Origin of the sequence: Bacteroides sp. NSJ-39, assembly GCF_014287315.1 — a bacterium.
GTDB classification, from domain to species: Bacteria; Bacteroidota; Bacteroidia; order Bacteroidales; family Bacteroidaceae; genus Bacteroides; species Bacteroides finegoldii.
The window spans coordinates 1-57,671 of sequence record NZ_JACOOB010000015.1 but is presented as its reverse complement, the minus strand read 5'-3'; the positions used below and the strand labels follow the sequence as shown (position 1 = coordinate 57,671).

Genomic DNA, 57,671 nt, shown 5'->3' with positions numbered 1-57,671 from the left:
ACGGGCGCAGTTCTAAAAGCTTTATTTCTGAAGGACGTTGGGAAAAAGTGATTTCTAAAGTGAAGAAAGGAGATTATGTCTTTATTCAGTTCGGGCATAATGATGAAAAAACGGATTCTACCCGTCATACCGATCCGGGAACTACTTTCGACGATAATCTCCGTCGGTTTGTCAACGAAACCCGTGCGAAAGGCGGTATCCCCGTACTATTCAATTCCATCGTCCGCCGTAACTTTGTTCAGCCGAAAGATGCTTCTATTGCGGAAGACATCCGACGGATACCCGGTGCATCCAAAGAGCAGCCCAAAGAAGGAACCGTTCTGTTCGATACTCATGGGGCATATCTGGATTCTCCCCGCAATGTTGCCAAAGAGTTGGGAGTGACCTTCATCGACTTGAATAAAATCACGCACGACTTGGTGCAGGGACTTGGTCCCGCAGAGTCGAAAAAGCTGTTCATGTTTGTAGAACCCAATCGGGTTCCGGCCTTTCCGAAGGGACGTGAGGACAATACTCATTTGAATATCTATGGGGCAAGAACCGTAGCGGGATTGGCGGTGAAAGCCATCGGCAAAGAGATTCCGGAATTGGCGAAATGTATCCGTCATTATGATTATGTGGTGGCTCAAGACGGCAGCGGTGATTTCTTCACTGTGCAGGAAGCCGTTAATGCTGTCCCCGACTTTCGCAAAAATGTACGTACCACAATCCTTGTCCGCAAAGGCACTTACAAAGAAAAGATAATCATCCCCGAAAGTAAGATTAATATCTCCCTGATTGGCGAAGATGGTACGATACTGACCAATGACGATTTCGCAAACAAGAAGAACGTATTCGGTGAGAACATGGGAACTTCCGGTTCGTCCAGCTGTTACATCTATGCTCCTGATTTTTATGCCGAGAATATCACCTTCGAGAACTCTGCAGGTCCCGTGGGGCAAGCAGTTGCCTGTTTTGTTTCTGCCGACCGTGCCTATTTTAAGAACTGTAGTTTTCTCGGCTTCCAGGATACACTCTACACATACGGCAAGCAAAGCCGCCAATATTATGAGGACTGCTACATCGAAGGAACGGTCGATTTTATTTTCGGCTGGTCTACGGCTGTCTTCAATCGTTGCCGCATTCACAGCAAGGGGGATGGCTACGTCACTGCCCCTTCTACCGATAAAGGAAAGAAGTACGGTTACGTTTTCTACGACTGTCGGCTGACGGCTGATGCGGAAGCTACAAAGGTCTATTTGTCACGTCCCTGGCGACCTTATGCACAGGCTGTATTTATTCGCTGCGAACTGGGTAAACATATTCTTCCTGTCGGCTGGAATAATTGGGGTAAGAAGGAAAACGAAAAGACAGTCTTTTATGCCGAATATGGCAGTAAGGGCGCAGGGGCCAATCCGCAAGCACGTGCGGCATTCTCCCGTCAGTTGAAAAATCTGAAAGGTTATGAGCCGGTAACAGTGCTGGCAGGAGACGATGGTTGGAATCCGGTGAGGGACGGAAACCGGTTGTTGGATGTGAAACGTTGATTATATCTCCCGATTCTGCAAAATAGCTGTTGAAGATAGCGCCAGAATGCTAGTATTTTTCTATCTTTACGGCACAGAATCGAGTGATATATGATAAAGAAAACCTTAATTTCCGTAATTCTATTGTTGGCTGTCGTATTCACGGCACATACACAGCAACATTGCTTCTTTACCCACTATTCTACAGAGGACGGATTGTCGCAGAACACAGTCATGAACATCCTTCAGGACCATAAAGACAATTTGTGGTTTGCTACTTGGGATGGTATCAACCGTTTTGACGGCTACACTTTCAAGACCTATAAGGCACGTCAGGGAGATTACATCAGTCTGACCAATAACAGGGTAGACCGTATGTATGAGGATTGTTACGGTTTCCTCTGGCTGCTGACATACGACAACCGTGTCCATCGTTTCGATCCCAGAACGGAGACTTTCGAGCAAGTGCCCGCTGCGGGAGAAGAGGGAAGTACGTTCAATGTACATACCATTGAAGTAATGCCGAACGGTACTGTCTGGTTGCTGACCGACAATGACGGAGCGATCCGTATCCTGACCCATCCCGAAGAAAATAACCGCCTGACATGGGATATTTACTCCGGCAAGTCGGAATTGTTCCCTTCTTTCCATGTTTTTAAAGTCTATCAGGATAAAGCGGGAAACGATTGGCTGTTGACGGATAACGGATTGGGCTTGGTTCGTCCCGGCACGCGGGAACCTGTTTCCTACTTTACGGAGACAAAAGGAAAGAACGGTGGCATGAACCAGGCTTTTTATGCGGCGCAGGAGAATGACGGACACATCCGTTTCGCTTCCGATCATGGACGCATCTGGTCTTATCGGAAAGAAGGTGGCGACTTTACATTGTTTGAACTGCCTACGAAGAGCCGCATCACCTCCATTCACGAAGTAGCTCCGGAGCAGACGGTGGTCACAACGGACTCGGATGGTTTCTTTACCTATCATCTGAAGACGAAAGCTGCCGTACATTATTCTTCTCTGACTTGCAAAGCGTTGCCCGACCGTCCGATTCTTTCGGCCTACGTAGACCGTTCTTCTGAAGTCTGGTTTGAACAGGAAGAACCGGGTGTCGTGGCTCATTTCAACCCGGCAACAGGAGTAGTCACCCGTGAACAGATTCTGATTGAATACAGTAATCCCGAACGTTCGCGTCCGGCTTTCCACATTTTTGAGGACGTGAACGGTTTCCTTTGGGTGCATCCGTACGGTGGCGGTTTCTCTTTCTTCGACCGGCAAAAAGGGCGTCTGGTTCCTTTCTATAATGAATTGGGCAGTCACGACTGGCGTTTCTCCAATAAGATTCATTCGGCTTTTTCTGATAAACAAGGCAATCTATGGCTTTGTACGCACTCCAAAGGATTGGAAAAGGTGACATATCGCAATGTTCCCTTTTCGATGATGATTCCTGTATTGCACGAGCATGAATCGCTGCATAACGAGGTGCGTGCTTTGTGCGAAGATAAGTTGGGTAACCTGTGGGTAGGAGTGAAAGACGGTATGCTCCGCCTGTATGATGTCCGCAGAACGTACAAAGGTTATCTGACGGAGAACGGTACTGTCTCTACCACCGGTACTCCGATGAGGGGAACCGCTTATTTCGTCATTCAGGATTCAAAAGGTATCATCTGGATTGCGACGAAAGGTGACGGACTGATCCGTGCCGAGTCCACCTCTCCGGACGGTATGTCCTACAGGCTGACCCGCTATCGTCATCAGGAGGATGATATGTACAGTTTGAGTGATAATAACGTGTATTGTGTGTACGAAGACCATCACGGGCGTATTTGGGTAGCTACTTTTGGCGGAGGTATCAATTATATCACGGAGGACAAGGACCGGAAGACTTTGTTTATCAATCATCGTAATAATCTGAAAGGTTATCCTATCGACCCTTGCTATAAGGCTCGCTTTATTACTTCCGACAATAACGGTCGCCTGTGGGTGGGAACTACTACGGGGGCTATCGCTTTCGACGAGAACTTTGAAAAACCGGAAGAGGTGGAGTTCCATCATTTCTCCCGTGTGCCGAACGACACGCAAAGTTTGAGCAACAATGACGTGCATTGGATTATCCCTACTCAAAATAAGGAACTTTATCTGGGAACATTCGGCGGCGGTCTCAACAAGCTGGTATCTATCGACAAAGACGGTCATGCTAAATTCGAGTCCTATTCGGTGCAGGATGGGCTTTCTTCGGATATTTTGCTTTCCATCCGCGAGGACCATAAACGGAATCTATGGATCAGTACTGAGAACGGGCTTTGCAAGTTCAGTCCGTCGGAAGAACGCTTCGAGAGTTTTGATGAACGCAGCATTACTTTTCCGGTGCGTTTCAGTGAGGCGGCCTCTACGCTGACTGCCAAAGGGAGTATGCTTTTCGGTGCCAGTGGCGGTGTCTTTATTTTCAATCCGGATTCTATCCACAAAAGCAGCTATGTTCCGTCTATCGTATTCTCCAAGTTGACGGTAGCCAATGAGAACGTCGTACCCAGAGACGGCTCGTTGCTGAAAGTGGATATTGATGATACAGACCGGTTGGTGCTTTCGCATGACGAGAACATCTTTTCCATTCATTTTGCGGCATTGGACTACACCAATCCGCAGAATGTGCAGTATTCATATATTCTGGATGGTTTTGAAAAGCAGTGGACGTTTGCCGACAAGCAGCGGAGTGTGACTTATACGAACCTTCCGAAAGGGAAATATGTGCTCCGTGTCCGTTCTACCAACAGCGACGGGGTGTGGGTGGAGAACGAACGTGCGTTGGATATAGTGATTCTTCCTTCGTTTTGGGAGACCCCTGTGGCGTATGTGATGTATGTACTTTTTGTTTTGATTATTATCCTCGTGGCTGTTTATATCCTGTTCACGATTTATCGGTTGAAGCATGAGGTGTCGGTAGAGCAGCAGATCTCGGATATTAAGTTGCGCTTCTTTACGAATATTTCCCACGAATTGCGTACGCCGCTTACATTGATAGCCGGACCGGTGGAGCAGGTGCTGAAGAATGATAAATTGCCGGCCGACGCACGGGAGCAGTTGGTGGTGGTAGAAAGGAACACCAGTCGGATGCTTCGTCTCGTCAATCAGATATTGGACTTCCGCAAGATTCAGAACAAGAAGATGAAGATGCAGGTGCAGCGTGTGGATGTCGTGCCGTTCGTCCGTAAGGTGATGGATAACTTCGAGGCTGTCGCCGAAGAGCACCGGATTGATTTCTTGTTTGAGACGGAAAAGGAACATCTTTATCTTTGGGTGGATGCGGATAAGCTGGAAAAAATTGTGTTTAACTTGCTTTCCAATGCTTTTAAATATACGCCGAACGGGAAGATGATTACGATTTTTATCCGCGAGGATGAAGAAGTCGTTTCCATCGGTGTGCAGGATCAAGGTATCGGTATAGCCGAGAACAAGAAGAAATCGCTGTTTGTCCGTTTTGAGAATCTGGTGGATAAGAATCTTTTCAATCAGGCGAGCACAGGTATCGGGCTCTCGCTGGTGAAGGAACTCGTAGAGATGCATCAGGCTACTATCAGTGTTGACAGCCGTTTGGGAGAGGGCAGTTGTTTTAAAGTGGATTTCCTGAAAGGGAAAGGACATTACGATAAAGAGGTTGAGTTTATCCTCGAAGATACCGGCGCTCCGATGGAAATGGGACAGGTGGTGGATTTGGCCAATTCCTCCATTCAGTCCGAAAGGTTGGTTGCGGACGCAGAGGAGGTGGGGACCGCTTCTTCTGTGGAAGAAGAACAGGAAACGGAAGAGGGAAACGCTAAGGAACTGATGTTATTAGTGGAGGATAATCAAGAGTTGCGGGTATTTTTGCGTAGCATATTCGCTTCAAATTATCGGGTGGTGGAGGCTGCTGATGGTATGGAAGGATGGAGCAAGGCGTTGAAGTATGTACCGGATATTATTATCAGCGATGTCATGATGCCGGAGAAGGATGGTATCGAGATGACGCGTGAACTCCGGGCGGATATGACGACCAGCCATATACCTATTATCTTGTTGACGGCCAAGACTACGATCGAGAGTAAATTGGAGGGGTTGGAATATGGCGCGGATGATTACATAACGAAGCCTTTCAGTGCGACTTATTTGCAGGCGCGTGTGGAGAACTTGCTGTCGCAGCGAAAGAAGTTGCAGAGTTTCTATCGGGAGAATTTGCTGAATATACCGGTTGCGGACTCGAACGGTAGTTTGTCCGGTGTATCCACAACGTCCGAAACGGTTGTCGGGGGTACCTCCGAAGCACAAAAGAACGATGTGGACGGACAGGTGTCGGAGGTTCCGGTGATGTCTCCCAACGATCGTAAGTTTATGGATAAGTTGGTCGAACTGATGGAAAAGAATATGGATAACGGAGAGTTGGTTGTCGATGATCTGGTCAGTGAACTGGCAGTCAGCCGTTCGGTATTCTTTAAGAAACTGAAGACCTTGACGGGATTGGCGCCTATTGAGTTTATAAAGGAGATGCGTATGAAGCGTGCCGTGCAGTTGATAGAGACGGGTGAGTTTAATATGACGCAGATTTCGTATATGGTGGGTATTAATGATCCGCGATATTTCAGCAAGTGTTTCAAAGCGCAAGTGGGGATGACACCGACTGAATATAGGGATAAGAAACAGGGAAAATAGGATTTGTTTAAATGCGGATTAACGTGAATTAACGCGGATTTTCGCAAAGATAAACTCTTAATCTGGAGTCTGATCTGCGAAAATCCGCGTTAATCCTGCGTTTTATCCGATTGTGGTATCGCGGAATTTACTTTTGAGGAAACAAGTGATTGACCAGGCTGTTCATGTAGACTTCCAGATTGGTGTATTCTTTGCTAAGTCCATAAACCGTCCCGTCAGCAGGATCATTCGGATTCAATCCGTTCTTTTTCTCCCATTCGTCAGGCATACCGTCACCGTCTGTGTCGGCAGGTGCGGTGGTTGTTTTATATTCTGGCCATCCGCCTACATCTTTCGGTTGGTCGATCATTCCGTTGGTGCTGCCATGAGAACCTTCGTAAGTATACTTCCCTTTCTTTGTTTCTTCCACGATGCGTTGGTCTACCGCGTCGCGGCGATAAGAAGCTCCGGCAAATTCGAGAACATCCTTGTACGCTTTCTTGGCAGGTTGCAATGAGGCGCGTTCGGCTATATCAAATATTTTGGAAGAGAGAACCTCGTCTTCGGGTGCGAATTCCTTTTTGATAACCAATCCGTAAGCATTGTCCCGGTTCACTTTGTAGAGAGCTTCCTTTTGTTTGTCTGTCAGGCTGGAACAGGTAGGATCCATATAGTTGCCGTCAAAATAGAACACTCCGTGAACTCCGGCTTTATTATTGTTCTTTCCGTCATCGGCGTATGCGGTGAACAGGCGTTTGTAAGAACCTTTGGTGGCACTGAAAGGTCCCGGCTTGTAGTAGTTGTTGATGAAATTGTACGAACCGCCTTCTCCTGCGTATGCTCCGTCACTGCCGTAATTGTATATTACGTTATTGAACAGGTCTACCTTTTCTTCTTCCGGCTTGCCGGTATAACGGCTTCCGCAGAGACGCGGTGTGCGGTTGGTGTGGTGTGCTAGCAGATTGTGGTGGAAAGAAGCTCCTTGACCGCCCCATATACCTCCGTAGCCGTGTGCTCCTTTTTCATGGATGGAGTTGGCAAGGCTTTCGCTGATGATACACCATTGGAGGGTGAAGTTACGGTTGTCATAGAATGTGGCGCATTCGTCCGTGCTCCAACTCATGGAGCAGTGGTCGATGATGATATTCTGATGCGCTTTTGTTCCGTTCATGGCATCGTCACCTTTTTGCTTGATGTCAACTCCCATACGCGAACGGATAAAACGAACAATCACGTTGTCCGCTTGGATGGAGAATGTATAGTTCTTCAGACATATACCATCGCCCGGTGCTGTCTGACCGGCAATAGTCAGGTCTCCGTTATTCACTTTCAATGATTTCTGGAGTTCAATGATCCCGCTGACCGCGAAAACAATGGTACGCGGACCTTTTTGATTGATAGCCCAGCGGAGTGTTCCCTTTGAACCGTCGTCGGCTAAGGAGGTGACGGTGTAGACTGCGCCACCGGCACCGCCTGTGGTGTATTTACCGGCTCCATCGGCTCCGGGAAAGGCGGGGACTTTGGAGCGGTCGATGGGACTAGGACAATTTTCCCCTATTATTGCAGCACTTGCAGCAAGGGGAAGCATGAATAATATGCAGAGTGTTCCTAATAATACTTTGTTCATAATATGATTTTTATTTTATCGGATATAAGTTCTTGACTAGGTCGTTTATGTATACCTCCAAATTTGTGTATTCAGCACTCAATTGGTATTTTACGCCGTCGGATGTATCATTGGGATTGAGCTTGTTTGCTGTCTCCCAGCTGTCAGGAATACCATCGCCGTCAGTATCTAGTGGAGCACTTTCTGATTGGTAAGTAGGCCATCCGCCTACATCCTGTTGTGAATCGATGATTCCGAATTTGCCTCCATTGCTTCCTGGGTATGTGTAGCTCCCTTCCTGTGTCTCTTGTATGATACGCGTATCTACAGCGTCACGTTTATAAGAAGCTCCGGCATACTTTAATACATCTGCGTAAGCCTCTTGCGCTGATTGTGTAAAGGTACTGACATCATTTGAAATAACAAATTCCGTTTGTGATTTTAATGCATTTTCATCATTGTTTGGATAAGGAATGGTTTCGTCCACACCGTTGACACTGATTTTCTGGTTTGGCTGAAAACCTACCCAATTGTCATTGTTGACTTCTGCAATAAGTGATTTGTTGCTTTGGTCAAGAGCGGCTGACGTATCGTCAAAATAGTTTCCTTTCAGATGAAATACTCCCCATACGCCTTTTGCCTGGTTGTTAGTTCCATCATCGGGACCTGGAGCGACAATACGGTTAATGACAATTTTCTTCGTGTTGGTAGCAGCACCCGGCTTATAATAATTGTTGACGAAGTTGTAATTTCCTCCTTCTCCGGCATAGCCTCCGTTGCCTGCTCCCCAATTGTAAAATACGTTATTGCGTACGTCTACCTTTTCATTGTCGGGCGAGTTGCTATAACGACTTCCGCATAGACGGGGAGTACGACTGACGTGGTGAGCTAATAGGTTGTGGTGGAAAGTGGCAGGAGAACCACCCCAAATGCCACCGTAACCGTGAGCCCCTTTCGGATGTATGCTGTTGGCAAGACTTTCGGCAATGAGACACCACTGCATTGTGAAATTAGTGTTACCATAAAAAGAAGCGCATTCGTCTGTGCACCAGCTCATAGAACAGTGGTCTATGATGATGTTCTTTTGATTCCTGCCGAAAATGGCATCCGCGTCTTTGGTTTCTGCGTTATTGATTTGCTCGTCTCCTAGACGGAAACGCATGAAACGTATGATAACATTGTCAGCCTCTAGAATAACCGGATATCTTTTCAGGCAGATACCGTCACCGGGGGCTGTTTGTCCGGCGATGGTTACATTTCCTTTTTGTATAGTCAGGTTTTGTTGCAGGTCGATGATTCCACTGACTGCAAATACAATAGTGCGAGTTTCAGATTGGTTGAGTGCCCAGCGCAGAGTTCCTACTGCACCATTGTCTGCAAGTGACGTTACTGTGTAGACTTTGCCTCCCGCACCTCCTGTTGTGTAGCGGCCAGCCCCGAATGCTCCGGGAAAGGCTGCTATTTTGGTACGGTCAGGTGTTGGATAGTCTATTAACTCTTCATCATTAGGTTCTTCTGTCTTATCTGAATTTCCGGGAAAATACTGATAACTGTTGGTGAGTTTCGCTTCGTCTTCCGAACAGGCTGCGAATGAAATTAGTAAACCGGAAAGAAATGCTCCGAATAATAACTTGTGCATAACTTTAATATTTTATTGATTGTTTATTCACTAAGAGTTCCGTATTTGTTGGCGGCTTTTACGGTGTAGGTTGCATCTGCATCACTTACGGTAAAAGAAGTGTCAATCGTTTGTCCTTCAAAACTTCCGTCTGCCTTGAAGATCAGGTAACAGATTGCTTTGTAACGGGCGTCCCAACTTAAGGTCGTTCCGTTGAGTGATACATTTTCCGGGGTTTCCAATTGTTCCATAAACTTCTTGGGATTCCAGCCGTCTGAACCGTTTACAATGTTCTCGTAAGTATATTTAATGTATTCGGAGTAACTTAATTCGGTTTTACCTTCATAATTATATGATGTACCATTGATAGTGTATTTAGTCTTTCGCTGACTCATATCTACCGCCTTTCCTTTTTTGTCCGTCGTGTTGTATTCAGCATACAAAGCAGGTACGGCGCTCATATCTCTCCATCCGGCAGGATCAATGTCGAATTTCAGTTTGGTGTTTAGAAATACAGTGATAGGATTGTTCTGCCAGGGTCTTCCTAATGTTTGAGCGGTTCCTTTACTCGGTTGATAGTCGAGGCTTTCTGTTCCATATTTGTCAGGATCTACTTTGTTGATACCGTCAACTGTGCAATTGTTGAATACATATCCCCAATTTGTGCCGGTAGTATGATTAGCGGCAGTTATAACACTTCCGTAGCGTACATTGTATAAGGTCGTGTTTTCTATCAATACGTTTCCGTTTCCATAGAAATAGTCAACGGCGCCTTCTATCCAGCAATCACTGGCATAATGTCTGGCATTGATACCATTCTCAGATGAAGACTGTACTTTGGTTTGCCATGTATCTTGGAAAGATCTGAATTTACAATTGTAGAAAGCAATTCTGTCATTGGCTGTGTACATTGCTTCCGCCATAGGACCGATCAGTTTTTCTGTTCCCCATGTATTCACAAAAGATATATTTTCTGCATAAAAATCGGTAGCATAGATCATAGTTACAGCTTCTTGGAATCTTTGGCTTTGGTTAGCCTCGTTTCTCCACGAATACTGCCATGCTTCTTCTCCGCCGTCACCGGTAGCATTGCTGGCACTGGTTAACTTACGTGCGATGATTGTCTTTTCTTTGTCCTGTCCGATCAAATGTATGAAAGGCTTGATTTTGGGAACATTGATGAATTCTTCATAAGTCCCATTCGCAACAAAAATAAGATAAGGTTCCGTACGGTTGCTTGGAACAGCATCAATGGCATCCTGAATATTGGTATAGTCACCTTTTCCATTAGGATCGACTATAACGTCGAACAGTTTTGGGGTGATCGCTTCTTCCATGATCTTGAAATTCAGAGTCAGTCCCTGATACGGGTTTCCGCTATAATCGAGCAATGCTCCGGAAGGTATTTTAAAGGTACAGTCTGTATTGTCTGATGTGCTGTATTTATAGCGCACCACATTATTAAGAATGATAATTCGTATATCGGCATCATTGAATGTGATGGATGTATTGGGGGCTTGGCGAACTTTCTTGTTGAAAGTCAGTTCTACATAGCCACTGTTACTTTCCAGTGTGGCACCTTCTGTAATGTTGGAAGATACGAGCGTCAATGCGCTCGTGTCTTCTGAATTATCATCGTCTTTGCATGCGAAAACAGCTAATGCCAGCATACAAATGAATAGGTAATTGCTTATTTTATAAATATATTTTGTATTCATAAGTTTTCTTTTTATTGTTATTTATTCCAACGTTGGTCACCGTAAGTTTTATAGGTGTCTATTTTTACGGTGAAGTCACCGTTCGCCGCAGCTGGTGCATTGAATAACTCTGCGCTTGTTATTGTTAAACATTCTCCTAATGCATTACTGTGAAAAGGTGAGTCGGAAGCTGTGTATACATTTTCAGAAGAGTTAACCGTAGTTCCTTCTTCGTATCCTTTTACTGTTTGTCCGGACTGGAATCCGCCAAACAATGTATTTGAAATATTCAAAGTCAATGGCTTACTACCAGAATTGATTATTGTATATGCCAATCCATATATTGTGCATTGGTTTATTTCAAATGAGATAGAGTGGTCTTGTTGCGTTTTTAATAATGGACCTTTTTGTGATAAATCAATGCCGGATTCATTGATTGTGGAATTAGTAAGTACGACATTATCGAACGTCCACGTTCCCTTTGCCTCTGCTGTGGCAAAAAGACCATAACTGCCAATGTTCTCAATCAGACAGTTATTGATGATACAATTGCTACAAGAACCTGTTGCATTTTTGAATCTGAAAATACCACGAATCTTGTCGACTTTACATGACTCTAATATTAAATTTTGGATGGTTGCATTATTGTTTTGGTGGTATACAACAAAATTGTTTTCATTATTATCATGATGGAGATATAAATTGTAGAATTCGATTGTTTCATATCCTCCTCCATCAGCGAAGCTGAGTCCTTTAAGTCTGATATCCGGCTGGATTGCTGCCTTCTCTTCACTTTCGTCAGCTCCCCAAATCAATAATGATGTGATTGTATTGGGGATAATTGCTGTTGCACTAGTTATATCTAGTGTTGTTCCACTAGGTATTAACATGGCTACTTTCCCGGTGTTACTGCTTATAGCTGTATTCCATTCTTCTTTGTTAGTTACAACAACTCTGGTATATCCACTTGGAATACCTTTTGCTGTTGTAAAGGTGGTCAGTGCACGAACGTACGTTCCTCTCATTAAAGCTACTGTATAAGTTGTGCTAGGCTCAAGTCCATCAAAATTCAATTGTCCTTGACTGATTTGTTCAACTGTTAATGCAGTATAATGATCACTGACGCTTGGTGTTCTGTCTCCTTCGCACCATGCATAATGAGAAACTGTCGTGGAACCGGTTTGGATAGCTTCGGGATCCCAAACAAGGCTGACAGATGTTTTGGTAGGCGTAACACTTGTGAAATCTACCATTTCGGGCATTACTGTCATCGCTGTAGTTTCGCCACGCTTAATTTCTCCATTATAGATGGAGAATGTATATTCTGTTCCCGGCAGTAATCCTTCAATCAGTTTCTGTCCGGCAGCGACTTCTTCCGAAGTTATTTCTTTTGTTATAGGAGCATCTATTCCTGCTTTGATGATGAAATGCGTTACTTCCAGACCGGCTTCCCAAGTAATTAAAATGGTTTCTTCCGTAATGTTTTCGCTTGGAATGGTACCTAATATTTCTTCTTTCGAAGTTTCGAATGTTCCGTCTTCCAAATATATCCAACGGGATTCTTTTCCACTTGCTACGGATTTGATGCGTAGATAATAGGTCGTTTCACCTAACAGACCGGTCAGGGTATAAGGCGATTTTTTGATTGATTGGTCTTCACCGTATACGATACTACCTGAAGCACTGCCCATTGGCATATTATCATCCATTTGTTCCCTGCTTGCTTCGATGATGTAATATTCGGTATTGGGGGTTGCGTCCCATTTAGCTTCAGCTGTTATTGCAGCCGGTTCCACAGAGAAGCTTGTAGTACCGAACAGTCGGTTGCCACTAATGGTTTCCCAGTCGTTACCGTCTATACAAGCGGCAACACTTAGAGAAGTGAGGAGTGCGAAGGCTCCTGTTTTTATAATATGTGTTAATTTTTTCATGATTACTTATTGATTAGGTATTAGTCTGAAAATCCGTATGAATTATGTAACATTCCGTTAGAAGCGGAGATCGTAGTAGATGCGATTGGCAGTAAGTAACGGTTGATAACTGCTACATTATCTCCTACTAGTCCACTGGAAATGGAAGGTAAATTGACTGTCAACTGAGCTTGTCCTTTGGTATCTGTCCGTTCCTTTCCCCAAAAATTGTTGTTGTCATCATAATCGCTGCTACTTTTTCCACTAGGAATACCATGCCAAGTGACGCTGCTGATGTCTATGCTCGTCTTGTCGTCATTGGAATAGTTGAAATAAATTTTTTCCGGATATGAGTTCTTACTAGAAAACAGTTGGCTTTCATAATCGCTTTTAAACTGTTTGATTTTATCAATCAATAAATTCCAGCGAATCAGGTCATATTTGCGGAAACCTTCTCCAGCCAATTCCCAAGCATTCTCGTCTACAATTGCTTCAAAAAAGTCTTCCTTTCCATTGATAGCAGCAATATAATTTTCGGCTTCAGATTTGTTTGCATCTGCAAATGCACGTGTATGTACCAATTCCAATGCTTTTCTAGCGGTACTAATACGGGTGGAGGCTCCGTTGTAAGTTCCGTCAGGACCACTGGCCAATTCGTTTAGGGTTTCGGCATACATTAATAATACTTGGGAATAGCGCATCCGGACGCAGTTAATACCGGACATCCATTTGGCTTTACCTGTAGCGATGGCAACTTGACGCCATTCTTCATTCATTTGGCGAATGTCCCATTTTCCACAGTAAATGGCGAATGGTGTATTACCGAGCATTTTTTCTTTTAGAACATTGTTCTCTGTTTTTAATTGCAGGTTACAGCAAGTAATGTCACGACGTTGGTCGCCATCCTGGAAAGACCAGAAGTATGGAGCTGTCATCTTAAGTTTACCGGAGGAGTTTCCTTGTTCACCGTATAAAGTACTAAAACCGTTCATTCGTACGCCGACTGTGTAGCCTAGTTCGCCACTGACTCCTAATCCCATCGGTATTTCGAAGATGTTTTCACGATAAGTTTCATCCAATTGGCGTTGGTTGATCAAATACCATTCATTGGCGAATGATGGATTTAACTGGTGGGTGCCATTATCTATGACAGTTGCCAGATGTTTCAGTGCCAATTCATACATCTTGGTGCGGGTAGCGTCATCGCAACGTTGGGTAGGATAGACCGGATCCGAGTTTTTGTCTGCGGTAACATAGCCGTTCTTCTGTTCTTCACGAATACTCCATCCGGCTCTTGACAAAGCGATATTTGCCAATAAGGAATGGGCATATCCTTTAGTCACCCGTTCTGTAGTGTATGCAGAAACTTCTCCTGCCCATGGTAATAGGGTAATTGCTGTTTCCAAATCTTTAATCAGCTCATCCATGATAACATCCCGATCACTTTTCCCTAAGTAAACATTGCTCAAATCCGGGTTGGAAGACTCGCTTTTATAAGGTATATCGCCAAAAAGGCGGATTAAGTCAAAGTAGACCATAGCACGTATTGTCAACGCTTCACCTTTGAAACGTTCCATCGCCCGTTGGTCACTGTCCCCTGACGTTAATAAGGAGCTCTTATTAATTCCTTCAACAATCAGATTTGCATTTTCGATAATTGAATACATAGCATCCCATACGTTGGACAGTTTTGACCATCCCGGACTTACATTGTAATTCATTGCACCACGTTCGTGAGTTGTATTGTTGGCATCAGTTCCTAGACCATCAACCAGTTCACAATCTGAATTTGTACTCAGAACGATAGGTATGTCACGAGAGTATGTGGCATCTTGTGTCATAAGTCCATAAAGCTTATTGACTGCCAGTTCTGTGAAGAAAGTAGATTCAAATACATTTTCTCCGGGTTGTTCGGATGGTGCTGTCTGGTCTAGGAAGTCCGAACAAGCCGTAGTACAGAAAAGGCTGGCGGACAGAAATAATATCTTTGCTATCTTTTTCATAAAATAATCTCCTTTGTGTTAGAATTAGAATGTTACGTTAATACCACCGACAAATGAACGGCTTTTCGGATAAGCAGCATAGTCAATACCTGGAGTCATCGGATTTCGTTTGCTGCTGGTATCAACTTCCGGATCGGTGCCGGAGTAGTTAGTCAGGCAGAAAAGATTATACCCGGTTACGTAGATTCGTACGTTTTGCATATAATATTTGCGAATCCATGACTTAGGAAGTGAATAACCGATGGTAATGTTGTTCACACGTAAAAAAGAGGCATTTTCAACAGCATAGTCTGTCAACTGCATTTGAGTGACGGCTACCGGATTGTAAATGCTGGCATTTGCATTGATTTGATTCAAACGTGATATGATTCCTGCTTCACCACCATAGTAAGCAAGTGCGTCTGAACTTATAGATTTGCCTAAATTATAGCCGGTTGTCGGATCAATCCAAGTGTAGCGTTTTCCAGAACAGAAGTCTTCATTCAGGTTGTAACCGTATGAAGTTCCGGCAAAGAATGAGGTAGCTAGTTTGGTGGCATTAACAATCTTATTTCCAATAGAGAAATTGAAGAAGAGAGTGAAATCAAAGTTACCGGCGCGACCATTGAAGCCAAAACCACCATAAACCGGAGCTACTGTGTTACCTAGCTTTTGTTTGATCGGTTCTCCATTCTCATCACATTCTACTTTTAATCCTCCGGGGAAATAACTTCCGCCTGTAATGTTTACGCTATTGTCTTTCAGACCGTCCTTCAATACCCAGTTTGTTCCGTTTAGGACTAGTTCGCCTTCCGGATTTGTTACAGGGTCATAGGCTGTATAGAACCCGTTGGTTTTGTATCCCCAAATTTCTCCAAGTCGTCCGCCTTCTTCTACACGGAAATCCTCATATTTTGCGATGGTACTTCCGCCCCAACCGCTACTTTGCCACGGATTGTCCGTATTTAGTTTCTCAATCCTGTTACGGTTGTAGGAAATATTGAAATTAAAATTCAGTCCAAACTTCTTCTTGTCAGCAATGATCGCATTCATAGATAGTTCTACACCTTTATTGGAGGTACTTCCGAAATTTTGGTATTGGTAGTTATAGCCGGCATTAGCCGGTATTTCCGTTTTCATGAGCAAGTCGTTGGTTGTATTCCAATAAAGGTCAATAGAACCGGATAAACGATTATTCCAGAATCCGTAGTCGATACCAAAGTTTCTTGTAACGGTTGTTTCCCATTTTAATTTCGGATTGTATAGATAACTGCCCAATTCCATCATGCTGGTGCGATCACCATTGAAGAAAGGAGCACGGGCAGTATTGCTTGACAGTGAATATGCTGTATATGTCAGTCCTGAATTGATACGGTTATTACCTGCAGTACCATAGCTTAAACGTAATTTCAGACTAGAAAGCCAATTGCGCGTGTTTTGCATGAATTGTTCATCAGATATACGCCATGCCAATGCAGCTGATGGGAATACTCCCCATTGATTGCCTTTGGCGAATTTACTGGAACCATCTGCACGAACGGTTACGGTGAGAAGGTATTTGTCCATTAATGTATAGTTGGCTCGACCGAAAAAAGAAAGCAGATTTTCTTTGGCAGCAAGTGTTGTTTGATTGGGTAATGCTGTTCCTGCACCGGCAGTAGACAAAACTTCTTCAATGCTCATGCTGGTAGGAAATGCGACAGAAGTATTCTCCAATGTCTTTTTTTCGTTACTACTTACTTCGTGTCCTAAAAGTACATTGATTCTATCACGTCCTCCAAACAGCTTTTTGTTATCGTATGTCAATGTATTTGCATTACGCCAGTTTTTAGTAGTAACTCTAGTGAATACAGCTTGCGGTTGTCCGTTATAGCCTAACTTTGAATTTTGTGCACCATCGGCATTCCAAACCTGATCAGTATCTTCATACTTCCATCCGTAACCGAATTCAGAACGGAATGTGAAGTTTTTGAATGGTTTCCAGTTGACGCCTGCATTATAATTCTGATTGAAAGTAGTCTTTTTCTTATATACTCCTAATAGGCGTTCTAATGGATTCTTTGTGGTATAGGCATTATTTGCTTCATCATCACTTGCGTCATACGCCATTGGATTGACCGGGCGGAAACGGGTGGCATTGGCTACAATGGAATTAGCCGCATTTGATTCGTTCGTGTCAGCACCTCCACTCAGACCATCTAGTGTACTGTAGCTCATACGTACGTTGAAATCTAAAGAAAGCCACTTGTTTAATTCTGAATTGATCTTAGCATTCACATTGTCTTTATTGAAACCTGACCCTAACATTATACTCTTTTCGTCATTGTGAGCATAGCTGATGTTATATTTTAATTGCTTGCTGCCGCCACTGACATTCAGGTTATATTGGGCTTGGTTGCCGGTACGTCCGAATATCTCATCCTGATAATCAGTACCTTCCATTGTTTTCCAAATATCCATATCTTCAAAAAGACCGTATTCTTCCGTTCTTCCGGTTTCATATTGATAAGCCACATAGTCGTACGGGCTCATAACTTTATTGAGTTTAGTAACCTTTTTGAAACCATAGGAGGCACCGAAATCAACTTGTACTTTCCCTTCTTTGCCACTTTTTGTAGTAATGATAATAACACCGTTTGCACCACGGGCACCATAAATAGCAGTGGATGATGCATCTTTTAAAACATCAATACTTTGTATTTCGGATGGGGCAATGTCACTGATACTTGAAACCGGAAAACCGTCTACAATATATAAAGGTGAATTATCTTGGGATAAAGAACCACCACCGCGAACACGAATTTTTACGTCTGCATCAGGAGCTCCTTCGGTTGTTGTAATACTTACACCTGCAAGTTTTCCAGTAAGGGCTTCGGTGGCACTGGATACCGGAACAACTGCCAGGTCCTTGGAATTGACAGAAGCTACCGATCCTGTTAAATCTCTTTTGTTAACTGTTCCATAACCGATTACGACTACTTCATCCAATGCTTTAGAATCATCGGTCATCTGTACGTTAATTACTTTTTTACCTTGAATTGCAATTTCTTGAGTTTTCATACCTATGTATGAAATAACCAATGTTTTCTTCCCATCAATCTTGATGGAAAAGTTGCCATCCAGATCTGTAATCGTACCGTTGGTCGTATTACCTTTTTCAACAACGGAAGCGCCAATAACAGGCTCTCCACTGGTATCTTTCACATTACCTTTTACAGTAATTGTTTGTGCAGATACGCTGAGCGATATTGCTGCAAATAGCATTAACAGCAAGGTACGCATGTTTTCCACTTTGTTAGACATTCTTTGCATGTTTATAAATAGTTATTAATTTGATTTGGCTGTATCACTTTCTTTTTCTGTGTTTATTTATCGCTACAAAAGTATATGAATGTAAATATAGCTATGTGTAATATTTGTTTTTCGCTTCGTATTTTTTGTTATTTAGTACTTTGAGAGTAGTATCTCTGGAAAAAACAATATTTCAACATCTTCTTTCCATTACTCTTTTACCTTTGTGCCGTCTGAAAGAAAACATTAATCTAATAATATGTAATTTGAATGATGAAAAAGTATTTTTATTTTTTATGTATTACCATTCTACCTCTTTGTGGCGTTTGGGCTTGTTCTAATGAAAACACGGAGTCTCATAATGAATTTGGTAATCAAGGAGAGAATATTCCTACTGCAATAAAGAAGTTGGATTATGGACAATTATTAGCTTTTCCCGGTGCAGAAGGACATGGACGAAGTACTACAGGGGGGCGAGGAGGGAGTGTGTACCATGTTACTACATTGGAGGATAATCCTACTAATCCTCAAAAAGGTTCTTTCCGTTGGGCGCTTATTCAAAAAGGAGCAAGGACAATCGTTTTTGATGTGGCAGGTACAATTAAACTAAAAGCTCAGTTAAAAACAACAAATGATAATTTGACAATAGCTGGACAAACTTCTCCTGGTGGTATTTGCATTGCTGATTATGACTTTGTAATCAATTCTAATAATGTAATTATTCGTTTTATGCGTTTTCGTCCTGGAAATGTAAATTTAGACTCGGATGGATTAGGTGGGATGGATAAAAAGAATATTATAGTAGACCATTGTTCTATCAGTTGGTGCACGGATGAATGCCTATCTGTATATGGAATGGAAAACTCGACAGTGCAATGGTGTTTGGCTGCTCAGGCGTTACGTGATACTCCTTCGAAAGATAAACCGCATGGGTTTGGAGGAAACTGGGGTGGTCATTATGCTTCCTATCATCATAATATGATTGCACATTGCGAGAGCCGTGTCCCACGTTTGGGACCTCGTCCTACTACGTTAGCTCTGACAGAATGTGTGGATATTCGTAATAACGTTTTTTATAATTGGGCAGGTGAAGGTTGCTATGGAGGGGAAGACCAACATGTCAATCTCGTGAATAATTATTATAAACCAGGACCTGCTACGGACAAGGCTTCTTCTAAAGTACAATACCGTATTGCTAAAATAGGAATCTATACACAGGAATATGTTCAGAAGAACCCTTCTTTTGCACCGTATGCACAAAAATGGGGAACCTTTTACATTGATGGAAATGTGATGGAGGGTAATAGTGGAGTGACTGTAGATAATTGGACGAATGGAGTGTATGCCCAACAAACGAATGATGACAAAGTGGATAATATGTGGACAACGGCTGCTCAAGCTGGGTTGAAATTATCTAAGCCATTGGATTACGGGACAGTGACTACTCATACGGCAGAAGTTGCTTATAATAAAGTAATGAAATATGTTGGGTGTTGTGATTATAGGGATAAAGTAGATAATCTGGTTATAAAGGATGTGAAAAATCGGGGGGCATCTTACACTGCTTCCGGCAATTTAGATGGGTATATCAATACGCCGAACGATATAATAGAATTAGGAAGTAATTCATGGCCGGAATTATCATTGGATACTAAACGTTGTGTGATAGACTCTGATGGTGATGGTATACCGGATGAATGGGAAATAGAGTATGGCTTAGATCCCAATGATAGCTCGGATGGAAATAAGAAAATGATTGATGTAAATGGCAAATATACTAATTTGGAAATGTACATGAATAGTTTGGTGCATGGTATCATTCAAGGCCAAAATGCAGATTAGTAATTTTCTTCTTTCTATTCTTTGTTCCTTTGCCCATTTGTTTTCTATTGATGAATTAAAAAATCCTCTCCATATTCTTATTTGGAATATAGAGAGGATAATTTTATTGACGAGAGTTGCATGGGGTATGGTGAGATGAAATCATAATTGGGGAATAAATTGCACAAGACTTTCACAAGTATCCTCCCGTCAATGCCTAAAATCATGGCAAAATTAATTAAATACTTTTTTGAATCGCAATATTTATTAATTTATCTTATGGTAATTATGAAATATTTAATATATTGAAGATATTTTGCACTAACTTTCTGTAACTCACTGATTTTTCTTATGTTTGCCGATTAAATACTAAAAGAAGGGAGTAAATATGTCCACACCTATATTATATAATGACTTTCCAACGTTTTTGAGGAAATACTTTTCTTATAAAGTACAAAAGATATCATTAAATGCCGGGTTCACGTGTCCTAACCGGGATGGAACGAAAGGGTGGGGAGGCTGTACATATTGTAACAATCAAACTTTTAATCCCGATTACTGTCGGACGGAGAAGTCCATTACTACTCAGTTACAGGAAGGAAAATACTTTTTTGCACACAAATATCCGGAGATGAAGTATTTAGCCTATTTTCAAGCATACACAAATACGTATGCGGAGTTGGAGGGGCTAAAACGCAAATATGAAGAAGCTTTAAAGGTTGACGGTGTTGTAGGGCTAGTGATTGGAACTCGGCCGGATTGCATGCCGGAAGGACTGTTGCATTATCTGGAAGAACTGAATAAACATACTTTCCTCATGGTAGAATATGGTATAGAAAGTACTTGTGATAAAACTTTGCAACGTATCAACCGTGGGCATACGTATGCGGAAACAGTGGAGGCTGTAGAACGAACGGCTGCCTGTGGTATTCTGACAGGTGGGCATATTATTCTTGGACTTCCGGGAGAAACGCATGAAACGATGGTGGAGCAAGCCGGAATCCTTTCCCGATTGCCTCTATCTACCCTTAAAATTCATCAGTTACAGTTGATTCGGGGTACTCGAATGGCGCATGAATATGCTGAAGTTCCGGACGATTTCCATCTGTTTACGGAAGTGGACGAATATATTGATCTGGTAATCGATTATATAGAACACCTCCGACCTGATATGGTGGTGGAACGTTTTGTTTCTCAATCTCCTAAAGAATTATTAATAGCACCGGATTGGGGATTGAAAAATTATGAATTTGTGGCACGTTTACAAAAAAGAATGAAAGAAAGAGATGCTTATCAAGGCAAGAAGTATAAGGATTCGGAAAAAAGGATTATTTTTGCAGATGATAAGTTTACCACTTAATAACTGAAGAATGGAACATAAAACAAGAATTAAAGGAAATGTCCACTATGTGGGAGTAAATGACCGCAACAAACACCGGTTTGAAGCGATGTGGCCATTGCCCTATGGAGTTTCATATAACTCTTATCTGATTGATGATGAAATGGTGGCATTGGTGGATACGGTAGATATCTGTTATTTTGAAGTCTACTTGCGTAAAATAAAGCAGGTGATTGGCGAACGTCCCATTAATTATTTGATTATAAATCACATGGAACCGGATCATTCCGGCTCTATCCGATTGATAAAGCAACATTACCCGGAAATTATTATTGTGGGTAATAAGCAGACCTTTGGTATGATTGAAGGCTTCTACGGAGTGACTGGCGAACAGTATCTGGTGAAGGATGGGGATTTCTTAGCTTTAGGACATCACAAACTGCGATTTTATATGACTCCGATGGTGCATTGGCCTGAAACGATGATGACCTTTGATGAAACGGAAGGAATTCTTTTCTCCGGTGACGGATTCGGCTGCTTTGGTACATTGGATGGCGGTTTTCTGGATACTGGCATGAATGTAGACAGATATTGGGGAGAAATGGTCCGTTATTATTCAAATATTGTAGGTAAGTATGGAAGCCCTGTACAAAAGGCTTTGCAAAAACTGGGCGGACTTCCTATTTCTGCTATCTGCTCTACTCACGGACCCGTATGGACAGAGAATATTGCCAAAGTGATTGGTATCTATGACAGACTGAGCCGTTATGATGCGGATGAAGGTGTGGTGATTGTGTACGGAAGTATGTATGGAAATACGGAACAAATGGCTGAGGCTATCGCTGCAGAGCTTTCGGCACAAGGAATCAAAAATATAGTCATGCACAATGTGACGAAGAGCCATCCTTCTTATATCATAGCAGATATTTTCCGTTATAAAGGATTAATCATCGGTTCGCCTACTTACAGCAATCAGCTATTCCCCGAAGTAGATGCGTTGCTTTCAAAGATTCTGTTGCGTGAGGTGAAAGGTCGCTATTTAGGTTACTTCGGTTCCTTTACATGGGCAGGTGCTGCTGTGAAACGTCTGGCTGAATTTGCGGAAAAGAGCAAATTCGAGTTAGTGGGCGATCCTGTGGAGATGAAGCAGGCGATGAGGGATATCACTTACACTCAGTGCGAAAATCTGGCACGAGCAATGGCGGACCGCTTGAAGAAAGACCGATAAAACAGTGAATGAGATATTATTTATTAACTAACCTATAAAACAATCGACTTATGAGATTAATTATTCAACCGGACTATCAGTCTGTATCTCAGTGGGCTGCACATTATGTTGCTGCAAAAATAAAAGCTGCTAACCCAACTCCTGAAAAACCATTTGTATTAGGATGTCCTACCGGTTCTTCCCCACTTGGAATGTATAAGGCTTTGATCGACCTGAATAAGAAGGGCATTGTTTCTTTCCAGAATGTCGTAACGTTCAATATGGATGAGTATGTAGGTTTACCGAAGGAACATCCGGAAAGCTACTATTCTTTTATGTGGAATAACTTCTTCAGCCATATTGACATTAAGCCGGAGAATACAAATATTTTGAACGGTAACGCTCCTGATTTGGATGCGGAATGTGCACGTTATGAAGAGAAGATTAAATCATACGGTGGCATAGACCTGTTTATGGGTGGTATCGGCCCTGACGGACATATTGCTTTCAACGAACCGGGATCCTCACTGACTTCACGCACTCGTCAGAAAACATTGACAATGGATACAATTATCGCTAACTCCCGTTTCTTTGACAATGATATCAATAAAGTGCCTAAGACTTCATTGACAGTGGGAGTCGGTACTGTGCTTTCCGCAAAGGAAGTGATGATTATCGTTAATGGTCATAACAAGGCACGTGCTTTGTATCATGCGGTAGAAGGCGCTATCACTCAGATGTGGACTATCAGTGCTCTGCAGATGCACGAAAAGGGTATCATCGTTTGTGACGATGCTGCTACGGTAGAACTGAAAGTAGGTACCTATCGTTACTTTAAAGACATTGAATCCGCTCATCTGGATCCGGAGTCTTTGATTAAGTAAGAAGTGGAATATACTCTATAAAAACGGGCTGCAATCAATTCAACGTTGATGCAGCCCGTTTTCTATATGAACAATCAGAGTATGAACAATTATAAATGGTTCAATTCTCCTCCAGCCAGCCTTTTCCCTGACGCACGATTTCCGGTTCGTTTTCTGTGCATTTTACGACAGTTGACGGCTCTATGCCTCCGATACCTCCATCAATAACAAGATCCACGATATCTCCGAACTTTTCGTCTATAAGTTCCGGATCGGTCATATACTCCAAGTCCTCGTTTTCCTCATGAGGCAGGGTGGTGGTCATGATGGGAGCGTCCAGCAGCCGTGCTATCTCTCGGATGATATGATTGTCCGGCATACGGATACCTACTTCCTTTCGGTTACGGAAAATCTTAGGCAACCGGTTTGTTCCGTTCAGAATAAAGGTGAATGGTCCCGGAAGGTTATGCTTCATAAGCTTAAATACATTATTGTCGACTTTGGCATATTCGCTGATACTGCTCAGGTCATAGCAGATAATTGACAAATTATTCTTGCGCGGATCTATCTCCTTAATGCGACATATCCGTTCTATCGCACGTTCTTTCAAACCATGACAACCGATAGCATACATCGTGTCGGTGGGATAGATAATAAGTCCGCCATCATTCAGGATATCAATGATTCGTTGTAAATCCTGCGGGTTATTATTTTTATCATATAGCTTCAGAAGCATAACCTTTTTCTCCTTTTTTATTTGAGTTTCTTCTTTAAGAAATCCAGTGCTTTCTCTGCCGCCTTTTCCGTCACTTTCTGCTTGACAGAATCTTTATTGGCGGTAGCGGCTGAATCCAGACCTAGTTTTTGTCCCAGTTTGCTGATAGCCTCGTCGGCTACGGCCTCAACAGCCTGACTTGCCATGCTCTTTGTATCAACGCTGACTTTAGGAGAGGCAAACGAGCCTCCGATCTTCAAGTCGAGAGTCATCAGCTTGGAAATGTTACCGGCAGAAGCGGGCAGCTTGATCTTTCCTGTATAATCGATGGTTTGGTCGAGTCCTGTACTACCTGAAAGATTCAAATTGTAGTCACCCATCTTGATATCAAACGGTTTTGTTTCCACACGTCCGTCTTTGATAGTGAACTCCAGTGTCATATCTTTCACTTTCATTTCCTTCAGACTCGGCTGTTTCACAGCGTCGGCAATCTGGTCAATCGCTTTTACTCCACTCAGACTGAGATCGCGGGTGGAGAGGCTGCCGTCCCCTTGCATTGTGTCCAATACAGGGCTCATAGTTGCGTCCAGATCAGTCAATACATTGATACTGCCGGAGAAATTACCTTTCAGGTTTTCAAAGATAGGAGCCATCTTCTGTATCATATCCAGTTCTTTGTAAGCCTGTGCGAAAACGATATTCGACAGTTTGAATCCGGCTTTCATCTCCGGTTTCTTCACGTTGGCGGTAGAATAATATCCATTCATTACTACATTTCCTCCCATTGTATTCATGGAAAGGTTTTTCATGTCTACCTTACCGTCTTTCACAATGAGTTTGCCATTCATGTTGTTGAAGACCATCTTATCGAACAATACTTCTTTCAGATTAGCGTCCATTTGGAAGTCAATGTTACGGGGGACTTCAAAGATTCCGGTTGAAGTAGCAACCGAGTCTGTAGTGGCGGTATTCGGTGTTGCGTCTGTTCCTTCGGCAGAATCACCCATGAAATCATTCAAATTAAAATGATTGGAGCGAATGTTCAGATTTCCTTTCAAGGTAGTTCCTTTCAGTACATATCCGATATAGTTCTCGAAGCGGCTATCGGCTGTGATATCATTCTTTCCGATATTGACGGTCGTTTCGCTCAACTGAAGATACTTCGGAGTAAAAGTGAAAAGGGATTTCTGGATTTCTACATCCGGCATATCTTTCATCTGAAGTTTCATGCCTGTCAATCCGATCGTACCGGCAGCCTGTATATGTTCATATTGTTCCTTTTCTATATAAGAAAGACGGCCGGACATCTGCATATCGGCATTGATCGTTCCATTCAGCTCCATATCACCGAGTGGATACACTTGTTTGATCATACCTAAATTAAGGATGCCCTTTGCTTCCGCTTTAAAGTCCGGGTCGCTGATTGGAGTTTTCACGTTGGCAGTCAGACTGAACGGATTTCCTGCCAAACGGAAGCTGAACGGATTGATGGTAACGGTAGTCAAGTCAATATTTCCTCCCGGATTCTGAACATTGGCGCTGATGTTGATTTGATCTACACCAGCCGGTAGAGCCGGATAGCGGAACATGGCATTCTTGACCTGCATATCGATATTGAATGCGGGTACGGTATCTCCCTGCAGAACGCCTTTGGCAGCAGCAGTCAGAGTAGCAGTCCCGTCAGTTTTCAGACTTGAGAACTCAGTAGCATAGATGGCCGGAATCAACGAAAGAATTTCTTTAAACCCGATATCATTCGTATTAAGTTTCAAATCCATGTCGATAGCGGGATCTTGTAGGGCAACCCAGCCGTCAATACCTGCCTGAATGGCATTAAGGCGGATAGTATTATCCTTCAATGTATATTTATTATTGGCTAAGTCAGCGTCTATATCCATTTTAGCGGAAATATTGGCATCTGCCAAGAAAGGAATGCCGTTCATCTTGTAAGTCAAAGATTGGGTTTCCGCTTCCAGTTGCAATGTGGTACGGTCACTTCCCAAATCGCCGGAACAAACGGCATTGAAGTCGCGGATGTCAGCATACATTTTTCCTTGCTGATCGTCATAAACCAAGTTCATGTTTTTGATGACAAACTGTTGTAGCTTCACCTTGAAAGGAGAAGATTCCTCTTCTGCCGTAGGTGTTTCCTCTGTTGCTGTGGTGTCCGGCTTCATGATATCCCAGTTCACTTGCCCGTCCGGCAATACAATAGCGTGCAGCCGGGTATCTTCAATGAAGATTTTAGAAATATCATAGCCACTATCTCCGAAAAGTGAAAATAGATTGATAGCTGCGGTAACCTCTCCGGCTTGTACGAGAGTATCGTTAGCGAATTCTCCTGTACCTTTCAGCCAGAAATCTTCGAGTGTGACAGAAGCCTGTGGAAAGTTGCGGAACAGGCTAATGTTAAGTCTCTCAAAATCAAATTGTGCATTAAGCATTTTGTTGCCTTCTGTCTTTACGATATCGGCTATCTTACCTTGGAAGGCGAAAGGGAGAAGGAGCATGAGGATGATAATAACTCCTACAGTGATAGCTGCGATTTTCAAACCTTTTTTCATTTACTTTTATTTTAAGAGTTTGACGAATATACAAGAGACAAAACTAATAAAACTTTTTGATAATAAAGGATAAAAGGGGAGTTTTATGATTTCTTTTTCCTTAGTTCTTCCGCAATTCTCCATTGCAGTGCAGCTTCTCCTTCTTTTCCTGCTTTTATCAGTGCATCTCCGAAAAGTTCGTGTGCGCCTGCGTGTTCCGGTTTCAGACTGGTGGCTTTATCCAAATCGGCAATAGCCCCTTCCATATTTTCAAGTTTTAGACGGAGTTTTCCCCGGTTATATACAGCTTTGAAGTTGGCGGGATGGAGGCTTACGGCAGTATTGAAGCAGTTTTCCGCGTCAAAATATTCTTTATTATTAAAGAGGGTAATCCCTTTTCGTATCCAGGCGTCCACATAATTGGGATCGAGGCTGAGCGCTTTGTCATAATTGGCAATGGCGGCTCGTGCATCGTGGGCTTGGGTAATACATTCGTTACCCATCAATAAATATTCATGAGCATATTGCCGCAGACGTTCCTGCTGTTCCTGTAATTGTTCCTTGAGTCTCCTATTCTGTTCCTTCAGCGTATTGATGATACCCAGTTTGCGACGGATCAGCCGACGGGGAGCAGGTTTTTCTATATCATAACGGGAATGAATAGCACGGAAGAATTGTTCCAGGCATTCCTCCATGTCTCCTTTGTCGAAAGCACGTGCGGCGGCAACATATTGTACGTCGGCCTGTGCTTGTTTCAAAGCCTTGTCAATAGCCTGACGATTATTAAACCGTCCGGCAAAGTTCACAATCTCGGGCCGGACGAAAACATCTGCCCGGCTGATGGGCTTTTTAAGTTGAATCCCCTCCAGAGAAGTGCACCGGCTGAGTGCCACGTATGCTTGCCCTCCGGCAAATACACCACCTGTGAAATCGATGACTACCCGGCTGAAAGTGAGCCCCTGACTCTTATGAACAGTTATCGCCCAAGCCAGCCGAATAGGATATTGAGTAAAGCTGCCCAATACCTCTTCTTCTATTTCTTTGGTCTTTTCATTGTAACGGTAGCGGATGTTCCGCCATGATTCCCGTTTTACATCACATTCTTTTCCGTCATCGGTGATAACGTATATCGTTTCTTCTTCCTCATCAATTCCGGATATGACACCGATCGTTCCATTCACCCATCGGCGGTCGAAATCGTTTTTGATAAAGATAATCTGGGCACCGGGTTTGAGTACAAGTTCTTGCGAGGTAGGCAGGCTGCTTTCGGGAAAGTCTCCTTCGATAACTCCCTCGAAAGTGATTGGATCTCCCGGCAGTTCCGCCAACTTTTTCTCATTGATAGAGTCTACTGTATCCCGTCTTGTAGCAAGAGTGATGTACATATCGGCTTCCGATTCCTCAATCTGGCTCCCGTATCGGGTATTCAGCAGTTGCAGATCGGCTGCTCCGGCCGTATTCGTACGGATATGGTCGAGAACGCTGACAAAAACAGGATCGGTCTGTCTGTATACTTTCTGAAGCTCGATGGATACCAAGTCTATCTGACCGAATACTCGTGCGGAGAAGAAATAGGGAGTAGGATAGAAGCGGTTCAATATATCCCGTTCATCGTTCTTTACGACCGGTTCTAATTGAAAAACATCACCCACCAATAACAGCTGCTTTCCACCGAAAGGTTCGCGTAAGTTATGGGAATATACACGCAGAATACGGTCGATAGCATCAATAATATCCGCCCGTACCATTGAAATTTCGTCGATAATCACCAGTTCTATCTGTTCCAGTAACTTTCGATGCGGTTTCGTATATTTAAAGAATTCGTGGATGCGTCCCCGTTGGAGACTGAGATTCGGGTCGTCCGGTGGCAGTGGATGAAAAGGCAGTTTGAAGAAACTATGCATCGTACTTCCTCCGGCATTGATGGCGGCAATACCTGTCGGAGCAAGTACAACATATTTTTTCTTGGTGTTTTCGCAGACGTAACGCAAGAATGTAGATTTTCCTGTACCCGCCTTTCCGGTTAGAAAAACAGATTGGCGTGTATATTGAATCAGGTTCAAGGCATCTTGAAACTCTGCGTTGTTAGTGTCTACGCTCATGTTGATAAATAGAGTAAATCCCCCTTGTTAAATAATTCCGAAATGTTTCATCGCTTTGCTGATACCATCCTCGTCGATCGGAGCCGTTACGTAATCGGCGGCAGCTTTTACGTCCTTTTCAGCTTGCCCCATAGCCACGCCGATAGCAGCATGACGGAGCATGCTGATGTCGTTTCCCCCATCTCCGAATGCCATCGTGTCTTCCAGTCTGATATCAAAATAACGGATTATTTCGTCTATGCCTTTTTGTTTGGTATCTCCTTTGGCGGTTATATCGGCAAAGGCGGGATACCAGCGGCCTATCTCGCAAGTTGGGATTGACGGGCGGATTTCTCTTTCTTCTTCCTCCGTAATGAAAGGAGTCATTTGTATAATCTCCTTGTCGGTCGCTTCTGCAAAAGAGACGGTCGGGATAACACCCACGTGTAGGAAATCATAAAAAATCTTCTTTACCATCTCGTTGGGCTGGCAAACGGAAATATGATGTTCCTCTACAAAAATGCAGGGTACTCCTTTCTTTTCGCAGAAATCTCCCATTGCTTTTACCTCTTTCTGGGGGATGGCGTTCTTATAAATAACTTGTTCTCCGACAAAACAATAGGCTCCGTTCATCGTGATGTATCCATCAATGAGATTCCGCTTCTGTAGCTCGGAGAGATTGTTGATAATGGCTTTCGGACGTCCGGTAGCGATAAATATTTTATGTCCTTTCGCATGGGCGGCTTCCAGAGCCTCGATAGTGGAAGACGGGATACGGTGAGTATGGAAGCTGACCAGTGTGCCATCTATATCAAAAAATAAAGCTTTCGTCATAGATTCCTTTTTGAATTGAAGACAAAAGTACTATTTTTGTCTCATATAACATAAAAACATCATGCAGTATGAACTATAATTTTGATGAAATAATAAACCGTAACGGTACGGATTCCGTAAAATGGGATGGAGTGGAAGGCCGTTGGGGACGCAATGACCTGATTCCTATGTGGGTAGCCGATATGGATTTCCGTACGGCTCCATTTGTGATAGAGGCTTTGAAAAAGCGGTTGGAGCATGAAGTGCTGGGATATACATTCGCCTGTAAGGAATGGGCGGCTTCCATTATCCATTGGTTGAAAGAACGTCACGGATGGTCGGTCACCGAAGAAATGCTGACGTTTACTCCCGGCATTGTTCGCGGGTTGGCTTTTGCTATCCACTGTTTCACGGAAAAAGGAGATAAAGTGATGGTAATGCCGCCTGTCTATCATCCTTTTTTCCTTGTGGCGCAGAAAAATGAACGCGAAGTTGTATTCAGCCCGTTAGTGTTGAGGAACGGACAGTATTACATTGATTTCGACCGTTTCCGCCGGGATGTACAAGGTTGTAAAATACTGATTTTAAGTAATCCTCATAATCCGGGCGGACGAGTATGGACGAAAGAAGAGCTTTCGCAGATTGCTGATATTTGTCAGGAAACCGGTACTTTGGTTATCTCCGACGAGATTCATGCAGACCTGACTTTGCCACCTTATAAACATCCCACTTTTGCTTTGACTTCAGAAAAAGCACGGATGAACTCACTTGTCTTTATGTCTCCGAGCAAGGCTTTCAATATGCCGGGACTGGCAAGCTCTTATGTAATCATCGAAAATGAGGAACTTCTTCAACGTTTCCGTACCTACATGGAAGCGAGTGAGTTTTGTGAAGGCCATCTGTTTGCCTATCTGAGTGTGGCGGCGGCTTATAGCCATGGTACGGAATGGCTGGATCAGGTGATAGCATATATCAAAGGCAATGTAGACTTTACCGAAAACTATTTGCGGGAACATATTCCTGCCGTCAAGATGATTCGTCCGCAGGCTTCCTATCTTATCTTTTTGGATTGCCGGGAACTGGGATTGAATCAAGAGAGTTTGAATCGCCTGTTTGTAGAAAGAGCGCATCTGGCATTGAATGACGGAACAACATTCGGCAAGGAGGGCGAAGGCTTCATGCGGTTAAATGTTGCCTGCCCGCGTGCTACATTGGAACAGGCATTAAAGCAATTGGAACGAGCAGTCAATAATGAATAAGAACTTTATCGGATATCTGACTGCCCTTGTCCATTACAGGTGTTCGGCGGTTCTGTCGTCAGAATTTGTCGGATTGGCGTAACTGAACTGGATATTACTTTGTTCATTTTCTTTCAGTTCCATATCGTTTCTGTTTTTGGCATACAATGTAATGTCGGATAAATTAAAGTTTCTCGTATAACATATTTTTCCGGGACTGTTTGTCGTTGCCTTGATGGCATGGAGATAGAAATTCTCCAGGCGTAAGGAATCGTTCCATCCGGAAGCAGAGATAAATTCATTTACGTTTTCTGCTTTTACATCAGACAGATATACGTTCCGGAAATGTGGATATCCTTTTTCCGGCGGATTAACGGGAGTCAGCATTACTTTCCAATGCTCGGGAATTTCTTTGCCTTCATATTCTTTGGGCAGGATGCTGTAGCTGTAATTGGGATTCCAGTTTAGATCCGCCGCCAGAACCTGTTGCACATTCTTAGCATTGATTCGGGTCATGTAGATGTTTTCGACTGTTCCTCCGCGATTCATGGCACTTTTCAGTCTCAGTACCGTAGAAGTTCCTTCTGCATCCAGATTGTATCCTAATATATTACGGATACTTCCTGAAGTCTCACTTCCGCAAGTGATGAGGCCGGCGCCTTTGCGGGCTATACAGTTACGTATCACAATTTTTTCGGTAGGACGGTTCACCCGCAGGCCATCTGCGTCTCGTCCGGATTTGATGCAGATATTATCGTCATTGCAATCTATGTCGCAATTTTCAACTAATACATGGGTGGATGAGTCGATGTCGATGCCATCCGTACTGGGACCGTGTCCTCCGATATTATTATTGATTGTTAATCCGTTGATGGTGCAATGGTCGGAATAAAGAATCTGACATCCCCAGAAACCGGTACGCATTAAAGTGAATCCGCTTAATGTGATATCCGAGCTGCGTTCAACGAGGATTCCCCGTACACGTTTGCAGTCATAGTCGACAATCCAACGCAGTCCTTTCGCCTCATATTCTTTCCTCATTTCCCAATATTTATCCCAAAATACCTTTCCCCGACAGTCCAGTGTCCCTTCTCCGCTGATAGATGCGTTTTTCTCATCTATGATATTGATAACTGCCGATGGCCATGTCATTTCGATTCCTGCAACTCTTGAACGGAATTCCGGATAATGGTGAATTTGAGGACTGGCCAGTAAAGTCACACCCTTGTCCAAATGGAGGTTTACTCCGCTTTTGATAAAGAGTGCCCCTGTCTGATAATATCCCGGTTGGAGAGTGACGGTTCCCCCGCCGGAGACGGCACAACTGTCGATTGCTTTTTGTATAGCTGTTGTACTGAGTACAGTACTGTCTGCTACCGCACCTAAAGAATTGGCAGATAGGGTTATATGATTGATAGGCTCTTGCCGACTACCGACACTGTCAGCCCATGATAAATCAGGCTGTTGCGGAAGTTCTCCCCATTGGAAGTCTTTTCCGGTTTGTTTGGCAGGAGTGCATGCGATAAACAGAGGTACTGCTACACATAGGGCAAGTATGTTTTTATTTTTCATATACTATATCAGTTTATATACATATCAGTTACCATCCGGCTTCTCTATCTCTGTAAAAGGTGAATTGTTCCAGTGGAAAGTATCCGGATTGTCCGGGTATGCCGGATTGTATGCCGGATCTATTTTTAGGTGCTTCGCTAGGTTAGGTACGGCTTTCTTCATTCCTTCAATCACACATTGGGCTATCTGATAGGCACCGTAAGGATTAAAATGGGTATTATCGGCAAAATCTTGTTTTTGTCCCGGATAAGCCCCTGCCGGATAGTGTACGAAAGCACGCTTTGACGTTTCTGTTCCCAAAGCTTCATAAAGCGTACGGGTCATTTCGTTGAGGTCGATCAACGGAACATTTTCTTTAGCAGCCAGCCAGCGCATGGCTTCTGGATAATCTTCGTGTGTGTCACGGATATGTCCGGTGGCGTCAAAACTCCGGCGTTGGGTGGGAGTGACCAGTACGGGATATGCTCCCCGCGCACGGGCTTCATCAATAAATGTTTTCAGGCTGGTCATAAAAGAGTAATAAGCTCCTTTGCCTGGTCCTTTTTGCTTTTGGTCGTTATGCCCGAATTCCATGAAAAGATAATCTCCTTTCTTTATCTGGCTCAATGCTTTTTTCAAACGTCCTGCGGCAATAAACGTATTGGCTGATTCCCCCGATTCCGCATAATTGGCGATACAAACGTCCGTACCGAAAAAATGAGGTATCATTTGTCCCCAGCTGGCCCATGGCTCGTTGTCCTGGTCGACTACGGTACTGTTACCGCATAGAAAAACGGTAATCACCGACGGATCGGCAGGCTTGATACTGATACTCTGGCATACGGGTGCATCACCGTTAAATTCCAGCGTCAGTTTATCGTCCCAGTTCAGTTTGGCCTTTTCGCGGGGTTTGATTCGTACGGATTCTTTCTCGGAAATGCGGGGATTGCGTTTGTTGATGATAAATGTTTCATCTACGAATTGTCCCTTTTGGGTCGCAAGGTTATTAATGAACAGTCGGCGTGACTCGCCTCTTACTGTTGTCACTCCTGCCTGTTTCTTGTTTCCCAGACGAACGGTTACTTGGTAGTTACCGTCCGGTACACGGACAGAAAAGAAGAAGGGTGCCTTACTGCCTTTTTCCGGTGTATCGGTAAGATCATATCCGTATCCAGTTTCTTCGCTGTAACGCGGTGCATCCGACAGTTGAAAAGTTCGGATTTTCTCCTGTGCGTTTATATAAGGGGCTACCAGAAACAGAAGCCCTATGAAAGTAGTTTTCATATCAGTCTGCTTAATTAATTTTCGGTTTTAGCTCGTCCGGTGAATCTTTCGTATAAGATTTCACATCTCCGGCTATTTTAGTAAATAATGTCTGAATCTGTTCGGGACTTATGACTGTATTCGGGCGGAAAGCATCCGAGTTCATATAATCAAGAATCGCTTTATGCATCTGACGGGCAACAATCCTTTTCTCCGGTTGGGAAGTGATGTCCATGCTGGTCATTATCAGTTTGCCGTTCAATACATTAGCCTCGAACAGCATTCCTATTTTACGGCTGATAAACCAAGTGTCTATGCTTTGAATAGTCGGTTGGAACTCAGCGGGGAAATGCGTAAACTGCATAACTTGCGCTTTGTTCAATAGTTCCCACCATTGCAGGTTACTGTGATATTCAGTCGGAAAATCACGGAAAAGCGGGTGATAATCATTCAGAAAAATACCTGTCGTATGTGGCGGGCGCATCTTGAACCAAGATGTATTCCAAAAAACGGGTGTGAAATATTGCTTGACCTCCCTGCCGTATTTTATTTTCCCGGCTGCTGTTATCAATACGTTTCCACCTTCCTGCAAGATGGATATCGCTTTCTCGTCCAATGTGTCCGTTGTGTATACGTTTCCTTGTGTAAGTTTCATTTTGTCAGGATATACCCAAAAGTCCCAATCGTTGACAATATCACTGTTTTCCAAACGTACTTCCAGATTCAGTTTTTGGGGAGTACGGATATCGTTCAGTTTCATGTCTATGCTGCCCAACGAGAATAGATTGCCGATAGGAATATCCCGTGTACTAACCACTCCGCGAGCATATATCTTGCCGTATTTATCTTTTACGCAATAGACTGTATTTGCTTTTTGTAAAGCTTCTTTTCCGAAGTGGGATATTTCGATATCTGCATGGAACGTTTCGTTATTGGTGTATGTGAACTTGGGGATACGTGCCAATAGAACGGTCGGACTGCAAAAACGGCGGAACTCTGCGGCATTAATATATCCTTTCTCTTCAAAGAATACATCCAGCAATCCTACCAGTGCCGTTCCCTGACCCGAATAATCATTGAGAGCTAATAATTGGAATCCCGCATAGTCGGGAGTACGCAATGTCTTTTCTATCTCATGCTTGTAACAGATCGCTTGCAGCTTGCCGGAAGCCATCATAAAATCGTGTCCCATACCTCCCATGTAGTTATCATTCAATATATCCCGAAAGATTTCAAAGTTCTTGGCTTTGTTTACTCCGGTATATTTACGTATCTCGTTGAAGTTCGGGAATGCACACCATTGTCCGGTTTCATGGGAAACATACGGCTGTTTTACCGTATCAATTCGGTTACGGTAGTCCGATGTGCTTTCCGGCTGCGCACCGGTCCAGCTGAGTCCGCGCGCACCGGCTTTTACATGATATTGGTTATGGGGCTGCCATTGCCAGCTGTTGCCTACGGAAGCTCCTGTATATACGTGGCGTGGGTCGGTTGCTTTCCAATAATCAACGAATTTGCTTACCCATGGCACCCAGCGTCCGGAAGGCTCATTTCCACACGCCAACATGCAATAAGAGGCATAGTTTCCATACTGCTTGGTCAAGGCAATCGTTTCGTCCATCAGATACTTGTCGATAGGCTGGCCGTTGCCCAGTCTCGGACCGTGATTAGGCCAGCTTGGACCTTCCGGCTGCAAATAAAAACCGACAAGGTCCGCAGCAATAAATGCGGCTTCCGGCGGACAGAAAGAGTGGAAACGCATATGATTCAGCCCGTAGTTGCGGCAAATGCGGAATACCCGTTCCCATGAAGCTACATCCATAGGAGCGTAGCCGGTAAGCGGAAAATCGCAATTCTCTACTGTGCCGCGAAGCATTGTTTTCCGACCGTTCACATAGAACCATTTACCTTTGATGGTAAATTCGCGCATACCGAATTGTACTTCTTTGACTTCTCTCTCTTTGCCACAGGTCAGTGTCGCTGTCAGTTTATAGAGTGCCGGGTCAAATTCGTCCCAAGTCAGAAAACCTTCTCCCATCGGTAGTTCCATTTCGATTTTGTTATCTCCGGAACGTACTGAGATATTCTGTTGTACAGTAGGGACGGAATGTTTTTTATCCGAGTTGAAACTTTCAGCGGATAATTGTAACGTTGCTTTGGCAGAGGCTGGTGCGTACAGACTGATTCGCACTGTGGCTTTCCGTTCTTTCAAGTCCGGATATATCTGTATGTCGCTAAAATGAACTTTAGGAGTGGTCTGTAACTCTATGCGTCCTACGATACCATTCCAATTGCCCTGAGTCTGGTCGGTAATACTATGAGAATCCGGTCCTACGTTGATATCCTTGATACGGTTATCAATGCGGATGGTAATCCGACAAGATTTTCCCGGAGCAACGGCGGCAGTTAGGTCATAAACGTGCGGCACACAGAGGCTATTCTGCATTCCTATCTCCCGGTTATTTACCCAAACGGTGGTTTCTATATGAGGACGTTCTAAAAATAAAATGATCCTGTCACCTTTCCAATCGGATGGTATGGTTACGTTTTTCTGATACCAGGCCACACCTACATAATGTTTCTCCGGAGTCAGGAAGAATGGTAGTTTTACTTGCCCTTCCATTCTGTATTTCTCCATATAAGGATTAAAATAGTAGGAGCTGTCGTATAAACTTCCTGTCCATTGCGTGTGTACGGTCACTTCGTCGCCTTTTAACTTCTCGGGCATGGAACCGGGCAGATTGATGTGGTCTTCCAATATTTTTCGAAACCATTGCTCTTTTACGCCTGTATCTTCCCGGTCTATTTGGAAATTCCACTTACCGGATAGATCAAGAGCATTGCTTTGACCTGTAACGGTCGATATCGAAAGAAATGCAAGAATAATACTGCCTAGAAAATGTTTTATCATGATACGTAAGATTGATATATTTTCGTTATCTTTTAAATTCTGGTGCTAAAGTAGGGCTTTTTCGAACTTCTTGAAATATAAAGATGTACAGAAACATAAACAATCGTATCAAAAATGGGATGTATAGATGTATGTGTACAAAATTGTATGAATATACCAATTAATCTATCCCTTTGCTTTTCGGTATCTTTGGAAGATACGGTATCTTTGCGAGCTGAATCTATTAATCTTAGAATGAACCATGAAAAATGTAATTGTCTGGATGATTTTGACCGTCTGGTCTATAATGAACGTTACCGCCGGAGATACCGTTTATCTCTTTTCCTATTTTATAAATAACAGTAAAGATGGCTTGCATCTGGCTTATAGTTATGATGGACTGACCTGGACGGCTTTGAATGGTGGTCGTTCCTTTTTAACTCCTACTGTGGGCAAAGATAAATTGATGCGCGATCCTAGTATTTGTCAAGCTCCCGACGGAACTTTTCACATGGTCTGGACTTCTAGTTGGACGGACCGGATTATTGGTTATGCTTCTTCCCGTGACTTGATTCATTGGAGTGAGCAAAAGGCTATTCCTGTGATGATGAATGAACCTGCCGCACATAACTGCTGGGCTCCCGAACTGTTTTATGATGAATCGTCACAAACCTATTATATCTTCTGGGCAACTACGATCCCCGGCCGTCATAAGGAAGTGCCTACCAGTAAAAGTGAAAAGGGACTGAACCACCGTATCTATTATGTAACGACTAAGGATTTCAAATCTTTCTCGAAGACTGCCATGTTTTTTAATCCGGATTTCAGCGTTATCGATGCTGCTATTGTGAAAGATCCAAAGAGGAACGATCTGATTATGGTAGTTAAGAATGAGAACTCTAATCCGCCGGAGAAAAACCTGCGTGTGACACGTACGGAGAATATAAGGAGGGGATTCCCAACCAAAGTATCGGCTCCCATCACAGGCAACTATTGGGCGGAGGGGCCTGCTCCTCTTTTTATAGGTGATACTCTTTATGTGTATTTTGATAAGTATCGTGACCATCGTTATGGGGCTGTCCGTTCCCTCGATCATGGAGAAACGTGGGAAGACGTTTCCGATCAAGTCTCTTTTCCGAAAGGAATCCGTCATGGAACGGCCTTTGCGGTGGATGCTTCAGTTGTAGAAACTCTTATTTCAGCAAGTGAACAATATACAACGATTAAGGTAGAAGCTCCTTTTCCGATGCAGCCTATTAAAGAATTTATCTATCCGGATAAAGATTTTGTGATAACCGATTATGGTGCGAAGTCTGGAGGAGAAACGGATAATACAAAAGCTATTGCTGCTGCTATTGAAGCTTGTTATAAAGCTGGTGGCGGTCGGGTAGTAGTGCCTGACGGAATATGGCTTACCGGACCAGTTCATTTTAAGAGTAATGTGAATCTTTATTTGGAGGAAAATGCCGTTTTAAGTTTCTCGGATAACCCTAAAGATTATCTTCCGGCCGTAATGACTTCATGGGAGGGTTTGGAATGCTATAATTATTCACCATTGCTTTATGCTTTTGAGTGTGAGAATGTAGCGATCAGTGGTAAAGGGACACTCCAGCCTAAAATGGGGACATGGAAGGTCTGGTTCAAACGTCCGCAACCTCATTTGGAAGCATTGAAAGAACTATATACGAAAGCCTCTACGGGTGTTCCTGTTGAAGAACGGCAGATGGCGGTAGGAGAGAATAATTTGCGTCCGCACTTGATTCATTTTAATCGTTGTAAGAATATACAATTAGAGGGTTTCAGGATTCGGGAGAGTCCTTTTTGGACTATTCATATTTATATGTGCGACGGTGGTGTGGTCCGTAATTTAGATGTCAGAGCTCATGGACACAATAATGATGGCATCGACTTTGAAATGAGCAAGAATTTCTTGGTGGAAAATTGCTCTTTCGACCAAGGAGATGATGCTGTGGTTATCAAAGCCGGACGTAATCAGGATGCCTGGAGATTGAATACTCCTTGTGAGAATATTGTGATTCGTAATTGTCAGATACTAAAAGGACATACTTTGCTTGGAATAGGAAGTGAGGTATCCGGTGGTATCCGTAATGTCTATATGCATGACTGTACTGCTCCCAATTCGGTTATGCGTCTTTTCTTTGTAAAGACCAACCATCGTAGGGGTGGATTTGTTGAAAATATTTATATGAAAGATGTGAATGCCGGAAATGTGCAACGCGTCTTGGAAATAGATACGGAAGTACTTTATCAATGGAAAGACCTGGTCCCGACTTATGAGAAACGTCTTACTCGTATTGATGGTGTTTATATGGAAAATGTGGCTTGTGAATCAGCGGATGCTATTTATGAACTGAAAGGTAATGCTCAGCTTCCGGTTGAGAATGTAGCAATAAAGGATGTGAAAGTTGGATTGCTAAGGAAGTTTGTTAAAAAAGCGAATAATGTCAATCATCTTTTAGAGAAGGATGTGACGTACAAGATGGAATACTTCCATATAGCTTTTTAGTGTTATTTAGGTGATATATTAATAATGTTTTTATCATCTCATCATTGTTTTTAAGGATTTTCAATGCGAAGATTAGAGATTTTCGGTGCATAAAACTGGTATAGTTTATGCATTCGGGTAGTTGTCACCTTATAATGGGACAATGGTCATCTTATAACGGGACAAATGTCACTTTATAGAATGACAAATGTCACTTTATAAGGTGACTATTTATTTTTGAAAGGATGGAAACTTCTAAGATACAAAATTAATCAGTGAAAAGCAATAGTAGGATATGAAATTTGGACTGTATTATAGATAGATTCAACTTGTTTTTTCTGATTTAGGTTTTATAAATTTATTAAAATATATAATAGAACAGACACAGGATGTTCTTTTTACCTGTTTATTCCATATATGTCCTATTCATCCCATATTCATTTGTACAAAAGGCGGTATTTTTTATGCTTATGTACAATATTGTATTGTTAATAACTGTATTGTTCTCTAAGTTTGCATCAGTTTTTGATTGCATTTATTAATAAGGGGTGTTCAATCAAAACTTAATCTAACTTTTGTTTAACTTAAAAAAATATGGCATGAAAAAAAACTATCTGTTGGTTACCTTCGCAACCTTTTTATTGGTGGGGTGTAACAACGAAATTAAAGATTCCGACATAAACTTCTCGAAGGAGTCGGGTGCTAAAGTATCTTTTAGTGCAGTAATAAATAATCAAGAAGCAAGCGATTTGGTGACCAGAGCTACCGAGACTAGTTGGGCTATGGGTGATAAAGTGGGTATCACTTGTGGTTCAAACCAAGCGAATGTAGAATATGAATATACTGGTGGTGAAAATAGCTTGTTTACTGCAACAGGAGGAAATGCAGAGGAAATCTGGGTATTAGGTACGCAAGAATATGATGTGACTGCTTATTATCCATTTACCGGAACATCGGGTGAAGAGCCTGTAGCGGTGGAAGTGTCTACAGGGAGTGAAGAACAGGCTACTGCGGCTACACGCGAGAAAATAGATTTCCTTTTTGCGAAAGGAAAAGCAACGGCTTCTCAGCCGAATGTGAAGCTGGCCTTCAATCATGTGATGAGCCGTATTAAACTAACATTTGTGGCTGGAGATAATGTAACTTTATCGGATATTACCTGCTATCTGATTAACTTGAAGACGAAAGGTACGTTCAATCCGACTACAGGGGCGACTACAGTGGGTGAAAGTACAGGCGAAAATACGGATATTCTTTGGGAAAACATAGGGGAAGATGATGCATATACGGTGCAGGCTATTTTGTTGCCGCAGACGTTGGATAAAACGGTATATATTCAAGCCGGCATGAAAGGGCTTTATTATGAAGTGCAATTCCCGAACTTGACAGAATTGAAACCGGGTGTATCCTATAATTATACAATTCAGGCAAACGAATATAAGAATAACCCGTTTGAACTGGTTATTACAGAAGAAACGCAGATCAATGGATGGCAGAACGAAGATGGGGGAACTATAGAGTCGGATCCGAGTGAAGCGGGTACAGGTGCGGAAACGACTAATCCTAATTGGAATATTACAGAAGAAACAGTTACTCCTACAGAGAAGTGACTCTTACCTTATTATAATAAAAGAATTAACGAAATAAAAATCTGATTTATGAAAGTATTTAATTATATATCAGCATTCCTTTTAGCAGGTGCGGCTATTATTGTGTCTTGTTCGCAGAATGAGGAGATGGAGGGCATGGAGTTTTCACAGAATTTTCAAATCAATGTATTCGATGGTGGTTATCAGAATATAGATGCCATCGGAACACGTGCTGCAGAAAAAGATTATTCAACCAAATTTACGGCTGGAGATGCAATCGGTGTATTTGCGGTGAAAAATGGAAATGTCGTTGAAGATATTAGTAATCGTAAATTTGTGATGAATGATGGAATTTGGGAGTTGAATGACGGTGGTGATGCCATTTCTTATAAGGCGAACGATTTCCAGAAAATGACTTTTTATGCTTATTATCCGTATAATGAAAGCGTAACTTTTGAACCGTCGAAAGACGATCCGTTTGAAACTTATGTTCAAAATTGGCAAATCGGGAATGATCAGGACGCTAATTATACCAACTATGATTTAATGACTAGTACGGGAGATGTACAAGGAGATCGTCTGAAAGGTAAAATCGCATTTTCTATGCAACACCGGATGGCACTTGCCGTGATACAGATGCCTGAAATCGTGTATAGCTTTACCAATGAACCGGCTATTGATGATTATAAATTACCGGTAGCAGTAGGTGATTTTAATGTCGATGGAGCGTCTGCGAAACCTTTTTACCAGGAGAGTACGGATGCATACCGCTTTTTGGTGAAACCAAGTAAGACATTTACTATAACAGGCTCTTATACGGGAGTGAAAGAGATGAATTATGAAATTAAAAAAACGCTGGAGGGTGGAACTGCAAAGAAATATGTAATTGAAGACCCGAATAAGATCTCACATCTATTGGCTGTAGGGGATTATTATTGTGCAGATGGAAAAATTGTGAGTGCAAGTGAAAGTGCTCCGGCAAATGCGATTGGTGTAGTATTTTATGCTGGCAATCCGCAGCCATCGGTAACTCACCCGGAAAAATATACAATAGATAAAGACCCTCTGCGTCGTGACTGTCCGGAATGTAAACATGGATTGGTGCTTGCTTTAAATAACGGAAAGATAAAAGGTACAGATGAGAATGAGACTTTGGTTGAAACGGCAAGATTTAGTACAGCAAACAAACTCTATTATGGAACTTGGTTTAGGGCAGATGAAGATTATAAAGATGCATACGTAGATATGGAACGTCAAAAAGTGGCTCCGACAGCAGGATCGCAAGGTTATAATAATACAGTCTTGATGGAAGTAGGTGCTAATAGAACCGATGATTCTAAAAAAGCTTCCGGTAATGCATTGGAGGCATTAGATTATTATCGCTCGGCGGTTAGTGTTCCTACTGTTTCAACGAAATGGTTCTTTCCGTCGGATTATGATCTCATTACTTTGCATGATGTAGTGACAAAAGTGAATACTAGCATTGGAAACACGAATGGGACGCAGTTGGTGATCAATGATGGCGATACAAAAAATGGAACTTTTTATTGGTCAAATACGGAACGTAACAATGAATGGATGTGGGGTAACACAATGGGTAGTGGTAACGATACTTATAGTCCAAGTGGAAGTGGATCGCTTACGGCAAAACGTTATGATGGAGGTTATGTTGGCTATTTCCGCATGATGCTTGCTTTCTGATTACATTATACCTATTTATTATAGAATAGTAACTTATGAATAAGAATAATTATATAAAAAAGACAGCCCTGCCTGTTGTCCTGCTCTTCTCTTTCGCTTTGCTGTCTAGTTTCGGCAGTCAAGGTCAGGCCAGAGCTGCTGTAAACGTAGTCCAGCAGCAAGGTATCATCAAGGGAATGGTAGTGGATGCTAAAGGTGAGCCGATTATCGGTGCGAATGTGGTTGCGACAGGTACTACTAATGGTACAATTACAGATATTGACGGTGTATTTAAAATCAATGTAAAGCCGGGAACAAAATTAAAAATATCCTTTATTGGTTACTCTGAACAAACGGTAGTTGCCAAAAATGATATGCGGGTAGTATTGGTTGAAGACGCTACCGCATTACAGGAAGTGGAGATTGTAGCGTATGGTGTGCAGAAAAAGGTGACTATGACAGGAGCTGTAGCCAGCGTGAAAGCTGACGATATTTTGCGTACTCCAGTGGGCAGTGTCTCTAATGTACTTGGCGGACAGATGACCGGTTTGACTACCGTGCAGTATTCCGGTGAACCGGGGGCTGATGCAGCGGATATCTTTGTTCGTGGTAAGGCTACATGGGCGGATTCATCTCCTTTGGTACAAGTGGACGGTGTAGAACGGAGCATGACAGATATCGACCCTAATGAAATAGAAAGTATTACCGTCTTGAAAGATGCTTCGGCAACAGCTGTATTTGGTATACGTGGTGCAAATGGTGTTATTCTGATTACGACTAAACGTGGTAAGGAGGGAAGAGCGAAGGTTTCGTTTACAACTTCTGCTTCCGTATTGATGCCGACTAAGATGGTGGAACAGGCAAGTTCGTATGAATATGCGAACTTTTACAACCAAATGTTGGCGAATGATGGTAAGTCTGATTTGTTTTCAGCAGATGTAATTCAAAAATTTGCAGATCATTCAGATCCTATTCGTTTCCCGGATATGCAATGGGCGGACTATATCATGAAGAGCGCTACTCTTCAAAGTCAACATAATATGAGTATTTCCGGAGGAACTGACAAAGTTCGTTATTTTATTTCGGCAGGTGCTTATACACAAGGAGGACTTTTTAATGAGTTTGATCTTCCTTATAATTTGAGTTACCAATATAGACGATTCAACTATCGTACGAATTTGGATATGGATGTTACAAAAACGACTACGTTATCGTTTAATATCAGTGGTAATATAGATAATTCTGACAAACCGAATAATAGTAATGGTACTTCTGCCGTCATAAAAAACATTTATTATGCTACTCCCTTTTATAGTCCGGGTATTGTAGATGGAAAAATGATTTATACGGGTACAGACTATACAGATTTGAAGTTACCGTTTACTGGAGATACAGACCCGATGACTTATCGTAACGGTAAGTTTAAAAATGCCAGTAATAATAAATTGAATATTGACCTTATCCTTGATCAGAAACTTGATTTTCTGACAAAAGGATTATCATTTAAACTGAAAGGTTCCTATAATAGTTCATTTTCTGTAACAAAAACGGGAGTGTGTGGCATAGCGACTTATACACCTGTGCTTATGTCGGACGGAACTATTGAATATAAAAAATCCGGTGAAAATACAAGCGTTAGTTACAACACTCCGGATAGGGGGAAAGGTCGGGATTGGTATATGGAAGCCAGCTTGAATTATGCTCGTTCTTTTGGTAATCATAATATATCTGCTTTGATGCTTTATAATCAGTCAAAAGAATATTATTATGGTAGTAGCTCTTCGCAATACCGTGACGTTCCGCGTGGATATGTCGGATTGGTAGGACGTGTCACTTACGACTGGAAGAATCGCTATTTGGCAGAAGTGAATGTTGGTTACAACGGATCTGAGAATTTTGCACCGGAAAAGAGGTTCGGTACTTTCCCTGCCGGTTCTATCGGTTGGGTGATGAGTGAAGAAAAGTGGTTTCAGCCATTAAAACCATTTGTCAGTTTTTTGAAGTTACGTGCCAGCTTTGGATTGGTAGGTAATGATAAAACGAAGGATAAGGACCTACGCTTTCTCTACTTGCCGGATCCCTATTTAACCGGACTTGATGGAGAACCGAATCGTGATAAGAACAACTGGGCTTATCCGTTCGGAGTTGATAATTCTACTATTAGTTTGGGAGCAATGGAATCTGCTAAAAATAATGCGAATGTAGGATGGGAAAAATCATTCAAGCAAAACTATGGTATGGATATTAACTTTTTCGATGATCGTTTGAGTGCCACAGCAGAATATTATCGTGAGCACCGTACGGATATTCTTGTACAAGATGGTACAGCTCCAGGACTGCTTGGATTCTCCGTTCCGTATGCTAACCTTGGTGAGGTAAACAGTTGGGGTTGGGAGTTGTCATTGAAATGGAATGATAAAATAGGAAAAAATTTCCGTTATTGGGCTAATGTAAACCTATCTTATAATCAGAATGAAATTATAGAAGACAAGGCGGCGCCACAGAATGAAGCTTACCAATATACCAAAGGGCATCGTATAGGCGCACGTTCTCAATATGTATTCTGGCGTTATTATGATGAACAGACGGCTGCATTGTATGAGCAGACATTCAACCGCCCATATCCGGCGCAATTGCAAGTTTTGCAGAATGGAGACGCTGTTTATTTAGATTTGAATGGTGACCGTAAAATAGATGCAAATGATATGAGCTATGATTATGGGTTTACGGATGATCCGGAATATATGGTCGGAATTAATTTTGGCTTTAGTTGGAAAAATTGGGAAGTCAGTACTCAATGGACAGGTGCATGGAATGTTTCACGTATGATTTCGGATGTTTTCCGTCGACCGTTCTTGTCTTCAGCAGGCAATCAATATGGAGGTCTTCTCTCTTATCATTTGACTAATACATGGACTAAAGATAATCCGTCGCAGGATGCAAAATACCCGCGGGCTACATGGGACAATGCTGAAAATAACTATGCGGAATCTACTTTGTATGAACAAGATTCAAAGTATCTACGTCTGAAGACTCTTCAGGTTGCTTATAATTTTCAAGTTCCATTGATGAAAAAACTCGGATTGAATACGATGCAATTGGCATTCAGTGGGTACAATTTGCTGACGTTCACTCCGTATATTTGGGGTGATCCGGAAACTCGTGCAAGTAATTCGCCTTCTTACCCGTTGTCGAAAACGTATACATTGAGTTTGAAACTTGGATTCTAAATAGATAAAAATAGAAAACTATGAAACAAAAATACAAATGGCTCATTGGTGCACTGGCAACATCTTTTATGCTGACTACTTCGTGTGTAGATGAAATAAAATTTGGTAATTCTTTTTTGGATAAGCCTGCGGGAGGTACAGCGACAATAGATACTGTATTTGGCAGTGCTATTTATACCCAGCAGTTTTTGAATGGTATTTATGGGCGTCAGTACTATGGATTACCATATTATAACGGGACCTATGTACCCTCTTCCAGTGATACTTATACAGGTAAGTTTGAGGCTTTGACCGATTGTTGGCAATTGCATTGGTCGGGTGCCAACCTTTATTCGCAATATTATAATGGTTCACATACTGCTAAGTATAGCCGCCGTCAAGATAAGTTCTGTTACAATGACGAAAAAGTATGGGAGGTAGTGCGTGAATGTTGGATATTGATGGAGAATATTGACCGGGTACCTGATTTAAGTGAATCGGAGAAAGCACGTATGATAGCAGAGGCTAAATGTCTGATTGCCGTACGTTATTTTGATATGTTCCGTCATTATGGAGGACTGCCGTTGGTTTATGCGTCTTTCTCTGGAACAGATGCGAGTTATGACTACCCTCGTGCTACGGTGGAAAAGACTGTGGAATATATGATTGATTTGCTGGATCAAGCTATTGACGGGGGAGCATTACCTTGGGCTTATGATGGTGGCAAGCCTGAGACAAGCAACCAATATACCGGACGTTGGACAAAAGCCGGTGCCATGGCATTGAAGTGCAAAATATGGCAATTTGCTGCATCTCCGCTTTTTAATGATGTGCAAGGTTATGCCGGAGGTGGCTCTGAGGCTGAGCAACAGCATTTGGTTTGGTATGGCGGTAAACGTACCGATCTTTGGGATAAGTGCTTGAAAGCTTGTCAGGACTTCTTCGAGGCTGTAGAACAAAATGGTTTTTATGCTTTGCGTACCGCTACGGCAAAAACGGCAGCGCAATATCGTCAGGCTTACCGTATGGGATACATTTATCAGGGAAGTACGGAAGTTATTCACTCAGTTCGTGTGAAAACAACGGATAACTTTAGCAATAATACCTATAAATGGCACGAATGGCAAATGGAGGACCATGTAGAACGATTGAACTATACTCCGACACAAGAGTATATAGAGATGTTCCCCTGGGCGGATGGAAAACCATTTGATTGGGATGAGCTTTTGAGAAGAGAAGAAGAGGGAGGAATTGGTAGAGATACTATGTTTGTAAAAGGGGAGATCGTTAATCATTATCAAGATCCGATATTAACCCGTGATCCGCGTCTTTACGAGACTGCGCGTATCAACGGAGTACCTGTCGAACTGAACTTTACGACAGGTGAGATGGCCGGTGACCATACATTTGAAAATTGGGTAGGTGGTTATGATGCTGATTTGGATCCAGAGAGTGAAACAAATCTGTTTGCTACGGGATATGCTAATTTGAAATATTTCTTAGGACCGGAATATTTGAGGCAATATACTCAATGGGTGACCCTTCGTTTGTCGGATCTGATGCTTACTTATGCTGAGGCTCTTCTACAGGCTCAAAATGACAATACTTCTGCTTTGATTTGGATTGATAAAGTACGTGACCGTGTAGGACTTAAAGGATTGGTTGAATGTAATCCGGATAAGCGCTTGGATTCCGATCATGATGCTTTATTGGAGGAACTTTTGCGTGAACGTGTCTGTGAGTTGGGTATGGAAGACAGCCGTTTTTTCGACCTGATTCGTTACAAACGTCAGGATTTGTTTGAAAAACGTTTGCATGGTCTCCGGATTTTCCGTCCGAACCCGAATGCGACGGGTGAAGATGACAAGTACTTGAAGAAACCTTGGTTTAGCAGCACGGATTATGGAAAGACAGACCAACCTGTTAATTTTGAATATGAAAAATTTGAGTTGGCTAATCCTGTCCGTTATTGGTGGAAATATGGTTTTGATCCGAAATGGTATCTGTCTCCATTCCCGCAGACTGAAATAAATAAGGGATACGGATTGATACAAAATCCGGGATGGTAATAGGCAACGTGAATAACATGATATTTGAATATTAATTTATGAAAAGACATAAAATATTAGTAATGGTGTTCTTGGCCTGCTTAGGTATTCCGGCAGGGGCACAGGAAGCGGACAACGGCATAACGGGTGTAGTAGTCGATAAATGGGGAAATCCTGTTTACGGTGCATCTGTTATGGTTGTCGGACAACCGGGAACAAAGGTGGAAACTGATAGAAACGGAAAATTTGAACTTCCGGAAAAAGGAAATTTGCAGTTGCAGGTAATATCTGTGGATAAAGGAACGCTGACTGTAAAAGCGGAGAACGGGAAACCTGTGAAAATTGTAATGGACTATGCCGGGCAGACTATCGATGTGGGAGCTAATAGGACTTTTACTCGTGCAGAATCAACCGCTTCTGTATCCACAGTCTACAATGAGGACTTTGACAAACGTACTGCAAAAAACATTTCTAATTCTCTTTTAGGACAAGGCTTGGGGTTGGTCTCTCTTCAGAATGCAGGTAATTATGCAGCGGTAGAACCTACTTTCTATGTGCGCGGTCTGCAAAGTCTTTCGAGCAGTAGCCCATTGATATTGGTTGACGGACTGGAACGGGACATGAGTTTGGTTAGTCCGGAGGAAGTTGAATCGGTTTCTATTCTGAAAGATGCTGCTGCGGTGGCTTTATACGGATATAAAGGGACAAATGGAGCTATTTTGATTACTACAAAACGTGGTAAATATAATACGAAATCGATTAACTTCACTTATGATCATGTGGTAAATTTCCAGTCGCGGCGTCCGGAATTTGTAGATGCGGCTACATATGCGGAAGCAGTGAACGAAGCACGTGGCTATGAAGGGCTGGGAGCACGCTATCAACCCGGTGAGATAAAAGCGTATCGTACAGGGGCATACCCTTACCTTTATCCAAATATAGATTGGATGGATGAAACATTTCGAGATCAAAGCGTCTCTAATAAATACACTATTCAATTTCAAGGAGGTGGTAATAAGTTCCGTTATTATACGATGGTCGATTTATTGACTGATAAAGGATTTATCAAGAATCCGAATGAGAATGAAGGGTATTCCACACAGAATAAATATTCCCGTGCCAACTTGCGTACGAACTTGGATATAGATCTGACAAGTACGACCAAATTGAAACTGAATCTTCTTGGTACACTTGCTGAATCAAGCCGTCCGGGTGCTTCGGTTAATTTGTGGGATTTAATATATTCTTTGCCGGCTTCCGCTTTCCCTGTACGTACAGAAGATAATGTGTGGGGGGGGAACAATACAACTTGGCTTGGAACATCCAATCCGGTGGCTCAGTCTCAGGCTGCTGCATATTCTAAAGGACATACTCGTAGCCTTTTTGCTGATTTGACACTATCTCAAGATTTGTCTGGCCTGTTGAAAGGATTGGGGGCTAATTTCCGTTTGGCATACGATAACTATTCTTCTATTTGGGAAGATCATAGCCAAAGTTATATCTACAGTGGCTATACTCCTACTTGGAATGAAAGTGGTACACCAACTTATACTGTTACTTCCGGTGGTGAACCTAGTGTTATGGGAAAAGATGGTGAAATCAACGATTGGACACGACAGTTCAACTTTGCGGGTAGTATCGATTATAGTCGTTCGTTTGGGAAACACGATATTTTTACTCAAATCAAATGGGATTATGAGTATCGTGATTCTTATGGCGATTCTAAGGGGCTAAATACAACTATTTATCGTCAAAATGCCTCCTGGTATACTCATTATGGGTTTAATAAACGCTATTTCCTGGATTTAGCTTTAGTTGGTTCAGGCTCTAGTCTTTTGGCTCCGGGGCATAAGTGGGCGTTCTCACCGACTGTTTCTGCCGCTTGGGTGGTTTCAGAAGAAAATTTCATGAAAAACATATCATGGGTTAACTTCTTGAAGTTAAGGGCTTCTTTTGGTATCATTAATGCTGACTATCTTCCCAAAGACGGTGATGATACGGTTCTTGATTATTGGGATCAGATTTACTCAACAACAGGTACGATGTATCATTTTGGCGACAATCATAATTCAGATCTCGGAACAACTGAAATCAGCCGACTTGCAACTCTCAATTCAACTCACGAAAAGGCATTTAAATACAATGTTGGTATTGATGCAACCCTTTTTAAAGGTTTGAATCTGACAGTTGACGGGTATTATCAACGTCGTAAAGACATTTGGGTTTCTTCTGCCGGAAAATACACAGATGTATTGGGTATGGACGCTCCGTTTGAGAATGCTGGTATCGTAGATAGCTGGGGTGTAGAAGTGGGAGCGGATTATACAAAACGTTTGGGTGATTTCGCTTTTAATGTGGGAGGAAATTTTGCTTTTCATCGAAATGAGATAAAGGAGCAATTGGAAGAACCTAGATTGTATGATAATCTAAAACAAACAGGTCACCGTTTGAATCAGATTTATGGTATGCAAGCAGTTGGCCTTTTTAAGAATCAGGCAGAAATAAATGGAAGTCTTCCACAAGAGTTCGGAACATTGAAACCGGGAGATATCAAATATCAGGATGTGAATGGTGATGGTAAAATAAATTCTGATGATAAAATCGCTATCGGTTATAGTACTGCTGCACCGGAGATATATTATTCATTCCATTTAGGTGCTGAATGGAAGGGAATAGGTATAGATGCCATGTTCCAGGGGACTGCTAATTATTCGGCTATTCTGAATACAAAAGCGATGTTTTATCCTTATCTGGATAGTACGAATCTCTCCACTTATTATTATGAGAACCGTTGGACGTCAGATAATCAGAATGCGAGATTCCCTCGTTTGACTTCAGAAAAGAATAATAATAACCATCAAGTTAGTACAGTGTGGGTAGCTAACCGTTCTTTCTTGAAACTACGTAATTTGGAGGTATATTATAAATTTCCGACAGACCTGATACGGAAAACGAAGTTTATGAACTCTGCGAAATTATATGTTAGAGGAGTTGACCTTCTCTGTTTCGATGGATTAGATATTGTAGATCCGGAATCTTACGGAGCCACCAATCCGTTGAATAAGAGTGTGATAGTAGGATTGAATATCGGTTTTTAATCACTAAAAACAAAGCGAAAGAATGAAACTGAATAAATTAATATATGGAATCTTAGGTATCTTCGCATTCTCTTCTTGCGCAGATCAGATGGAATACCATGAATACAAAAGCGATGGCGAAGAGTTCGTCAAACTTAATTTTGGTAATGTGGGAGGTTTAGTTACTACTATCTATTTGGATTTGGATACGGACTTCGGCAATTACAGCGGAGCTCTCTTGGCCTCTGCCACTGATGAATCGGAGTATGCATACTCCAGTAATGAGATAGCAGATTTTTATAATGGATCATGGAGTGCTACTAATGCTAAAAGTAGTATGTGGACAACTTGCTACAGAGCAATAGCTAACTGTAATATTTATTTGGATAAGTTTACAGGATTGACGTTCCCCGAACTGAAACTGAATGATGATTATGGGAAACAGATGAATCGTTATAATAACTACCAGTATGAGGTACGTTTCCTACGGGCTTATTTTTATTTCAACTTGGTGCGTCAGTACGGTGCGGTACCTTTTAGTGACCATATGTTGGAGGCTGAAGAGAGTAATACGCTGACTCGTAAACCGGCAAAAGAAATATTTGACTATATTATCTCCGAATGTGATGATATCAAGAACCTGATTGTTGAAGATTATTCGGCTTTGCAAGGCAATGATGCATTTCCAAGCGAGGAGAGAGGGCGTGCTAACAAACGGGCTGTATTGGCTTTAAAGGCACGTGCCGCACTTTATGCTGCAAGTCCGTTATTTAATCCTACTAATGATAAAACGTTGTGGAAACGTGCGGTTGAGGCTAACAAGGAACTTATTGATGATTATGATCCGAGTGCAGTGAATTTGGTTGATAATTATAGTTCGCTTTGGGGAGTAGACAACTATAAAGATACAAGGGAGATAATCTTTAGTCGTCGTGCCAATAAAGAAACCAGTACAATGGAATCTTATAATTTCCCGGCAGGATTATCAGGAAGCAAAGGTGGCAATTGCCCAACGCAAACATTGGTAGATGCCTATGAAATGAAAGAGACGGGATTGGCATGGAATGAGCAGGGAAGTGGATACCTCGAAAGTGATCCTTACGAAGGACGTGACCCTCGTTTCGCAATGACTATTGCACGGAATGGTGAAACCGGATGGCCGATTTGGAATACGGAAGCTCTTGAAACTTATCAGAATGGTGCAAACGGTGAGCCGAATACTGGTGGTACGCCCACTGGCTATTATTTGAAAAAATACTGTCAGGGAGATATAGACCTGCGCGATAACAGTACCAAGAAAGTGGCTTATCACACTTGGGTTACTTTCCGTTTGGGCGAATTTTATTTGAACTATGCGGAAGCCTTATTCAGATATCTGGATAACGATCCGTATAAGGTCGATCCTGAGTTCGGAACTTCAGCAAATGATATGGTTTACAAAACACGTAAACGGGCGGGAATGCCTGCATTTCCCGCAGAAATGTCAGCTGATGCCTGGTGGAAGAAGTATAAGAATGAGCGTATGGTTGAATTGGCTTTTGAAGGACATCGTTTTTGGGATGTGCGTCGTTGGAAAGAGGCGGATAAGCATTTCACGAGTATTGATGAAATGAAAATCACCAAGAATGGAAGCGGCTTTGCGTATACTCGTAATACGGTGAACCGTCAATGGGACGATAAGATGTATCTTTTCCCGATTCCCCGTACGGAAATAATGAAGAATCCGAATCTGGAACAGAATCCGGGATGGTAAAGTGGAATAAACCTTTAAATTGATATATTACATGAAATATATGAAGTATTTATGGATGAGTGCATGCGCGTTACTGTTAGCTACAGTAACGGCATGTAGTGACTATGAGATTTTTGCGAAGGATCTGAATCCTGCGAAAGTGACAGATGACGATTCTGGAGACAGTGAGGAAGAAGATAATTGGGACGGAACGTTTGAAGAAGGGGCTGTTTTGCCTTTCACTAGGACGAATCGTGCGGTAACGGCAAGTTTTACGAATGTATTTTTTAGTGCTGATGTCAAGGCTATAGAGCGTCAGGGAGTTTTGGTTAGTTGGCGTTGGTTGCCTGACGATGCAGATGATATCACATTTGATGTCTATCGTAATGGAATAAAGCTGAATGAGACTCCTATTTCTAAAAGTACTAATTATAAAGATCTGACAGCAGAGATAGGACAAAATTACACTTATGAGGTGAAGAGTTCCGATAAATCTTTGGGAACTTGTAAGATTACCCCTACGGATGGAGCGGCAGGCTTTTATCGTTCCATTAAGGTGAAGACTAGAGTGGATTATGATATCAACGATGGGGCGATAGGTGATTTAGATGGTGATGGTGAATATGAAATTGTAATTAAGCGTCAGGTGATAGGTCAGGCACGGGATGTCGGTGATACAAAGCCTTGGACGGGATTACAAAAAGGTACTTGTCTGTTGGAAGCCTATAAATTGGACGGCACTAGTAACGGAGTGCCTATGTGGACTATAGATATGGGAAAAAATATCAGTCAAGGACAGCATACCACCCAATTTCTTGTCTATGATTTTGATGGTGATGGAAAAGCGGAAATTGCATTGAGGACTTCAGAAGGCACTACGTTTGGAGATGGAACCATTATTGGAGATGTAGACGGTGATGGAAAGACTGATTATCGTGATGCTTCTTCCGGTCGTGTATTGGATGGACCGGAATTCCTATCATTAGTTGATGGAGAAACTGGTGTGGAGATGACTCGTACAGAGTACATTCCTCGTGGAGAGAAAGATACACGGGAGGCTTATTGGGGTGATGCATGGGGGAATCGTAGCGAACGTTTCCTTATGGGTGTCGGTCATTTTGGTTCGCAAGATGGAAGAGCAAGTATTGTTATGTGCCGTGGTTACTATAAAAATTTTCAACTTTGGGCTGTACATTATAATAGTGCAGATAACAAGTTGAGGACTCGTTGGAAATTTAATACAGCCAATGGATATTCTGCCCAATGGCTTGATTCCGGTAATCATAATTTATCTATTGGAGATGTAGACGATGATGGTAAAGATGAGATTATATATGGCTCTTGTGGGATAGATCATGATGGTAAGGGGATGTATACTACCGGACTGGGACATGGTGATGCTTTGCATCTGGGAAAGTTTGATCCGAATCGTAGCGGTTTGCAAATTGTGGATTGTCATGAACATCAAGAATATCATAATGGAAAAGGTGTGGATTTCCGTGATGCAGCTACTGGTGAGGTCCTTTGGTATATTCCTGGAAGTGGTGATATTGGGCGTTGTATGGTAGCGGATGTCGATCCGGCAACACCGGGATGTGAAGTGTGGTCTTCAGCGAGTGCTACGGATATGTATTCCTGTAAAGGAGAGAAGCTTTCTAAAAATGCTCCAGTTTGTAAGGATGGAAAGATCTCTTATAATATGGGAATCTGGTGGAGTGGTTCTTTAAATCGTCAAGTTTTAGATAATGCTATGGTTCAAAGTTACACAGACGGACGTTTATTTACCGGTGGAACAAATTTTGGTGTCACAACTATAAATGATACTAAAGCAAATCCATGTTTTTATGGTGATATTTGGGGAGACTGGCGGGAAGAAATGATTTATACGACCAATGATTATAGTGAACTTCGTATTTTTACCACAGATTTTGAAACGCAATATCGTATTCGTCCTTTGATGGAAGATCATATTTATCGTATTAGTGCAGCGCATCAGAATATCGGTTATAATCAACCAACGCATACCGGATTTTATTTAGGTTCGGACAGAACAGATTATAAGGTTTTCAAATAGGAAAATATATATAAGGAATAGTTCAAAAAACAGAAGTCTCTTGTGTCGTTCCGGTAGTATTGTTTGTTACTCGGATGAGCACAAGAGACTCTTTTTTTTATTTCTTCAAATAATCCTTCAACGGACAATTAACCATTTTCAATCCTTCCGCAATACTTTCGGCATTCATGTGTGCTCCTTTTAAAGAAGTATGCGTATGGTCGTGATTGTAATAAGCGGCTGTCTTTTCGATACCTTTTTTTTCCAGTTTATCGGCACTGATTTTATTCAAATCAATAAAATAGGCTCCGGTAGCTTCTGCTGCTTCACGTGTCCATTTCCCAAAAGAATCGGTGTTGCGTTCTATCTTTCCGTCTTTCCATTTGTTGCGTGGAGTGTGGCTCAATACGATAGGTATTGCTCCTTTTTCCTGAGCATCCATGATGAATTTGCGAAGATACCAGCCAAAAGTATATACTACCTGATATTTGCCGGTCTTTTCCATCAGAAAGACTTTACTTTCCTCTCCGGAACCACGTAGTTCTGCACGGGCTTTTCCTGTATTGATAGCTCCTGCGTCGTTGTGTCCGAACTGAATGAGTACAAAATCACCGGGCTGCAAAGCTTCGTATACTTTATCCCAACGTCCTTCATCCAAGAAAGTGCGGGCGCTACGTCCTGCCATAGCACAGTTCTCGACGGATATTTTGTCAAGGTTGAACTCATCGGCTATTACGCTGCCCCATCCCCACATACCATTTTTGTCGTTATCTTTATTTTTCACCGTGCTGTCACCGATGGTGAATAATACCGGTCGTCCTTTTTTCCGGCTGGAACCGGTCTTTGTGTCTTGCGAGACAGGCTTTAGGTAATTGGCAAGTTCCAGTCCCTCGTAGGCTCGTATACCGTCAGCGGCAGATTCGGCATTGACCTTTGCTCCGAATGCACTGGTATGAATACGGTCGATATAGAACATATACTTCACTTTGTTTTTACCGAACTTTTCAAATTTGCGGGCTGAAATGTCATTCAGATCAATAAAAGGCACGTTCTGTTCTTCTGCTATTTGCTTTGCCCATAGACCGAATGTTTTATTGACACGTTTGATGATAGTACTGTCTTTATCTTCATAGGCGTAACGTGGAGTAAGGGAGAACAAGATGGGATGTCCGCCTTTGGCTTTGACATCACGGATGAAACGACGCATATATTCTCCGTATGTATATACAGTTTCTTTCACTCCGGTTTCTTTGATTGTCACGTTCAGGCTGTCTGTGCCTACTCCCGGAATAGAGGCACGGGCACGACCGCTGTCATAAGGACCATTGTCGTTATGGCCAAGTTCTATGATAACCCAGTCTCCGGGACGTACCCCTTTGATGACATCCGGCCAAAGACGGTTATAAAAAGTACGGCTGCTGGTTCCTCCCAATGCGTGATTCTCTACTGTGATCTTGTCCGGATCGAAGTAGTCGCCCGCATAAAATCCCCATCCCCATTGTCCGTTGTTTCCGTTTCCCAATGTACCTGTACGCATGGTGGAGTTACCGACCAGGAATAATACCGGATTATCGCCTTTCCGGCTGGAACCGGCTATCGGTCTGGCTGTACGTGCCTTGTTCAGACTATCCAATGTGTTGTCGATTACTTGATTGACATCTTTCATCGGAGCAACCACTTTATTTTGCGCTTGCGCCTGCAAACTGCCTGTGACGGCTGTCAGCCAACATAGATAATAAAATAACTTGTTTCTCATGATTTATTTTTTATAGATAATATCTGCAAAGTTACTACAAAAAAGTGAAATGCGGAAAGATATAGTGATAGAATTGAGTTACAAGGGTTTTAGTTGAAGTGGCGATAATTCGTGAAGCCATTACAATCCCTGCCGAAGCCAAATCTTGACGCCGCAACGTTACTTGTTCGTAACCATGCCCGAAAATGCGACAAACGGGCACGAATGGCGAAACAAGGCACTATGTTATAGTGAGTTACTCACAACTCACGCGAAAAATCCGGTTACGGAAAAAGATTGCTCCGTTCCTCCCCGTTTTGCGTACCGATACCGGACTCTTCACCAACTAATTTTGAAACCAAAAAAAATTAAGGACGATGAAGAGTACATTTTCAGTAATCTACTACCTCAAACGTCAGGTAGTGAAGAAAGACGGGACAGTTCCCGTCATGGGACGCATCACGGTGGACGGCAGCCAGACGCAGTTCAGTTGCAAGCTGACCGTCGATCCGAAACTGTGGGACACCAAAGGGGGACGTGTCACGGGCAGAAGCACGGCGGCTCTCGAAGCGAACCGTATGCTTGACAAAATGCGGGTACGCATCAACAGACACTATCAGGAAATCATGGAGCGTGACAACTTCGTCACGGCGGAAAAGGTGAAAAATGCCTTTCTCGGACTGGAACACCGCTACCACACGCTGATGCAGGTGTTCCGCCAGCACAACGAGGACTATGAGAAACAGGTGGAGGCAGGCATGAAAGCCAAAGGTACACTGGAAAAGTACCGTATCGTTTACAAGCACCTGCAAGAGTTCCTTGACATCCGCTACCATGTGAAGGACATCGCCCTGAAAGAGCTTACCCCGGCTTTCATCTCCGACTTCGAGATGTTCCTTCGCACGGACAAGCACTGCTGCACCAATACCGTGTGGCTGTACGTCTGCCCGTTACGGACGATGGTGTTCATCGCCATCAACAACGAGTGGCTGACACGCGACCCGTTCCGCGAGTATGAAATCAAGAAGGAGGAAACGACACGCAGTTTCCTGACCAAAGAGGAAATACGCCTGCTGATGGACGGGAAACTGAAAAACGCCAAACAGGAACTGTACCGCGACCTCTACCTGTTCTGCGCGTTCACCGGGCTGTCGTTCTCGGATATGCGCAACCTCACGGAAGAGAATATCCGCACCTACTTCGACGAACACGAGTGGATAAACATCAACCGCCAGAAAACGGGCGTGGTGTCCAACATCCGCCTGCTTGACATCGCCAACCGCATAATCGGCAAATACCGTGGGCTGTGCGAGAACGGCAAGATATTCCCCGTTCCGCATTATAACACGTGCCTTGCCGGTATCCGTGCCGTCGCCAAGCGTTGCGGCATCACCAAGCATATCACGTGGCATCAGAGCCGCCACACGGCAGCCACGACGATATTCCT

Annotated in this window: 29 protein-coding genes and 1 pseudogene (1 of these 30 running past the window's edge); 16 read left to right on the top strand and 14 right to left on the bottom strand. The window is 42.7% G+C overall.

Annotated elements, in window-relative coordinates; translation table 11 throughout:
• A pseudogene (locus tag H8S63_RS15340) lies at nt 1-1,526 on the top strand (pectinesterase family protein); it begins 216 nt to the left of the window's first position.
• 90 nt (nt 1,527-1,616) lie between these two features.
• The gene (locus tag H8S63_RS15335) at nt 1,617-6,188 is read left to right on the top strand and encodes a hybrid sensor histidine kinase/response regulator transcription factor (protein ID WP_186927289.1); all 4,572 of its coding nucleotides are present in this window, start codon (nt 1,617-1,619) and stop codon (nt 6,186-6,188) included.
• Between the two features lie 127 nt (nt 6,189-6,315).
• Here the strand turns inward: H8S63_RS15335 and H8S63_RS15330 are convergent, their stop codons facing one another.
• The 6 genes from H8S63_RS15330 to H8S63_RS15305 are packed head-to-tail and all read right to left on the bottom strand — an operon-like array spanning nt 6,316 to nt 18,283.
• Nucleotides 6,316-7,755, bottom strand: coding sequence for a hypothetical protein (locus H8S63_RS15330; protein ID WP_007751147.1), 1,440 nt, complete (start codon nt 7,753-7,755; stop codon nt 6,316-6,318).
• A 49-nt stretch (nt 7,756-7,804) separates the two neighbouring features.
• A complete protein-coding gene (locus H8S63_RS15325; RefSeq protein WP_186927288.1) occupies nt 7,805-9,412 on the bottom strand; it encodes a pectate lyase in 1,608 nt (535 codons plus the stop codon).
• Between the two features lie 23 nt (nt 9,413-9,435).
• Nucleotides 9,436-11,109 carry a pectinesterase family protein gene (locus tag H8S63_RS15320; protein ID WP_229101805.1) on the bottom strand — a complete coding sequence of 558 codons (1,674 nt, stop codon included), beginning with the start codon at nt 11,107-11,109 and terminating at the stop codon, nt 9,436-9,438.
• Between the two features lie 17 nt (nt 11,110-11,126).
• Entirely contained in the window at nt 11,127-13,019 is a 1,893-nt protein-coding gene (locus tag H8S63_RS15315; RefSeq protein WP_186927287.1) for a DUF4957 domain-containing protein, read from the bottom strand.
• 20 nt (nt 13,020-13,039) lie between these two features.
• A complete protein-coding gene (locus H8S63_RS15310) occupies nt 13,040-15,001 on the bottom strand; it encodes a RagB/SusD family nutrient uptake outer membrane protein (RefSeq protein ID WP_055278499.1) in 1,962 nt (653 codons plus the stop codon).
• 24 nt (nt 15,002-15,025) lie between these two features.
• Complete coding sequence (locus H8S63_RS15305) at nt 15,026-18,283, bottom strand: TonB-dependent receptor (protein WP_186927286.1); 3,258 nt, start codon at nt 18,281-18,283, stop codon at nt 15,026-15,028.
• A gap of 261 nt (nt 18,284-18,544) precedes the next feature.
• Here H8S63_RS15305 and H8S63_RS15300 point away from each other — a divergent pair, with 261 nt between their 5' ends.
• The 4 genes from H8S63_RS15300 (at nt 18,545) to nagB (ending at nt 23,522) form a co-directional block, all read left to right on the top strand.
• Nucleotides 18,545-20,113, top strand: a complete 1,569-nt coding sequence (locus H8S63_RS15300; RefSeq protein WP_370527610.1) for a pectate lyase — start codon at nt 18,545-18,547, stop codon at nt 20,111-20,113.
• 367 nt (nt 20,114-20,480) lie between these two features.
• Entirely contained in the window at nt 20,481-21,452 is a 972-nt protein-coding gene (locus tag H8S63_RS15295) for a TIGR01212 family radical SAM protein (protein ID WP_186927284.1), read from the top strand.
• Nucleotides 21,453-21,462: 10 nt separating this feature from the next.
• Nucleotides 21,463-22,659: an FprA family A-type flavoprotein gene (locus H8S63_RS15290; protein WP_007751132.1), complete on the top strand. Its 1,197-nt coding sequence runs from the start codon at nt 21,463-21,465 to the stop codon at nt 22,657-22,659.
• 50 nt (nt 22,660-22,709) lie between these two features.
• A complete protein-coding gene (gene nagB / locus H8S63_RS15285; protein ID WP_007764825.1) occupies nt 22,710-23,522 on the top strand; it encodes a glucosamine-6-phosphate deaminase in 813 nt (270 codons plus the stop codon).
• A 100-nt stretch (nt 23,523-23,622) separates the two neighbouring features.
• Here nagB and H8S63_RS15280 read toward each other — a convergent pair whose 3' ends face one another.
• The 4 genes from H8S63_RS15280 to H8S63_RS15265 all read right to left on the bottom strand — a co-directional run bounded on the left by H8S63_RS15280 (nt 23,623) and on the right by H8S63_RS15265 (nt 29,674).
• Nucleotides 23,623-24,237: an L-threonylcarbamoyladenylate synthase gene (locus H8S63_RS15280; RefSeq protein ID WP_007764827.1), complete on the bottom strand. Its 615-nt coding sequence runs from the start codon at nt 24,235-24,237 to the stop codon at nt 23,623-23,625.
• 17 nt (nt 24,238-24,254) lie between these two features.
• A complete protein-coding gene (locus H8S63_RS15275) occupies nt 24,255-26,780 on the bottom strand; it encodes an AsmA-like C-terminal region-containing protein (RefSeq protein WP_186927283.1) in 2,526 nt (841 codons plus the stop codon).
• 83 nt (nt 26,781-26,863) lie between these two features.
• The gene (locus H8S63_RS15270; RefSeq protein ID WP_022276148.1) at nt 26,864-28,861 is read right to left on the bottom strand and encodes a tetratricopeptide repeat protein; all 1,998 of its coding nucleotides are present in this window, start codon (nt 28,859-28,861) and stop codon (nt 26,864-26,866) included.
• Nucleotides 28,862-28,888: 27 nt separating this feature from the next.
• Nucleotides 28,889-29,674 (bottom strand): Cof-type HAD-IIB family hydrolase, encoded by a 786-nt coding sequence (locus tag H8S63_RS15265; protein WP_186927282.1) that lies wholly within the window; start codon nt 29,672-29,674, stop codon nt 28,889-28,891.
• A 68-nt stretch (nt 29,675-29,742) separates the two neighbouring features.
• On the opposite strand from H8S63_RS15265, the gene H8S63_RS15260 reads away from it, so the two are divergent.
• Nucleotides 29,743-30,912, top strand: a complete 1,170-nt coding sequence (locus H8S63_RS15260; protein WP_186927281.1) for a MalY/PatB family protein — start codon at nt 29,743-29,745, stop codon at nt 30,910-30,912.
• A 33-nt stretch (nt 30,913-30,945) separates the two neighbouring features.
• Here H8S63_RS15260 and H8S63_RS15255 read toward each other — a convergent pair whose 3' ends face one another.
• From H8S63_RS15255 to H8S63_RS15245, 3 genes are read right to left on the bottom strand one after another with little or no spacing between them, the layout of a single operon-like run.
• Nucleotides 30,946-32,463 (bottom strand): glycoside hydrolase family 28 protein, encoded by a 1,518-nt coding sequence (locus tag H8S63_RS15255; RefSeq protein ID WP_022276145.1) that lies wholly within the window; start codon nt 32,461-32,463, stop codon nt 30,946-30,948.
• A 24-nt stretch (nt 32,464-32,487) separates the two neighbouring features.
• Entirely contained in the window at nt 32,488-33,726 is a 1,239-nt protein-coding gene (locus tag H8S63_RS15250) for a rhamnogalacturonan acetylesterase (protein ID WP_186927280.1), read from the bottom strand.
• Between the two features lie 10 nt (nt 33,727-33,736).
• Nucleotides 33,737-36,616 carry a sugar-binding domain-containing protein gene (locus H8S63_RS15245; protein WP_186927279.1) on the bottom strand — a complete coding sequence of 960 codons (2,880 nt, stop codon included), beginning with the start codon at nt 36,614-36,616 and terminating at the stop codon, nt 33,737-33,739.
• A gap of 241 nt (nt 36,617-36,857) precedes the next feature.
• Between H8S63_RS15245 and H8S63_RS20400 the strand changes: the two genes are divergently transcribed.
• The 8 genes from H8S63_RS20400 to H8S63_RS15205 all read left to right on the top strand — a co-directional run bounded on the left by H8S63_RS20400 (nt 36,858) and on the right by H8S63_RS15205 (nt 54,510).
• A complete protein-coding gene (locus H8S63_RS20400) occupies nt 36,858-39,122 on the top strand; it encodes a glycosyl hydrolase family 28 protein (protein WP_186927278.1) in 2,265 nt (754 codons plus the stop codon).
• 578 nt (nt 39,123-39,700) lie between these two features.
• A complete protein-coding gene (locus H8S63_RS15235) occupies nt 39,701-40,711 on the top strand; it encodes a fimbrillin family protein (protein ID WP_186927277.1) in 1,011 nt (336 codons plus the stop codon).
• Between the two features lie 48 nt (nt 40,712-40,759).
• Complete coding sequence (locus tag H8S63_RS15230) at nt 40,760-42,391, top strand: fimbrillin family protein (protein ID WP_186927276.1); 1,632 nt, start codon at nt 40,760-40,762, stop codon at nt 42,389-42,391.
• A 35-nt stretch (nt 42,392-42,426) separates the two neighbouring features.
• Nucleotides 42,427-45,600 carry a TonB-dependent receptor gene (locus H8S63_RS15225; RefSeq protein ID WP_186927275.1) on the top strand — a complete coding sequence of 1,058 codons (3,174 nt, stop codon included), beginning with the start codon at nt 42,427-42,429 and terminating at the stop codon, nt 45,598-45,600.
• Nucleotides 45,601-45,620: 20 nt separating this feature from the next.
• Complete coding sequence (locus tag H8S63_RS15220) at nt 45,621-47,648, top strand: RagB/SusD family nutrient uptake outer membrane protein (RefSeq protein WP_186927274.1); 2,028 nt, start codon at nt 45,621-45,623, stop codon at nt 47,646-47,648.
• 38 nt (nt 47,649-47,686) lie between these two features.
• Nucleotides 47,687-50,725, top strand: a complete 3,039-nt coding sequence (locus H8S63_RS15215; RefSeq protein WP_186927273.1) for a SusC/RagA family TonB-linked outer membrane protein — start codon at nt 47,687-47,689, stop codon at nt 50,723-50,725.
• Nucleotides 50,726-50,747: 22 nt separating this feature from the next.
• Nucleotides 50,748-52,457, top strand: a complete 1,710-nt coding sequence (locus H8S63_RS15210; protein WP_186927272.1) for a RagB/SusD family nutrient uptake outer membrane protein — start codon at nt 50,748-50,750, stop codon at nt 52,455-52,457.
• A 31-nt stretch (nt 52,458-52,488) separates the two neighbouring features.
• On the top strand, nt 52,489-54,510 hold the full coding sequence (locus H8S63_RS15205) for a rhamnogalacturonan lyase (protein WP_186927271.1): 2,022 nt from the start codon (nt 52,489-52,491) through the stop codon (nt 54,508-54,510).
• A gap of 97 nt (nt 54,511-54,607) precedes the next feature.
• On the opposite strand, the gene H8S63_RS15200 is transcribed toward H8S63_RS15205, so the two are convergent.
• The gene (locus H8S63_RS15200; protein ID WP_007751091.1) at nt 54,608-56,245 is read right to left on the bottom strand and encodes a rhamnogalacturonan acetylesterase; all 1,638 of its coding nucleotides are present in this window, start codon (nt 56,243-56,245) and stop codon (nt 54,608-54,610) included.
• A gap of 356 nt (nt 56,246-56,601) precedes the next feature.
• Here H8S63_RS15200 and H8S63_RS15195 point away from each other — a divergent pair.
• The coding region (locus H8S63_RS15195) for a site-specific integrase (RefSeq protein WP_186927270.1) at nt 56,602-57,671 on the top strand (1,070 nt) is incomplete at its 3' end.

Excerpts from the sequence above, each read along its gene's own strand:
- H8S63_RS15215 (WP_186927273.1), top strand. The coding sequence starts at position 47,687 with ATGAAAAGACATAAAATATTAGTAATGGTGTTCTTGGCCTGCTTAGGT.
- H8S63_RS15310 (WP_055278499.1), bottom strand. The coding sequence starts at position 15,001 with ATGAAAAAGATAGCAAAGATATTATTTCTGTCCGCCAGCCTTTTCTGT.
- H8S63_RS15330 (WP_007751147.1), bottom strand. The coding sequence starts at position 7,755 with ATGCTTCCCCTTGCTGCAAGTGCTGCAATAATAGGGGAAAATTGTCCT.
- H8S63_RS15210 (WP_186927272.1), top strand. The coding sequence starts at position 50,748 with ATGAAACTGAATAAATTAATATATGGAATCTTAGGTATCTTCGCATTC.
- H8S63_RS15255 (WP_022276145.1), bottom strand. The coding sequence starts at position 32,463 with ATGAAAAATAAAAACATACTTGCCCTATGTGTAGCAGTACCTCTGTTT.
- H8S63_RS15205 (WP_186927271.1), top strand. The coding sequence starts at position 52,489 with ATGAAATATATGAAGTATTTATGGATGAGTGCATGCGCGTTACTGTTA.
- H8S63_RS15335 (WP_186927289.1), top strand. The coding sequence starts at position 1,617 with ATGATAAAGAAAACCTTAATTTCCGTAATTCTATTGTTGGCTGTCGTA.
- H8S63_RS15220 (WP_186927274.1), top strand. The coding sequence starts at position 45,621 with ATGAAACAAAAATACAAATGGCTCATTGGTGCACTGGCAACATCTTTT.
- H8S63_RS15325 (WP_186927288.1), bottom strand. The coding sequence starts at position 9,412 with ATGCACAAGTTATTATTCGGAGCATTTCTTTCCGGTTTACTAATTTCA.
- H8S63_RS15260 (WP_186927281.1), top strand. The coding sequence starts at position 29,743 with ATGAACTATAATTTTGATGAAATAATAAACCGTAACGGTACGGATTCC.
- H8S63_RS15265 (WP_186927282.1), bottom strand. The coding sequence starts at position 29,674 with ATGACGAAAGCTTTATTTTTTGATATAGATGGCACACTGGTCAGCTTC.
- H8S63_RS15200 (WP_007751091.1), bottom strand. The coding sequence starts at position 56,245 with ATGAGAAACAAGTTATTTTATTATCTATGTTGGCTGACAGCCGTCACA.
- H8S63_RS15230 (WP_186927276.1), top strand. The coding sequence starts at position 40,760 with ATGAAAGTATTTAATTATATATCAGCATTCCTTTTAGCAGGTGCGGCT.
- H8S63_RS15270 (WP_022276148.1), bottom strand. The coding sequence starts at position 28,861 with ATGAGCGTAGACACTAACAACGCAGAGTTTCAAGATGCCTTGAACCTG.
- H8S63_RS15295 (WP_186927284.1), top strand. The coding sequence starts at position 20,481 with ATGTCCACACCTATATTATATAATGACTTTCCAACGTTTTTGAGGAAA.
- H8S63_RS15245 (WP_186927279.1), bottom strand. The coding sequence starts at position 36,616 with ATGATAAAACATTTTCTAGGCAGTATTATTCTTGCATTTCTTTCGATA.
- H8S63_RS15275 (WP_186927283.1), bottom strand. The coding sequence starts at position 26,780 with ATGAAAAAAGGTTTGAAAATCGCAGCTATCACTGTAGGAGTTATTATC.
- H8S63_RS15320 (WP_229101805.1), bottom strand. The coding sequence starts at position 11,109 with ATGAATACAAAATATATTTATAAAATAAGCAATTACCTATTCATTTGT.
- nagB (WP_007764825.1), top strand. The coding sequence starts at position 22,710 with ATGAGATTAATTATTCAACCGGACTATCAGTCTGTATCTCAGTGGGCT.
- H8S63_RS15225 (WP_186927275.1), top strand. The coding sequence starts at position 42,427 with ATGAATAAGAATAATTATATAAAAAAGACAGCCCTGCCTGTTGTCCTG.
- H8S63_RS15315 (WP_186927287.1), bottom strand. The coding sequence starts at position 13,019 with ATGAAAAAATTAACACATATTATAAAAACAGGAGCCTTCGCACTCCTC.
- H8S63_RS15250 (WP_186927280.1), bottom strand. The coding sequence starts at position 33,726 with ATGAAAACTACTTTCATAGGGCTTCTGTTTCTGGTAGCCCCTTATATA.
- H8S63_RS15280 (WP_007764827.1), bottom strand. The coding sequence starts at position 24,237 with ATGCTTCTGAAGCTATATGATAAAAATAATAACCCGCAGGATTTACAA.
- H8S63_RS15300 (WP_370527610.1), top strand. The coding sequence starts at position 18,545 with ATGAAAAAGTATTTTTATTTTTTATGTATTACCATTCTACCTCTTTGT.
- H8S63_RS15235 (WP_186927277.1), top strand. The coding sequence starts at position 39,701 with ATGAAAAAAAACTATCTGTTGGTTACCTTCGCAACCTTTTTATTGGTG.
- H8S63_RS15290 (WP_007751132.1), top strand. The coding sequence starts at position 21,463 with ATGGAACATAAAACAAGAATTAAAGGAAATGTCCACTATGTGGGAGTA.
- H8S63_RS20400 (WP_186927278.1), top strand. The coding sequence starts at position 36,858 with ATGAAAAATGTAATTGTCTGGATGATTTTGACCGTCTGGTCTATAATG.
- H8S63_RS15305 (WP_186927286.1), bottom strand. The coding sequence starts at position 18,283 with ATGTCTAACAAAGTGGAAAACATGCGTACCTTGCTGTTAATGCTATTT.